Annotated in this window: 46 protein-coding genes and 1 pseudogene (2 of these 47 cut by a window edge); 37 read left to right on the top strand and 10 right to left on the bottom strand. The window is 28.0% G+C overall.

Annotated features, from left to right (window positions below; translation table 11 throughout):
- The 6 genes from ACTG47_RS15055 to ACTG47_RS15030 form a co-directional block, all read left to right on the top strand.
- Positions 1-224, top strand: the 3' portion of a protein-coding gene (locus tag ACTG47_RS15055) for a glycosyltransferase family 2 protein (protein ID WP_054271349.1). It extends 529 nt beyond the left edge of the window; only the last 224 of its 753 coding nucleotides appear in the window; its start codon lies off the left edge, out of view; it ends in the stop codon at positions 222-224.
- Positions 225-250: 26 nt separating this feature from the next.
- A complete protein-coding gene (locus ACTG47_RS15050; RefSeq protein WP_479925150.1) occupies positions 251-1,546 on the top strand; it encodes a UDP-glucose dehydrogenase family protein in 1,296 nt (431 codons plus the stop codon).
- Positions 1,547-1,551: 5 nt separating this feature from the next.
- Positions 1,552-2,643, top strand: coding sequence for a glycosyltransferase (locus ACTG47_RS15045; RefSeq protein WP_479925149.1), 1,092 nt, complete (start codon positions 1,552-1,554; stop codon positions 2,641-2,643).
- A gap of 83 nt (positions 2,644-2,726) precedes the next feature.
- Positions 2,727-4,640, top strand: coding sequence for a polysaccharide biosynthesis protein (locus tag ACTG47_RS15040; protein WP_479925148.1), 1,914 nt, complete (start codon positions 2,727-2,729; stop codon positions 4,638-4,640).
- A 198-nt stretch (positions 4,641-4,838) separates the two neighbouring features.
- Entirely contained in the window at positions 4,839-5,546 is a 708-nt protein-coding gene (locus ACTG47_RS15035) for a C40 family peptidase (protein WP_479925147.1), read from the top strand.
- Between the two features lie 300 nt (positions 5,547-5,846).
- Complete coding sequence (locus tag ACTG47_RS15030; RefSeq protein WP_479925146.1) at positions 5,847-7,961, top strand: cell wall-binding glycosyl-hydrolase Cwp19; 2,115 nt, start codon at positions 5,847-5,849, stop codon at positions 7,959-7,961.
- Between the two features lie 190 nt (positions 7,962-8,151).
- Here ACTG47_RS15030 and ACTG47_RS15025 read toward each other — a convergent pair whose 3' ends face one another.
- Positions 8,152-9,117 (bottom strand): LCP family protein, encoded by a 966-nt coding sequence (locus ACTG47_RS15025; RefSeq protein WP_479925145.1) that lies wholly within the window; start codon positions 9,115-9,117, stop codon positions 8,152-8,154.
- Between the two features lie 286 nt (positions 9,118-9,403).
- Positions 9,404-10,360, bottom strand: a complete 957-nt coding sequence (locus tag ACTG47_RS15020; RefSeq protein WP_479925144.1) for an LCP family protein — start codon at positions 10,358-10,360, stop codon at positions 9,404-9,406.
- A gap of 368 nt (positions 10,361-10,728) precedes the next feature.
- On the opposite strand from ACTG47_RS15020, the gene ACTG47_RS15015 reads away from it, so the two are divergent.
- From ACTG47_RS15015 to ACTG47_RS14985, 7 genes and pseudogenes are all read left to right on the top strand, one after another.
- Positions 10,729-11,517, top strand: coding sequence for an HAD family hydrolase (locus ACTG47_RS15015; protein ID WP_169464925.1), 789 nt, complete (start codon positions 10,729-10,731; stop codon positions 11,515-11,517).
- Between the two features lie 21 nt (positions 11,518-11,538).
- A complete protein-coding gene (locus tag ACTG47_RS15010; RefSeq protein ID WP_479925143.1) occupies positions 11,539-12,195 on the top strand; it encodes a hypothetical protein in 657 nt (218 codons plus the stop codon).
- 583 nt (positions 12,196-12,778) lie between these two features.
- Positions 12,779-12,865 (top strand): annotated as a pseudogene (locus tag ACTG47_RS15005) (transposase); the annotation flags it as partial.
- 1 nt (position 12,866) lies between these two features.
- Complete coding sequence (tnpB, locus tag ACTG47_RS15000) at positions 12,867-13,976, top strand: IS200/IS605 family element RNA-guided endonuclease TnpB (RefSeq protein ID WP_479925142.1); 1,110 nt, start codon at positions 12,867-12,869, stop codon at positions 13,974-13,976.
- Between the two features lie 129 nt (positions 13,977-14,105).
- Positions 14,106-15,572, top strand: coding sequence for a sigma-54 interaction domain-containing protein (locus tag ACTG47_RS14995; protein WP_479927090.1), 1,467 nt, complete (start codon positions 14,106-14,108; stop codon positions 15,570-15,572).
- 213 nt (positions 15,573-15,785) lie between these two features.
- Entirely contained in the window at positions 15,786-17,159 is a 1,374-nt protein-coding gene (locus tag ACTG47_RS14990; RefSeq protein ID WP_479925141.1) for a M20 family metallopeptidase, read from the top strand.
- Between the two features lie 74 nt (positions 17,160-17,233).
- Positions 17,234-18,496 carry an MFS transporter gene (locus ACTG47_RS14985; RefSeq protein ID WP_479925140.1) on the top strand — a complete coding sequence of 421 codons (1,263 nt, stop codon included), beginning with the start codon at positions 17,234-17,236 and terminating at the stop codon, positions 18,494-18,496.
- A 104-nt stretch (positions 18,497-18,600) separates the two neighbouring features.
- Here ACTG47_RS14985 and ACTG47_RS14980 read toward each other — a convergent pair whose 3' ends face one another.
- Entirely contained in the window at positions 18,601-19,071 is a 471-nt protein-coding gene (locus ACTG47_RS14980) for a DUF4358 domain-containing protein (protein ID WP_169469911.1), read from the bottom strand.
- A 138-nt stretch (positions 19,072-19,209) separates the two neighbouring features.
- Here ACTG47_RS14980 and uppS point away from each other — a divergent pair, with 138 nt between their 5' ends.
- From uppS to ACTG47_RS14935, 9 genes are all read left to right on the top strand, one after another.
- Positions 19,210-19,854: a polyprenyl diphosphate synthase gene (uppS, locus tag ACTG47_RS14975; protein WP_479925139.1), complete on the top strand. Its 645-nt coding sequence runs from the start codon at positions 19,210-19,212 to the stop codon at positions 19,852-19,854.
- A gap of 146 nt (positions 19,855-20,000) precedes the next feature.
- On the top strand, positions 20,001-20,825 hold the full coding sequence (locus ACTG47_RS14970; RefSeq protein ID WP_169469913.1) for an N-acetylmuramoyl-L-alanine amidase: 825 nt from the start codon (positions 20,001-20,003) through the stop codon (positions 20,823-20,825).
- 320 nt (positions 20,826-21,145) lie between these two features.
- Positions 21,146-22,705 (top strand): putative bifunctional diguanylate cyclase/phosphodiesterase, encoded by a 1,560-nt coding sequence (locus ACTG47_RS14965; RefSeq protein ID WP_479925138.1) that lies wholly within the window; start codon positions 21,146-21,148, stop codon positions 22,703-22,705.
- The gene (locus tag ACTG47_RS14960; protein WP_169469915.1) at positions 22,702-23,100 is read left to right on the top strand and encodes an Rrf2 family transcriptional regulator; all 399 of its coding nucleotides are present in this window, start codon (positions 22,702-22,704) and stop codon (positions 23,098-23,100) included. The genes ACTG47_RS14965 and ACTG47_RS14960 overlap by 4 nt, the downstream gene beginning before the upstream one ends.
- 39 nt (positions 23,101-23,139) lie before the next feature.
- Complete coding sequence (locus ACTG47_RS14955; RefSeq protein WP_479925137.1) at positions 23,140-24,873, top strand: N-6 DNA methylase family protein; 1,734 nt, start codon at positions 23,140-23,142, stop codon at positions 24,871-24,873.
- Positions 24,874-25,104: 231 nt separating this feature from the next.
- On the top strand, positions 25,105-26,316 hold the full coding sequence (locus ACTG47_RS14950) for a patatin-like phospholipase family protein (RefSeq protein ID WP_479925136.1): 1,212 nt from the start codon (positions 25,105-25,107) through the stop codon (positions 26,314-26,316).
- A 191-nt stretch (positions 26,317-26,507) separates the two neighbouring features.
- Positions 26,508-26,768, top strand: a complete 261-nt coding sequence (locus ACTG47_RS14945) for an HPr family phosphocarrier protein (protein WP_054271330.1) — start codon at positions 26,508-26,510, stop codon at positions 26,766-26,768.
- Between the two features lie 256 nt (positions 26,769-27,024).
- On the top strand, positions 27,025-28,737 hold the full coding sequence (gene ptsP / locus ACTG47_RS14940) for a phosphoenolpyruvate--protein phosphotransferase (RefSeq protein ID WP_479925135.1): 1,713 nt from the start codon (positions 27,025-27,027) through the stop codon (positions 28,735-28,737).
- 197 nt (positions 28,738-28,934) lie between these two features.
- Positions 28,935-30,206 (top strand): DUF4830 domain-containing protein, encoded by a 1,272-nt coding sequence (locus ACTG47_RS14935; protein ID WP_479925134.1) that lies wholly within the window; start codon positions 28,935-28,937, stop codon positions 30,204-30,206.
- Positions 30,207-30,620: 414 nt separating this feature from the next.
- Here ACTG47_RS14935 and ACTG47_RS14930 read toward each other — a convergent pair whose 3' ends face one another.
- Positions 30,621-31,286 carry a hypothetical protein gene (locus ACTG47_RS14930; protein WP_169469920.1) on the bottom strand — a complete coding sequence of 222 codons (666 nt, stop codon included), beginning with the start codon at positions 31,284-31,286 and terminating at the stop codon, positions 30,621-30,623.
- Positions 31,287-31,630: 344 nt separating this feature from the next.
- On the opposite strand from ACTG47_RS14930, the gene ACTG47_RS14925 reads away from it, so the two are divergent.
- From ACTG47_RS14925 to aspS, 14 genes are all read left to right on the top strand, one after another.
- Positions 31,631-33,061: a DUF4116 domain-containing protein gene (locus ACTG47_RS14925; protein ID WP_479925133.1), complete on the top strand. Its 1,431-nt coding sequence runs from the start codon at positions 31,631-31,633 to the stop codon at positions 33,059-33,061.
- A gap of 243 nt (positions 33,062-33,304) precedes the next feature.
- Entirely contained in the window at positions 33,305-33,910 is a 606-nt protein-coding gene (locus ACTG47_RS14920; protein WP_479925132.1) for an accessory gene regulator ArgB-like protein, read from the top strand.
- Positions 33,911-33,913: 3 nt separating this feature from the next.
- On the top strand, positions 33,914-34,060 hold the full coding sequence (locus ACTG47_RS14915; protein WP_479925131.1) for a cyclic lactone autoinducer peptide: 147 nt from the start codon (positions 33,914-33,916) through the stop codon (positions 34,058-34,060).
- Positions 34,061-34,351: 291 nt separating this feature from the next.
- Positions 34,352-35,731 carry a thioether cross-link-forming SCIFF peptide maturase gene (gene scfB / locus ACTG47_RS14910; RefSeq protein WP_479925130.1) on the top strand — a complete coding sequence of 460 codons (1,380 nt, stop codon included), beginning with the start codon at positions 34,352-34,354 and terminating at the stop codon, positions 35,729-35,731.
- A 28-nt stretch (positions 35,732-35,759) separates the two neighbouring features.
- Positions 35,760-36,257: a gamma carbonic anhydrase family protein gene (locus tag ACTG47_RS14905; RefSeq protein ID WP_169469925.1), complete on the top strand. Its 498-nt coding sequence runs from the start codon at positions 35,760-35,762 to the stop codon at positions 36,255-36,257.
- A gap of 299 nt (positions 36,258-36,556) precedes the next feature.
- The gene (locus tag ACTG47_RS14900; protein WP_479925129.1) at positions 36,557-38,221 is read left to right on the top strand and encodes an ABC1 kinase family protein; all 1,665 of its coding nucleotides are present in this window, start codon (positions 36,557-36,559) and stop codon (positions 38,219-38,221) included.
- Positions 38,222-38,233: 12 nt separating this feature from the next.
- Complete coding sequence (gene recJ / locus ACTG47_RS14895; protein ID WP_479925128.1) at positions 38,234-40,684, top strand: single-stranded-DNA-specific exonuclease RecJ; 2,451 nt, start codon at positions 38,234-38,236, stop codon at positions 40,682-40,684.
- Positions 40,685-40,696: 12 nt separating this feature from the next.
- A complete protein-coding gene (locus ACTG47_RS14890) occupies positions 40,697-41,209 on the top strand; it encodes an adenine phosphoribosyltransferase (protein ID WP_169469928.1) in 513 nt (170 codons plus the stop codon).
- Between the two features lie 73 nt (positions 41,210-41,282).
- Positions 41,283-43,490: a RelA/SpoT family protein gene (locus tag ACTG47_RS14885; protein ID WP_479925127.1), complete on the top strand. Its 2,208-nt coding sequence runs from the start codon at positions 41,283-41,285 to the stop codon at positions 43,488-43,490.
- A gap of 24 nt (positions 43,491-43,514) precedes the next feature.
- Complete coding sequence (gene dtd / locus ACTG47_RS14880) at positions 43,515-43,964, top strand: D-aminoacyl-tRNA deacylase (protein WP_021385652.1); 450 nt, start codon at positions 43,515-43,517, stop codon at positions 43,962-43,964.
- Between the two features lie 14 nt (positions 43,965-43,978).
- Positions 43,979-44,593, top strand: coding sequence for an MBL fold metallo-hydrolase (locus ACTG47_RS14875; RefSeq protein ID WP_479925126.1), 615 nt, complete (start codon positions 43,979-43,981; stop codon positions 44,591-44,593).
- A gap of 90 nt (positions 44,594-44,683) precedes the next feature.
- A complete protein-coding gene (locus tag ACTG47_RS14870; RefSeq protein ID WP_479925125.1) occupies positions 44,684-46,243 on the top strand; it encodes a coproporphyrinogen III oxidase in 1,560 nt (519 codons plus the stop codon).
- Entirely contained in the window at positions 46,233-47,495 is a 1,263-nt protein-coding gene (gene hisS, locus ACTG47_RS14865; RefSeq protein WP_479925124.1) for a histidine--tRNA ligase, read from the top strand. Before ACTG47_RS14870 ends, hisS begins: the two co-directional genes overlap by 11 nt.
- A gap of 70 nt (positions 47,496-47,565) precedes the next feature.
- A complete protein-coding gene (gene aspS / locus ACTG47_RS14860; RefSeq protein ID WP_479925123.1) occupies positions 47,566-49,353 on the top strand; it encodes an aspartate--tRNA ligase in 1,788 nt (595 codons plus the stop codon).
- Between the two features lie 70 nt (positions 49,354-49,423).
- Here aspS and ACTG47_RS14855 read toward each other — a convergent pair whose 3' ends face one another.
- Both ACTG47_RS14855 and ACTG47_RS14850 read right to left on the bottom strand, forming a co-directional pair.
- Positions 49,424-49,690, bottom strand: a complete 267-nt coding sequence (locus tag ACTG47_RS14855; RefSeq protein ID WP_074178823.1) for a TIGR04076 family protein — start codon at positions 49,688-49,690, stop codon at positions 49,424-49,426.
- Between the two features lie 62 nt (positions 49,691-49,752).
- The gene (locus ACTG47_RS14850; protein ID WP_054271311.1) at positions 49,753-50,622 is read right to left on the bottom strand and encodes a LysR family transcriptional regulator; all 870 of its coding nucleotides are present in this window, start codon (positions 50,620-50,622) and stop codon (positions 49,753-49,755) included.
- Between the two features lie 392 nt (positions 50,623-51,014).
- Here ACTG47_RS14850 and ACTG47_RS14845 point away from each other — a divergent pair, with 392 nt between their 5' ends.
- Entirely contained in the window at positions 51,015-52,442 is a 1,428-nt protein-coding gene (locus ACTG47_RS14845) for a cell wall-binding protein Cwp14 (RefSeq protein WP_479925122.1), read from the top strand.
- 80 nt (positions 52,443-52,522) lie between these two features.
- Here the strand turns inward: ACTG47_RS14845 and ACTG47_RS14840 are convergent, their stop codons facing one another.
- The 4 genes from ACTG47_RS14840 to ACTG47_RS14825 all read right to left on the bottom strand — a co-directional run.
- Complete coding sequence (locus ACTG47_RS14840; protein ID WP_169469935.1) at positions 52,523-52,792, bottom strand: hypothetical protein; 270 nt, start codon at positions 52,790-52,792, stop codon at positions 52,523-52,525.
- Positions 52,793-52,794: 2 nt separating this feature from the next.
- Entirely contained in the window at positions 52,795-54,237 is a 1,443-nt protein-coding gene (nhaC, locus tag ACTG47_RS14835; RefSeq protein WP_479925121.1) for a Na+/H+ antiporter NhaC, read from the bottom strand.
- Positions 54,238-54,261: 24 nt separating this feature from the next.
- Positions 54,262-55,428, bottom strand: coding sequence for a MalY/PatB family protein (locus tag ACTG47_RS14830; RefSeq protein WP_479925120.1), 1,167 nt, complete (start codon positions 55,426-55,428; stop codon positions 54,262-54,264).
- 247 nt (positions 55,429-55,675) lie between these two features.
- Positions 55,676-57,671: the 3' portion of a sigma-54 interaction domain-containing protein gene (locus ACTG47_RS14825; protein WP_479925119.1), read on the bottom strand. The gene runs 104 nt beyond the window's last position; 1,996 of the gene's 2,100 nt are visible here — the last part of the coding sequence; its start codon lies beyond the right edge, outside the window; its stop codon occupies positions 55,676-55,678.

Below are 57,671 nucleotides of genomic sequence, written 5' to 3'. Positions count from 1 at the left end.
ATACTGCAACTTGGTTACAATTACTTAAAAAAGAAGAGTATGCGTATGGTATTTATGAAGATTTAGTAAATTACAGATTAGTTGGAAATTCTATATCTAGTAATAAAATAAAAGCATTAAAAAGAACTTGGAATACTTATAGAAATGTTGAAAATTTAAGTTTGCCAAAAAGTCTATATGTATTTTGTTTTTATGTTTTTAATGCTATCAAGAAGAGAGTATAAGTTTTATATACTTGGAGGTAAAAATAATGAAAATAGCTATAGCTGGGACTGGATATGTAGGATTGGTTACAGGCGTTTGTCTAGCAGAAGTAGGTAATGAGAATATAATTTGTGTTGATGTAGACGAACAAAAGGTTAAATCAATGAAGCTAGGAATAGCTCCTATATATGAAGAAGGCCTAGAAGAACTTATGGTTAAAAATTACAATAGAGGAAGAATAGATTACACTACTGACTATAAAAAAGCTTATGAAGATGTAGATGTAATATTAATAGCTGTAGGCACGCCAGAAAGAAGTGATGGTTCAGCTAATTTAGATTATATAAAGGCAGTTGCAAAGCAAATAGCTGAAACTGTAACAAAGGATACTCTAGTAGTAATCAAATCTACAGTACCAATTGGTACAAATGAAGAAATAGAAGATTATATAAGTAGAAATTTAAAAAATGATGTGAAAATAGAATTGGCATCTAATCCAGAGTTTTTGTCACAAGGGACAGCAGTAAGAGATACTTTACATGCTTCAAGAATTGTTATAGGTGTAGAAAGTGAATGGGCTAGAGACATATTACAGAAAATTTATGAGCCTTTTAATCAACCTATAATAGTTACAAATAGAAATAGTGCTGAAATGATAAAGTACGCATCAAATAATTTCTTGGCACTTAAAATATCATTTATGAATGATATTGCAAATCTTTGTGAAATAGCTGGAGCTAATGTAGAAGATGTGGCTTTAGGAATGAGTTATGATGATAGAATTGGAAGTAAGTTTTTAAAGGCAGGTATAGGGTATGGAGGTTCTTGTTTCCCAAAAGATACAAAAGCACTTCATTGGTTATCTGAACATAATGGCTATGAACTAAAAACAGTAAAGGCTGCAATCGAAGTTAATGAAAGTCAAAAGCTTAAATTAGTTAGAAAAGCATCAAAATTAGTTGAGAGTTTTCAAGATATGAAGGTTGCTGTATTAGGTCTGACTTTTAAACCAGATACTGATGATATAAGGGAAGCACCATCTATACCGAATATAAAATACTTGCTTGAAAGAGGAGCAAGAGTAACAGTATATGACCCAATTGGTGTCAACAATACTAAGAAAATATTTGGCGATTCTATACTTTATGCCAATTCTATAGATGATACAATAGAAGATGCAGAGATATGTTTTATAATGACAGAATGGAAAGATGTCCTAAATTATGATATACATAAGTATAAGGAAAAGATGAAAAATCCTCTAGTTCTTGACGGAAGAAACTGTTACAAGATTAAAGATATGGAAGAACTTGGGATTGAGTATTATTCGATAGGAAGGTAAATATTATGAAGACTGTTTGTTATTTAGCTGATGGGTCAAATCCTCATACTTTAAAATGGTGTAGTTTTTTTAAGAATAAAGGATATGACATTCATGTAATCTCTCTAAATGGAGGTCACATGGAAGGTATACAAATTTATGACTTTGGTTCTAATGTAGAAGAGCTAAAAAATGAAAATATTTCTAAAAAAACAGGATACCTAGGCTCAATAAAAAAAATAAAGAAGCTAGTGAATGAAATAAAGCCAGATATATTACATGCACAGTATGCAAGTAGTTATGGATTTATAGGAAGTTTACTTGGGTATCATCCATATATTATTTCTGTTTGGGGCACTGATATTTATGATTTCCCCAACAATGGTTTTATACAAAAACAAATTATAAAGCATAACTTTAGAAAAGCAGACTATATTTTTTCAAATAGTAGAGATATGGCTAAAGAGGCTAATAAATATACAGCAAAACATGTAGATGTAACCTTTTTCGGAGTAGATATGGATAGATTTAAACCTATGGAAGTAGAAAAAGAAGATGCTTTTGTAATAGGAATTATAAAGAGCTTAGAAAAAAAATACGGAATAGAATATTTAATACAGGCATTTAAGATGTTGAAAGATGAATATAAAGAGAAGAAAATAATTCTTAAAATAGGTGGTTCTGGTAGCCAAATGGACAACCTAATGAATTTAACTAAGGAATTAGGTATAGAAGAAGATGTTCAGTTTTTAGGAAGAATATCTCCTGAGAATGTCAGCAAGACATTTAATTCCTTTGATGTAACTGTATTTCCTTCTTTAAGAGAGGGATTTGGTGTGGCAGCTATAGAATCAGAAGCCTGTCAAGTACCTGTCATAGTTACAAATGTAGGTGGACATCCAGAGTCTGTATGGGAAAATGAAACTGGCTTAATTGTAGAACCAAAACAACCAGAAGAAATAAAAAATGCGATAGTAAAATTAATGGAAGATGATGAACTTAGACTTAGTATGGGTACAAAAGGACGTCAGTTTGTTAAAGAAAATTATGAAGTTAATCTAAACTTTAATGATATAGAAAAAATTTATGATTCTATATTGGATAAACATAAAAAATAAAATTAAAAAATACAGCAAAAGATAGATGTTGTTGGCTATGCTTAGGTGCGTAGCTTTTGCTGTTTAATGGAGGGCTTCTAGTTATGCGAGAAGGTATAGATTTAGAGAAAGAAAGCTTTTTTGATAAGCTTTTTAAGAAATATAAATTTAGACAATTAACATTATTAATTCTAGATATTTGTAGCGTGCTAGTAGCATTTCGAATGTCTTTGAGTTTGACAGGCAATTTAGATGTATTTACTATTAATGATGTAATAATTTCAGTTTGTATATATATTGTACTTCATATAGTATCATTTAGATTATTTAAGTGTTACAACACATTATGGAGATATGCAGGAGAAGAAGAAATTATCTCTATTTTTATTGCAACTTTAGCTTATTTAATACCAGCTTATATAATCAATAAATTATTAGGCTTTGATTATCCCATAATGTTTTATGTATTAAATACAATATTTATTATAATGTTTACAAGTGGTGCGAGAATAGCATACAGAGCTATAAGAATAGTCTTGAATAAGACATATTCCAGAGGAAAGGTTTCAAATATCCTTATAATTGGAGCAGGAGATGCTGGCGAAATGGTTATACAGGAGTTAAAAAGGAATTCAGAACTTAAAAAGGTAGCAGTGGCTATAATTGATGATGACGAAAATAAAGTTGGAAGAATAATTCATAATGTCAAGATTGTAGGGACAATTTCAAATGTAAAAGATGTAGTTGAAAAATACAATATAGATGAAATAATCTTTTCAATTGCAAATATAGAAAAACATAGAAAAAAAGAAATTATTGATATGTGTAAAAATACTAACTGTAAAATAAAGACAATACCAGGAATTTACGAAATTATAGATGGAAAAGTCGATATAAAACAGATTAGAGAAGTAGATATAGAAGATTTATTGGGGAGAGAGCCAATAAAAACAAATTTAAGAGAGATAAGTAATTATATTGAAGGAAAAGTAATTCTAATAACTGGAGGCGGAGGCTCAATTGGTTCAGAGCTTTGCAGACAGATTGCAGGATTTAATCCTAAAGAACTTATTATAGTTGATAATTATGAAAATAATGCTTATGCAATACAACAAGAATTGGTTAGAAAATATAGAAATAAATTAGATTTAAAGACTATAATAGCATCAATAAGAGAAGAAAAAAGAATGGATGAGATATTTAATAAATATAAACCGGAAGTAGTATTTCATGCAGCAGCACATAAACATGTTCCTCTTATGGAATCAAGTCCTGGTGAAGCTATAAAAAATAACATATTTGGGACTTTAAACATAGCTGGCTTGTCTTCAAAATATAGAGCTAAGAAATTTGTCCTTATATCTACAGATAAGGCTGTAAATCCTACTAATATAATGGGAGCTACTAAAAGAGCAGCTGAAATGATTATACAGACTATTAATGCTGAAAGTGAGACTGAATTTGTTGCTGTTAGATTTGGAAATGTACTTGGCAGTAATGGAAGTGTAATTCCACTTTTTAAAAAGCAAATAGAAGATGGTGGACCAGTTACAGTTACACATCCAGATATCATTAGATATTTTATGACAATACCAGAAGCAGTAGGATTGGTTATACAAGCTGGAGCTATGGCTAAAGGTGGAGAAATATTTGTGCTTGATATGGGAGAGCCTGTAAAAATCTTAGATTTAGCAAAAAATTTGATTAAATTCAGTGGATTTGAACCAGATGTTGATATAAAAATTGAATTTTCTGGTCTTAGACCAGGAGAAAAATTATATGAAGAACTACTTATGTCAGAAGAAGGTCTATTGGATACAGAGCATAAAAAGATTTTTATTGGTAGACCAATAGATGTTGATAGAGAAAAAATAACAAAATACTTAAAACTTTTAAGAGAAATTACTAACAATGAAGAGATTGAAAAAATAGATAGTGTTATGAGAAAATTAGTGCCAACTTACATTAAACCAGAAGATGCTAATATCAAGGAAATTGCAACAACTCGTGAGAAGTAGAATATATTTCTAATTTGTAACCAGAGGGAGCAAAAAGAAACAAATATATGTGAAAAAGAAACAAAAGATTACAAAAAGATTACAAAAAGATTACAAAAAAGGTTGCAATTTATTTTGATGTAAGTTAGAATGTTAATTAGGAATTGGAAACAAATGAAAAAAATGTTAAATTTTCGAAAGGATTAGGTATTTAAGATTATGATGAATATTAAAAATAAAAAACATATATTAAAAAAATTTATAGCTATGGTGTTAATAGCAGGAGTTGTCACAGTAGAAGCAGGAGCAATAACAGCTAGTGCAGCAGAGCTAACTAATTCACCTATGAGTGCAACAGTAGACCAATGTGATTTCTTAAACATGAGAAGTGGAGCTAGTGCAAATGACTCAGTAGTAGGAAAGATAAACACAGGAGACAAAGTTGAAGTTTTAGAATTACATTCAAATGGATGGATTAAAATAAAATCAGTTGACAATGTTACAGGATGGGTAAATGGAGACTATTTAACTATTGAAGGTGGAAATGTAGACGCAAAGGTACAAAATGTTTTAAACTTAGCATTTAAGCAACAAGGTAAACCATATAGATGGGGAGCAACTGGACCAAACTCTTTTGATTGTTCTGGGTTCACTTCTTATGTCTATAAAAATGGAGCAGGAGTTAATTTACCAAGAGTATCAAGATCACAAGCAACAGTAGGAAAGAAAGTATCAAGAGCAGAATTAAAACCAGGAGATTTAGTTTTCTTTGGTTCAGGTGGTTCAATTAATCATGTTGGATTGTATGTAGGAGATTCTAAATTCATACATTCACCACAAACAGGAGATGTAGTAAAAGTTACTAGCATGGCTCCAGGAACTAATTATGCAAAAAGACTTATAACTGCTACACGTGTTTTACAATAATAAGATAGATTTACATAGGATTGAATATTAACATTAAGTATGTAGAGTTACATTTAATGTTTTACATAAATATTGAAATGATTAGTAATATTAAAATAGTAATGAACGTTATAAAAACAGCAAAGAAGATAAATTTCTTTGCTGTTTTTTTTATAATAAATTATTTCATATTATAATCAAATATCAAATATAAATTTTAACTATATTATTCAATATTTGACAGATAATATGAATTTTAGATATACTTAGTAAGGAGTATATTGTAAAAAAAAATAAATTTTAGAAATTAAGGGGGATGAAATGAAAAAAATAAGTATATTAGTATTATCACTTATAATGACACTTACAATGTGCAGCGTAAGTTCATTTGCTGATTCATCAAATGATAAGGAAATGAGAGCTGCTTGGATATCTACAGTTTATAATTTAGACTGGCCTAAGACTAAAAATAATGAAGCCAAGCAAAAAAAGGAATACACAGATTTATTAGACAAATTAAAAAGTGCAGGTATAAATACGGCAGTGGTTCAAGTAAGACCAAAATCAGATGCTTTATATAAATCAAATATAAATCCATGGTCTGAATATCTTACAGGGACACAAGGTAAAGACCCTGGATATGACCCATTACCATTTTTAATAGAAGAAGCACATAAAAGAGGTATGGAATTCCATGCATGGTTTAACCCATATAGAATAACTATGGCAGATGAGAGTATTGATAAATTACCAGCTAACCATCCAGCAAAGAAAAATCCAAGTTGGGTAATTAAACATGGAAATAAGTATTACTATGACCCAGGTCTACCAGAAGTTAGAAAGTACATAGTTGATAGTATAGCAGAAGTTGTTCAAAATTATGACATAGATGGTGTTCATTTTGATGATTACTTCTATCCAGGAGTAAGTTTCAATGATAATTCGACATATCAAAAATATGGAAATGGACAGAATAAAGACAATTGGAGAAGAGAAAATGTAAATACTCTACTTAGAGATGTAAAAGCATCTATAAAGAGTATAAAGTCTAATGTTGTATTTGGTGTAAGCCCAGCTGGAATATGGAGAAATAAGAGTAGTGACCCAACAGGCTCAGATACATCAGGTAATGAAAGTTATGTAGGTACATATGCAGATACAAGAGCATGGATAAAACAAGGATTAGTTGATTATGTAGTTCCACAACTTTATTGGCCAATTGGTCTTAAAGCTGCAGATTACTCTAAATTAGTAGCATGGTGGGCTAATGAAGTAAAAGGAACAAATGTAGACTTATACATAGGACAAGGTATATATAAGCAAGGTCAATCAAGTTATAATGGACAAAATATAGCAAAAGAAATAGTACAACAAGTAACATTAAATAGAAAATATAGTGAAATAAAAGGTAGTATGTATTTTTCAGCTAAAGATATAGCAAATAGTACTTCTATACAAAATGATTTAAAGAGTCTATATTCTAGTAGTAATGAAGAGCCAGTTACTCCACCATCAAATGTTAAAGTGGAAAAATTAAGAGGTAATGAAAGATATGATACAGCAGTAGAAATAAGTAAAAAAGGTTGGGCTACAAACTCAGATACAGTAGTGTTAGTAAATGGATATTCTATAGTTGATGGTATAACATCAACACCACTTGCTACAGCAAATGATGCTCCTATATTATTGGTAAATAAGGATAATATACCAACATCTACTAAAAATGAGATAAAAAGACTTAATCCAAGTAAAGTTGTTCTAATAGGAGGAAATAACTCTATTGGAGATAAAGTTGAGAATGAGATAAAAGATACACTATCAAATGTATCAATAAATAGAGTTGGCGGTTCAGATAGATATAGTACATCTTTATTAATAGCAAAGGAATTAGTAAAAACTAATCCAGTAGAAAAACTATATATAACAAGTGGTACAGGTGAAGCAGATTCTCTTTCTATAGCTTCAAAAGCAGGAGAGGAAAAGCAACCAATAGTATTAGTATCAAAAGACAATGTAAGTGATGATGTTTACAACTGGATATCAGATTTAAAAATAAAGGATGCCTATTTTATAGGTGGTAATCTAAGTATATCTGATTCAGTAATAAACAAATTAGATAAGGTTATTACAAATGATGTATCTAAAAATAGAATAGCTGGAGAAAATAGAGAAGAAACGAATGGAAAAGTAATACAAAAATTCTATCCAAATGCTGAATATCCATCAATGTTTGTAAGTAAAAGTAATCAGTTAGTAGATGCATTAACATCAGGTCCTTTAGCAGCTAAATTAAAATCACCAGTAGTTATGCTTGGAAATAGTGTTACATCTGCTCAGAAAACTGCCTTAGAGCCTAAGAAAACGACTCTAGTATATGAAGCTGGTGATGGCATAAATCAAACTTCATTAAATACTTTCTTAAACTTAGTTAAGTAATAGAAAAATTCGTTTGATATACAGTTTGTTTTATAAGAATAAAATGAAAATTATAAATATAAATTAGAAAATAAAAAAGAACTATATGCATTTTATAATCAAGTATAATAATAACTTGAAGATAATTATGCAATATAGTTCTTTTTTAATGTTTAATCTTATATTTACAATAAACTTTATGTTAAATTTCTTATTGTTTAAATTCTATGTCATTAAATATAAAATCATGTAATATGTCTAATGTATCTGGGTCAAATCTAAGAACCCATCCAGCTTTTCCATATATACCACCTGTACTATGAATTTCATCATCAATAGGGAATTCAAATTGCTTAACATTCAAGTCACCCATTTTTAAAACTTGTGCTCCTAAAGAAAGTATTGCATTAGGTTTCATGTTAGTTTTAACATATGGAAGAACAGCATCTAATAAACCTGGATATTTAGTGACAGGTAAAGTTTCTGTTTTCTTGATTATAGCTTGTATAATCTGTCTCTGTCTGCCATCTCTAGCAAAAGCTGTATCATTGTGTCTGATACGTGCAAAAGATAGTGCTTGATATCCATTTAAAGTTTGTTCTCCTGATTTTTTAATGTATTGTATGCTACCTTTATCATCACTCTTATTCCAACCATAAGTCTCAGGAATAAATTTATTTAATTCTTTTATTTCACCTTTTTCAATGGTAACTTCAACGCCACCAACAGCATCAATTATATACATAAATGATTCGAAATTAACACAAGCATAATTCTGAATATCAACATTAAAGTTATCTTCAATTGTTTGTATTAATAAATCAGCTTGTCCATAAGCATAAGCATGAGTAAGTTTTTGTTTACCATAACCAGGGATGTCTACATAACTATCACGAGCTAATGATGTAAGTTTGATATCATTGTGTTTGTTATCAATAGTAAGTATCATCATAGCATCTGACCTTGAAGAATCTTCATTTGGTCTAGCATCTGTTCCCATAAGTAGTATGTTAGTTATTCCATTTTCATTTTTATGGTCATTATTATTTAACAAATCACTATTTATGCTCGAGTCATGAATAGCAGATAATTTATAATAAAAATATCCATAGACGCTTATAGGGAATATTACTACCAAGAAAGCCAGTAGTATAACAAATTTCTTTAATTTTGACAAAAGTACCCCTTCTTTCTTCTTTTTCCTGTATATTTTTTAATAGCATACACTTAATTATATTAAAGTATTGAGATATATTCAATACTTGTTTCAGTTACAAAAAAAAGACAAAGATATAATTTATAAGAAAATTTGTCAATTTATATATATAATTAAAAGTATATGTAATATATTAAAAAAATTTTAATTTAAAATTTAAAATAAAAACACACCTCACAATTGCAAAGAAACTTGCATTTGAGAGGTATGTACTTACTATAAAATTATTGATTTGTTTTGTAAATACTTATTCTTCCAGCATAATATCTTCAAATATAAAATCATGCATTGCATCTAATTCATATTCTTCAAAAGGAATTACATAGCCTGCTTTACCTATTTTTCTACCATTGTCAGTAGAAAGAGGGAATTCCATAGATTTAAGACTTAAATTTCCTATGCTTAATAAATCTTTTCCTAAAGATATTATTTCGTTAGGATTCATATTAGTTTTTACATATGGAAGTATTGTATTAACTAGATTAGGATATTTAGTAACTGGTAAATCCTTAACACCATTTATCAAGCTTTGTATAACACTTCTTTGTCTTCTATCTCTTTGATCTGTACTATCATTTTTTCTTATACGAGAAAATGCAAGTGTCTGATATCCATTTAATTTTTGCTCACCTGAGTTTCTTATATATTTAAGGGAACCTTTGTCATCACTTTTATTCCACTTATAAGTTTCAGGTATAAATTTATTTAATTCTCTTATTTCACTCTTATCAACAGTAACAGTGACTCCACCTAGAGCATCAACTATATCCATAAAAGAGAAAAAGTCAACTACAGCATAGTTTTGTATGTCAATTTCGAAGTTTTCCTCTATAGTTTCTATCAATAAGTTAGCTTGTCCATATACATAAGCATGTGTTAGTTTTTGCTCTCCATGCCCTGGTATATTAACATAAGTGTCTCTATTTAATGAAGTTAATTTAAGGCTTTTATTTTTATTATCAATAGTCAGTATCATCATGGCATCTGAACGAGAAACTTCTTCTCCTGGTCTTGCATCTGTGCCTAGCAATAATATATTTGTGATACTTTCTTCATTTTTATAGTCATTACTACTCAGCGCCTCTGTATTTATACTATCATCTTGGATAGTTTTTAATTTAGTAAAAACATATCCATATATGCTAACAGGAAATGCTATAACTAAAAGGGCTAGAAATATAACGAACTTTTTGAGTCCTGACAATAATATCCCCTACTTTCTAAATTTATTAATTACACACAGTTAATTATATTAAAAATTTGTTGCATAAGCAATAAAAAACACAATAAATTAGCATAAGTTTGTCATAATATAATTATTTTTATAATATTTTATAGAAGAAAGTGTGTAGTTATTATTAATTTCCTTGGAATATGATTATATGAAGACTTAAATTTTTATAAATTGATGTATATATTGAAAAAAATATTTTCCTAGATATACTTATATCATCTTACAAAATGAGCAAATTGTAATTTAGAATTTTTAGTGTATAATAGGAATTGAAAATTTAAACTGATAAAAAATAATAAAAAATAATCATAAATTATATAATTTGGGGGAGGAAATGTATGATAAAATTAATAGCAACAGACTTAGATGGAACTTTGTTAGATGAGAAGAGCGAAATAAATCCAGAGTTTTATAAAGTATTTAAAAAATTAAGAGAGAGAGGGATAATGTTTTCAGCTGCAAGTGGTAGACAGTATCAGAATCTTATAAAGAAATTTGAAGATATAAAAGATGATATGATGTTTATCTCAGAAAATGGAACATTGGTAGTATATAAAGGAAAAGAAATATTATCAAATCCTTTGGATAAAGAATTAGTAAATGAAATTATAGAAACAACAAGAAGTGTAAAAGGGAAGAAAATTGTAATGAGTGGTAAAAAATACGCTTATATAGAAAGTAAAGATGAAGCGTTTATAGAAGAAGTTAGTACTTACTATGCAAAGTTTAAAGTAGTAGATGACTTGACTAAAGTAGAAGGAGATATATTAAAGATAGCCATATTTGACTTCAAAGGTGCAGAACATAATAATAGCATCTACTTTGAAAAGTTTTCTGATAGAGCTCAAGTATGTATTTCTGGAGTAGAGTGGCTTGATTTAACTGCAAAAGGTGCAAATAAAGGAAGTGCTATAAAAAAAGTACAAAGAATGTTAGATATAAAATATGAAGAAACTATGGTATTTGGCGACCAATTGAATGATGTAGAAATGATGAAGAGTGCTTATCATAGTTATGCCATGGAAAATGCAAATGAGTATTTGAAAGAAATTGCTAGATTCAGAGCAAAGAGAAATACTGAGAATGGTGTTGTAGATAAGATAAAAGAGGTCATAAAAATAGGATAGCCATTTATAGTGGGGGTCTAAATGAAAAAAATTATTTTAGCTGGTATAAATGATAAGTTAAAAGTAGCATATAAATTGCAACTTGAAAAGGTTTTGGGAGATGTTGCAAAAATAGAAACTTATGATATAGAAGACTCAAACTTGTCAAATTGTGATGTTATAGTAGCGATGAATTATTTAGATGAACAGATAGTAGACAAATGGATAAAGAGAAATAAAGAAAAATTAGTTTTAGTAAAAACTATGTATACTAAAGATGTAGTGGAAAAGTTGAGTAAAATTCCAAAAGGAAAAAGAGTTCTCATTATAACTCCTGAATGGATATATACATTGGAATGTATAGCGATACTAAAAAAATTATGTATAAATCATATTGAATTTATACCATATAACAAAGAATTATTTGGTGTGAATATAGAAAATGTAGATACAGCAGTTTATTTGGGAGAAATTTTTTATAAACCAGATTTTATTACAAATTTTATTGATATTGGTTGGAGAGAAATTGTATATAATGGATATTTAGAAATATTGGATAGACTGGAAATAGACCCAAGTGTAGTATCATCTAAGTTAAAAGTAGTGAAAGAAAATGTATATAGTGAAGATGAGATTGATATTAAATCTATAATGGAAGATTTGAAATATAAAAATCGAGTAAGACATTTAATTGATTAAAAAATAGCTACGCATACTCATGACTTTAGTCGTGAGTTAGTAGCTAAATTAGTCAGCATATAGGGAAACTTATATGTAGAGATAGGATAGAGCCTATCCAATACTACTTGAATTGCTGGAAACCCCTAAAGCTAACCAAACTAAAACATAAGGATGAAATAAACCTAAGTGTGAAAGTTACGAAAGTAGAAAAAATTGGTTAGATGGTATAAGGTTAAACCCTAAGTACTTTAAAATGGGCAATCAGCAGGTAAGCTCCTAAGTAGGAGAAACTTCAACGACTATTCCTCTTGAGGGAAGTACACTACAAGCTATTGGTAGTGGAAGTGGGTAGACCTTAACGGATAATGCCGAAGGATAAGATATAGTCTGTGCTTGCATGAAAGTGTAAGAAGTTCATAAGAGAACTGCATAGGTAGTAGCGAACTTATGTGAACGACAACCTCAAAAATGATAAAAGTTAGGACTTACGGTTCTTACATATGTTATTTAGAAATAAATATAAAAACCTTTAAAATACTTGTTTAAAAAAATTGCACTTGTTAATATTAGGATGGGTGAGGAAAAATTGAAGTGACCCAGATATGTATATTTAGTACAATACCATATAGTATGGTGTGTAAAATATAGACATCCAGTATTACATATTCAGAAAAAACAAGTAAAGTGAGGTGATAGTAGTGGAAAAAGCATATAAGTTTAGAATGTATCCAAATAAAAAACAGCAAGAGTTAATTAACAAAACTTTCGGATGTTGTAGATTTGTATATAATAAATATCTTTCTAAAAAAATAGAAGTTTATGAAAATGATAAAGAAACTTTTACTTATAAACAGTGCAGTTCTGATTTGACCAATTTAAAAAAAGAATTAAAGTGGCTTAAAGAACCTGACAAATTTTCACTACAAAACACCTTAAAAGATTTAGAAAACGCATATAAAAAATTCTTTAAAGAAAATACAGGATTTCCTAAATTTAAATCAAAGAAAACTAATAGATTTTCATATAGAACTAACTTTACAAATGGAAATATTATGCACCTTGGTCAATATATAAAATTACCTAAACTTGGTATGGTTAAAGTAAGGGATAAACAAGTACCTCAAGGGAGAATACTTAATGCTACTATATCCAAAGAACCAAGTGGTAAATATTATGTATCATTATGTTGTACTGATATAGAGATTGAAGCATTTGAAAATACTAATAATCAGATAGGTTTAGATTTAGGAATTAAAGAATTTTGTATCTCAAGTTGTGGACAATTTATAGAAAATCCTAAGTATCTTCTAAAGTCATTAAATAAACTTGCTAAATTACAAAGAGAACTATCGAGAAAAACAATTGGTAGTTTAAATAGAAATAAAGCAAGATTAAAGGTTGCAAGACTTCAAGAACATATAGCTAATCAAAGGAAGGATTTTCTACAAAAACTATCTACTAAATTAATACGAGAGAATGATATTATTTGCATAGAGGATTTACAAGTAAAGAATATGACTAGAAATAGTAAATTATCTCGTTTAATTTCTGATGTGTCATGGTCAGAATTTGTTCGTCAATTAGAATACAAGGCTAATTGGTATGGTAGACAAATTGTAAAGGTAGGTAAATTCTTTGCAAGTTCACAAATATGCAATAAATGTGGGTATAAAAACGAGGAAATGAAGAATTTAAGTATAAGAGAATGGATTTGTCCTTGTTGTAATGTAACTCACGATAGAGATATAAATGCAAGTATAAATATACTAAAAGAAGGATTAAGACTAATAAGAGTTTAAAATAGATAACTTATGTAAGAACCGTAGGAACTACGGGGATAGCCTGTGGAGAGTTTGTAAGACATATTTTAGTACACAAAATTCTATGAAGCAGGAACCCTGTGACTTTAGTCATAGGAGGTTCAGTCGATACCAATAGGGATGATTATTTTAAATCAAGATAAAACTATAGAGCTATATAATGATTATGCAAGAAAATTACTTAATATAAAGGAAAGTAATATAGGAAAAAATTTAAGTACAATTAAGCCTTTACTGAATATATACAACTTATTTAAACGAACAAATCTTAAAAAGAATATATATTACTCAGATAAAAATCTAAATAAAGAATTTATAGTTAGCAAAAACAATATAAACTTTATGGGTAAAAATTATCAAGAGTCTATATTTATAGATGAAGTGTTTGAAGCATATGAAGGAAATACTGGAAAAATAAATAAATCTTATTTGGCTAAATATACATTTGATGATATAGTAGGAAGCTCTAAGAAGAATAAAGAAGTTATAGAATATGCTAAAAAATACGCTAAAATAGATTCGACTGTACTGATATTAGGTCAAACTGGAACAGGAAAAGAGTTGTATGCTCATTCGATTCATAATTGTTCAGATAAAAGGAATCGACCATTTATATCTATAAATTGTGCAGCAATACCAGATGAATTGCTTGAAAGTGAATTGTTTGGATATGAAAGTGGAAGTTTTACAGGGGCTAGGGCTCAGGGTAAAAAGGGTTTATTTGAAATAGCTAATGGTGGAACTATATTTTTAGATGAAATAGGAGATACAAGTCAATTATTTCAAGTGAAGCTTTTAAGAGTATTGCAAGAGAAGGAAATAGTTAAAATTGGTGGATATGAAAAAATTAGATTGGATATAAGAGTAATTGCAGCTACTAATAAGACTATAGATGAACTTAGAAATTCTAGTAATTTTAGAAAAGACTTGTTTTACAGACTTAGTACTTGCATACTCAGTATACCTCCACTTGAAGAGAGAAAAGAAGATATACCTATACTATGTAATTATTTTTTAGCAAATATGGGATATCCTTATAAAAAAATCGATGATAAATTGGGAACGTTTCTGTATAAATACAAATGGGATGGAAATGTACGAGAATTAAAAAATTGTATTGAATATGTCGGAAATTTTGGTGGTGAACTACTTACAATAAATGATTTGCCTATGATATATAAAGATTCTTACCAAAATAAATATATTGAAGATAAAGAATTTACTTTAAATACATATAATAATAATCAAAACAGAACATATGAAAATAATATAATTAGCAATACAGATTATGAAAGTAATGAGAATATAGAAAAATCTTATAATGTATATTTTGAAAACTTAAGCCATCGAGATAATATTATAGCATGTGAGATTATGAGGATATTATATAAAGAAAATTGTGGAAGAAGAATGATAGTGAAGAAGTTACAATCAAACAATGTAAATTCAAGTGAACATAGTGTTAGAGTAATTATGAACTTTTTAGAGTCAGAGGGATATATTGGGAAGAGTATTGGGAGAAATGGGAGCCATCTTGAAGAAAAAGGGGAGAAATGGGTTACTAAAAACTTATAAATAGGAAGATAAATGGGATATCGATTTAATGGTATCCCGTTTATTTTTTTTGTTTACAATACTATTTATTTTAATCAGAATAATTAAAATTTTAAAAATAGCATTTACAAGCCTTACAAGACTTAATGAGATAAAATCTACTTATTTGGCACAGTCATTGCTTATATATTAAATCACAAGTAAAAAATAATTATTCCTAGGAGGGTTTTAAATATGAAAAATGATTTAATTAATTGTGTTGATAAACATAAAAAAGATTTAGTAGAAATGGCAAAAGGAATCTGGGAAAATCCAGAAACTTCATATGAAGAATATTTTGCAAGCGATGTACAAAAGAAATACTTAGAAGAAAATGGGTTTAAAGTAAATACTGTACAAGGAATAGAAACTGCATTTGTAGCAGAGTTTGGAGAAGGTAGACCTGTGATAGGGATATTGGGAGAATATGATGCCTTACCAGGATTATCTCAAAAAGTATCTTTAACTAAAGAAGCTATAACTGAATCTGCACCAGGACATGGTTGTGGTCATAATCTGTTGGGAGTAGGAGGTGTAGGAGCAGTAGTAGCATTAAAAGCAGTTATGGAAAAAGAAAATATCAAAGGAACTATAAAGTATTTTGGATGTCCAGCTGAAGAAGGTGGGGTAGGAAAATGCAATATGTATAAAAAAGGATGTTTTAGAGATATAGATTGTGCTTTCAGTTGGCATCCTTTTGATATAAATAGCCCTTGGAGACCAACTAGTCTGTCAAACTTCTCTATGAAATTTAGATTTAAAGGAATTACTTCTCATGCAGCTCAGTCTCCACATACTGGTAGAAGTGCACTTGATGCAGTTGAACTTATGAATGTAGGTGCTAATTATCTAAGAGAACACATACTGGATTCTATACGTATGCATTATGTAATAACTAATGGGGGAGAAAGACCAAATATAGTCCCTGGTTCTGCAGAGTCATGGTATTTCTTAAGAGGTAAAAAAGCATCAGATGTAAAGAGTACTCTTGATAGGTTGGTAAAAGTTGCTAAAGGAGCAGCGATGATGACAGAAACAGAAATGGAATATGAAGTTATAGATGCAATGTATGATTATTTACCTAATCAAAGTCTGACAGATATTGTATCTGAGAATATGAAGTTGGTAGGAGCACCTAACTTTAAAGCTGAAGATTTAGATTTTGCTTATAAATTAGCAAATACAATTACAAAAGAAGAAAGAAGAAATGTAGCAACTTCATTTCAAGGAAATCTTAATATAGTAGAAAAATACCTACATGATGATATTGCTGACTTTGAAGATTATAAATACAAAAATGTATCTGGTTCAACTGATGTAGGAGATATAAGTTATATAGTACCAACTGCACAATTTGCTATGGCAGCATGGCCTATTGGTACAGCAGCTCACACTTGGCAAGCTTGTTCATCATCTGGTTCTAATGTAGGTTTTGAGGCAATGTTAAGTGCAGCAAAAGTGCTTGCTTGTTCTGCATATGATATCTTAATGGACAGAGAAAAGCTTGAAAAATCAAAAGAAGAGTTTACAAAATCTTTGGACGGATTTGAATATAAACCATTGGTATAATCTTTATTTTAAGAATAGAATTATGCTTTAAATAATAAATTAATCTTAAATTCACTAAAATTGGGGGGTAAAAAATGGAATCAAATAATATATCTAACTCACAAAAAGGGTTTTTTAGAGGATGGTTAGTTGTATTTGCTGGCTTAATATTAATGATATCTGTTTATGGAATAGTAAATAATTGTGCAAGTTTATTTATAAAACCTGTAACAGAAGACCTAGGTTTTTCTAGGTCTGAGTTTTCTCTTTATTATACAGTAATTGCTTTGTCTACTATGGTAATAGCACTCTTTATGGGTAAATTAGCAAAAAAATTTAAACTAAAAAATATAATACTTGTGGGATGTGTATTAGCAGGAATTGGTTATATAGGATATTCATATGCAAACAGTATATATGTTTTTTATTTAATGAGTATATTTTCAGGATTGGGGTTAGGTATGACAACTCTAACTCCTCTGTCAATAATAATAAGCAATTGGTTTGTAGAAAAAAGAGGTCTAGCATTAGGTTTAACTTTTATGGGAAGTGGAGTAGGTGGTATGATATTTAATCCTATAGCTAACTATATAATCTTAAACTATAGTTGGAGACAATCATATTTAGTATTGGGAATAATAATTTTAGTTACAACTATACCCATAGTTTTGATATTTATGTCTGAAAAACCAAGTGATAAAGGTTTACTGCCATATGGATATAACAATTCTTCTGAAAACGTTTTAGACAATTCTGCAAAAGGAATCATGCTTGGAGATGCTGTAAAAACTAAAATATTTTGGATTATGGTTGTAGGGTTAATTTTGATTACAATAATAGCTATGGGAGTACAAATGCATATTGCATCTTATTTGACTGATATAGGGTACTCTCCAACCTTTGCAGCAAGTGTTATATCTATAAATATGGGAGTAGTTATATTAGGGAAAATACTTCTAGGTTATGTATTTGATAAAGTTGGATGTGAAAAAGGTGTTATATTTGTGGGATTGCAAGTATTTTTAGGGGTATTGGCTCTATTATTTGCTAGTAAGTATCCAGCTATAATCGTATTTATTATATGTTGGGGTATTGGAAACTGTATGGGAACTATTGTACCTGCTCTTATAACATCAGAGATATTTGGTAAAAGAGATTATTCAACAATAGTTGGTGTAGTAAATGCAGTAGTTTTATTGGGTGCAGCTTTAGGTTCAGCTGTTACAGGAAAGCTATATGATATGTCTGGAGGATATACATTAGCATGGATGACATACTTGGTATTAACTGTAATTATGGTCGGATTTATATTAATAAGTCTAGTTTTAGGAAAAAAGAAAAAGTTAAAAGAGATTTAAATTACACTAATTAAATAAATAAAAAATATCAATGTAATTTTTAATAAAATAAATTTATTTATATAAAAATTACATTGATATTTAATAAACATCGATAAGGATATTTATTTTTTTATTATGCTCAGTATTTTGTTTTCTACTTGAGAGGCATTTTCAGCAGAAATTAGATAAACATATCTGCCAGCTTTCTCAACTATAGTATTATTTGCTATTTCAGAATTGCTTTTTTCTCCATGTCCTTCTCCAAAAGGTGCTTGTATCATGTCTTTTTTATAATTTTCTAGAGTTTTATAGATTTTATCTACATCGTCAGTTTTTATGACGATAATATCTTCTAGAGATAATTTTTCAGAAGAATTGATTACAAAACCTTGAATGATGTCTTCTTCTACGTCATTGAAATAGTTAAACTCTTTTGCATCAAAGACTTTTGATTCTTTTACAAGTAAATCAGAAGATTTTAATGCCTTTTCAATTCTTGATGTAGAAACGTTTTTGTAATCACCACTTGAAGAACAACTAACCATTCCAAATGATAAGATTATCGAAAAAAACAATATTAAAATTTTTTTCATGATAAACCTCCAAGTTTTTTAAACTCTATCTTAAATTAGTTTACTACATAATTATATAAAAATAAATGTATTTAATGTTACAGTTTTGATTAATAATGTAATATTTTGATAATAATACCTATTAAGAGGTGATTATAAATGAGAATACCAAAACATGTAGGAATTATCCCAGATGGAAATAGAAGATGGGCGAGTCAAAATGGTATGACAAAAGATAGAGGATATGAAAGCGGAATAAATCCTGGATTAGAATCTTATAGATTATGTAGAGATTTAGGTTGTGAAGAAGTAACTTTTTATGGGTTTACAACTGATAATACAAGACGTCCATCAGTTCAAACAAAAGCTTTTACAAAAGCATGTATTGATGCTGCAAATATACTCATAGATGAAGGAGCAGCTTTACTAGTTGTTGGAAATACAAAATCTCCAATGTTCCCAGAAGAATTATTACCATATACTAGTAGAATTCAAGCGAAGGAAAGTCAGATAAAAGCAAATTTATTGGTAAATTATGGATGGTATTGGGACTTGAATAATATATCAGGAGCAGAAAATATAAATAAAAATAACATACAAGATTACATACAGTCATTTGATGTATCAAGATTAGATTTGATAATCAGATGGGGTGGAAGAAGGAGATTAAGCGGTTTTCTACCTGTGCAATCAATTTATGCAGATTTTTATGTTATAGATAACTATTGGCCAGATTTTAGAGGTAATGATATAAAAGATGCTTTTAGCTGGTATGATACACAAGATGTTACTTTAGGTGGATAATTAGAGAAATTTGAAGTTTTAGATTGTAGAATGTTTTAAATTATTGAAAAAAAACCTTCTTGGTGGTAAAATAACACTAATATTATGAAAAAATAACACTAATATTATAAAAAAATGTGAAAATCTATACCAAGAAGGGTGAAAAAATGTCAAAAAGCAATAATAACAATAATTCAAGAAACAAATCTAAAAATACCAGCCATTTGAATAGAAAAAAAAGAAAATTAAATAAGAAAAAATTAGTAGTGTTGGTTTGCTTTACGATATTATTTTTATTTATTGCATTTAAAGTTACTCAAGGTGTAGTAGCCTTAGTAAAAGGGATGGATAAAAGTAATAATACCAACCAACAACAAAGTGTTAAGTCAGAACAATTTGACCTTGGCAATGAAGAAGAAAATAAAAATAAAAAATATACTGTATTCATAGACCCAGGTCATGGAGGAAATGATAAAGGGACCCAAAGTAAGACTAGTAACAGATATGAAAAAGACCTAAATTTACAAATTTCAAAGAAATTAGCAAATAAATTAGCTAAACAGAAAGATATTCAAGTTGTAGTATCTAGAACTGATGATACATATGTATCGCTGATGGATAGAGTTAATCTAGCGAAAAATAGTTCTGCTGATGTGCTTGTTTCTATCCATTTAAATGCAGAGAAAAATGGAAATACAGCAACAGGTATAGAAACCTGGTATAGAAATAAAGCGACAGATGGTTCAAAAAAACTTGCAGAGTCAGTACAAAGTACTATAGCATCCTATGTTAAAGTAAGGGATAGAGGTATAGTTGAAAATAACTTTGAAGTACTTAGAGAATCAAGTATGCCTGCCATATTGGTAGAGTGTGGTTTTTTAACGACGCCATCAGAAGAACAAAAAATAATAAATGAAAAATATCAAGACCAACTTACTGAAGGAATTGTTCAAGGAATACTTTCATACTTAGATTCTAATGGGAAAAAATAAGTTAAATTAGCTTTTGTGTATGTATTTACTTAAACATGAAATTGTGTAGTTTGCATTAAATTTATTTTGTTGAGATGTGATTAAAAAATACTATCAGAATTTAAAAACTATGAAATTAGAAATTATTTTACATATATCTAATTTCATAGTTTTTTTGCTAATAAAATTAATATTTATGAAATTAAAAAAAGTAAATTTAGTGTAGTATAGTTATTTATCTGTGATATTAACTTACATTGATTTACTATCGATTGTGCTTTATAATTAATATAGAAAAGTTTGACTGTAATATAATTTAAAAATAATATAGGGGAATTTATATGAATAAAAATAGTATGACAAAAATTTACAGTTTAAATAAAATAATTTTTATCATAATCGGAATTTTGGGAATAGTTTTACTCACAAGACATGTTGGAATAGATATAAAGGCATTAATTTTACTTTTACTAATATTATTTACTATAAATGTATTTATTTCATATCTTAAAATTAAGCTATATGAGGAGAACCTTAATTTAGAAATAGTAAATAATAATAATTCAGATAAGATTATAAATATTACTAAAGATGAGAACTTTTTAAAACATATTCAAAATTATATTATCAGCAATAAGAAAGAAAACTGTGTAATGGCTTGTTTTGATTTATGTAGACTTAAACTTATAAATGATATATACGGTTATGAACTAGGAGATGAAGTATTAGATAATATTTCAAGTAATTTAAAAAGTTATTTTGGTGAAGAGGCTATTTATGGAAAACTAAAAAGTGATGTTTTTATATTAATAATAAAGCTTGAAGATAGAGAAGAGAAAATTCCTTATTTGGTAAATCTTATCAAGAATAAAATTGTGACATTAAGTCAGATTGACAGTTTTAAAATGAATATAAATGTTGAGGCATCGATTGGAATTTATAGATTTAATAATGATGAAATTGATATAAAAAAAGCTATGGATAATGCTGATATGGCAAGAATTAAATCAAAAGGATTAAAGCACATAGAGTATGTAGAATTTGACTCTATAATGGAAGAAGAAATACAATCACTTATGCAAATAGAGCAAGATTTATTTTTAGCTATTAAAAATAAGGAATTTGTAATTCATTATCAACCTAAAGTTGATTCGAGTACAGGTAAAGTTATAGGTTCAGAGGCATTAATAAGATGGATACATCCGTCTTTAGGTATGGTTGGACCAAATAAGTTTATTCCTATAGCTGAAAGAAGTGGTTTGATAAATAATATTGGTAGATGGCTGATTCAAGAAGTCTTTGTTACTATTGACAATTGGATTTCAGAAGGGATAAATGTTTTGCCAGTTTCAATAAATCTTTCCAGAGTAGAACTATATAAAAATGATTTAGTAGATTTTTTAAAATTAATGTTTAATACATACAACGTTCCTAAAGAGCTCATAGAAATAGAAGTTACAGAAACAACAGCACTAAGAGATGTAAAGTTTATAAGTGAGAGACTTTATGAAATTAAATCTTTAGGTATAGATATATCATTAGATGATTTTGGGGTAGGCAACTCAAATTTTATCAATCTTAAGGGGATACCACTAGATGTTATAAAAATTGATAGGTCACTTATACTAGATATAGTTACAAATACAAAGACAAAGTTTATGGTAAAAGCAATTGTTAATCTTTCACAAGATTTAAATTTAACTGTTATATGTGAGGGTGTGGAGGATATGGAGCAGGTTAAAGTTTTAAATGAAATGGGATGTAATTTAATACAAGGGTACATATTTTTTAAGCCTTTAGATGAGAGTAGTTATAAAAGAATTCTTACTGACAGAAGTTATGTAAATCTAGAAGAATCTTTTTTAGATAAATACATGGCAGTTGAGGAGGCGGAAGAATGATTTCAGAAGATGCAGATTATTCAATAAGAATTATAAGAGCTATATTTAATAATGGTGAAGATAATCCAATAGATGCTAAAACAATACTAAAAAGTGAAGATATACCAGTACTAACATTGTATAAGCTTCTTAGAAAACTTTGTGCAAATAATATACTTACTTTTAATAAAGAAGATGGTAAGAAATACATGTTAAATGTATCATTGGATACAATAAGTTTAAGAACTATTGTAGAAGTAATTGATGGGAAAATATATATAAATAAATGTACGAGATATGTATCTAATTGCAGTAATTGCTTAAAAGGTTGCAAAGTAAATCGTGAGTTACTAGAAATAGAAAAAGAAATCTATAAACTTTTATCAAGAAAATCTATAAGACAAATACTAGAATAATAAATTTTCAACTATGATAATAATTGGAGGTTTTCAGCTATGGATGATATATCTCAAGACAATTTTCTGCTGTCTAAAGAGTATGAGAATAGTTTAGATGTAGATACTAAAAAAGCAAGTGGAATATATTATACTCCTAAAATCATTGTCGATTATATTGTAAAAAAAACTTTAAAAAGTCACGATATAATTAAAAATCCATACCCACGAATACTCGATATTTCTTGTGGGTGCGGAAATTTTCTTTTGGAAGTATACGATATTTTATATGATTTATTTGAGGAAAACATCTATGAATTAAAAGAGAAGTATGACGAGACTTATTGGACTGTTGATAATATACACAGTCATATATTAAATTATTGTATATATGGTGCTGATATTGATGAGAAAGCAATAAAAATCTTAAAAGACAGTTTAATAAACAAAAAGGCAATAAATGACTTAGGGGAATCTGATATAAAGATTAATCTATTTTGTTGTGATAGCCTTAAAAAGAACTGGAGATATAAGTTTGATTATATAATTGGTAATCCACCATATATTGGTCACAAAAAACTTGAAAAGAAATATAAAAAATTTCTTATAGAAAAATACAGTGAAGTTTATAAAGATAAGGCTGATTTGTATTTTTGTTTTTATAAAAGGATTATAGATATCTTGAAACAAGGAGGCACTGGCAGTGTTATAACTCCAAGATATTTTTTAGAAAGTCTATCAGGTAAAGATTTGAGAGAATATATTAAATCAAATGTCAGAGTTAAAGAAATAGTTGATTTTTTAGGTGCAAATATATTTAAAAATATAGGGGTATCTAGTTGTATACTTACTTTTGATAAGAAAAAATCAAAAGACAAATCTATAGATATATTTAAAATAAAAAATGAGGATATCTGTATAAATAAATTTGGAACTCTAGAAGAACTTTTAAATAGTAGCAATTTTGATTATTTTAATATAAATCAAAGTTTGTTGTCTGATGAATGGATACTCGTAAATAAAGCTGATGGAGTTTTTTATAATAAGATACAAGAAAAGTGTAACTATAGTTTGGAAGATATAGCAATAAGTTTTCAAGGAATAATTACAGGTTGTGATAAAGCGTTTATTTTAAGTAAAAATGATGTAAAATTGAACCTTGTAGATGATAAATTTTTAAAATGTTGGATAAAAAGTAAAAATATAAATAAATATACAGTAGATAAAAGTGAATATAGGTTGATATACTCGAATGATATAGATAATGAAGAAGAAAATAAGAAAATACTTGATGAGATTATAGGAATATATAAGTCAAAGCTAGAAAACAGAAGAGAATGCAAAAATGGAATAAGGAAATGGTATGAACTTCAGTGGGGAAGAGAAAAGCTTTTCTTCGAAAGGAAAAAAATAATGTATCCTTATAAATCAAAAGAAAATAGATTTGCGATAGATTATGATAATAACTTTTCAAGTGCAGATGTATATTCTTTTTTCATAAAAGAAGAGTATTTAGATAAATTTTCATATGAATATCTAGTTGGAATTTTAAATTCCAGTATTTATGATAAATACTTTAAGATAACTGCTAAAAAAATGAGCAAAAATATATACGACTACTATCCTAATAAGGTTATGAAGATAAGAATTTTTAGAGATAATAATTATGAAGAAATAGAGAGTTTATCAAAGCAAATAATATCAATTTTATTAAATAACTCTATAGATAAAGAAAAGGTAGAAAGGTTACAGATAAAAATGGATAACTTAATAATTGATTCTTTAGGTATATAAGTTTTTATAAATATGAATAAAATTACAGGATGTTAATTATTTATCTAAGATTTGAATAAAAAGTTAACCGTATAAAAAGTATTAAAGATATATACTTTTAAATGTTTTTTTGATAAAATAAAAATAAATTTGTGCAATTTTATTTTTCTCCAATAACTAAAAATAGTTTTTTGAATTAATATTTGCTGAGAAATAGAAATCAGAAACGTTTTTAATATAGTAGGTGATAATATGAAAGGATTAGTTTTAGAAGGTGGAGGAACAAAAGGAGCTTACCAAATAGGGGCTTATAAGGCTTTAAGAGAGCTTGGGATAGAGTTTCAAGGAGTAACTGGCACATCAATTGGTGCTTTAAATGGAGCATATATAATTCAAAATGATATTGAAGTAATGGAAGATATTTGGTTAAACTACGATTATACTCACTTTATGAATATGGATAAAGATACCTATGAGAAATTTAAAAATGTAGATTTTACTACTAAAAATATCAATGCACTTTTTGAACTTATAAATAAGGCTAGAAAAAATGAAGGTATAGATATAAGCCCCATGAGACAATTAATGGAAACTACATTAAATGAGGATGTAATACGAAAATCAAAAAAAGACTTTGGGCTTGTTACAGTTTGGTGGGATAAAAAGATTAATCCACATCCTTTATATATTGAAGATATGCCACAAGGAAGATTGATTGATTATTTAATTGCTAGTTCTAGTTTGCCTATTTTTCAATCAAATATAATGGATGATAAATTATATCTTGATGGAATGTTTTGTGATAATATGCCAATAGGACTTTTAGAAGACAAAGGTTATGAAGATGTTGTTGTAATTAGGTTGATTGATGATTTTCTTGGAAGAATGAATTTAAATAAACATCAGAATATAAATATAAAAACTATAATACCATCAGAATATTTGGGAGGTTCTCTTAATAAAGATAGAGATAATGTAGAAAAAAATATTCGATTGGGTTATTTGGATACTATGAAAGCATATGAAAGATGTAATGGGATTAAATACTATTTTGATGTAGAATATAAATATAATGAAGAATATTGTTTTGATAAGTTTAGAAGTATGAGTAATGAAACTGTGCAATTTATTTGTAATTTATTAAATATAAAGAGAGATGTTTCTTTAAGAACTATTATGGAAAGTGTAATACCAAAGCTTGGTGAGACACTTGGATTACCAAAAAATTTTTCATATAAAGATTTATTTTATTGTATATATGAAAAAAAACTTGAAGAAAATAGCATAAATAGAATAAAATTATACGATTTTAACAAAGTTATAGATGTTGTAAATACAAATATTGATTCTAATAAGAACTTAGCTTCTAATTTTGAAATCAGACCTAAAATTAGTATTAAAAAGAACAAAAATACAAAATTATTGACAAATTGTATTATAAAAGACTTAAAAAATCAAAGTTAAATAAAAAACAAAAAAAAATTTGTAATTATACTCGAAAAAAGTGTATATTAGTAGTATAATATTTTTGTAGCACTAGTGGGAACAAAAAATGACCATAGGACAAAAAAGTACCACTAAGTACCATTAAAGTAAAAAATAGGAAAACAATTTTAAAAAATATAAAATGTAAAGTCTATAGGAGGATTTAAAAAATGGAAAAAGTAGTTAGTATCAAAAATGCAAGTGGATTACATGCTAGACCAGCAGGAATGTTTGTTAAGAAGGCAGCTGAATTCAAATCAACAGTAGAAGTTGTAGCAAAAGACAAAACTGTAAATGCAAAATCAATAATGGGAATAATGAGTTTAGGTTTAGCTCAAGGAGAAGAATTAAAGTTAGTTGTAAATGGAGACGATGAAGAAGTAGCTTTAGCTGCAATGGTTGAATTAGTTGAAAGTGGATTTGGAGAATAGATATAATAATTTTTTAGATTGATATTTATAATCTAATCATTACTTAAAGTAAAAGTAACAGAGAAACATTAAACATATACAGATTGATATTTGTAGATATTTAATTTCTTTGTTACTTTCATGTTTATTTAATCAGAAGATTAAGACTATTGTTAATTGGGTATGAAAATACAAATATTTTAGAATATGAAATAAGATATTTTTAATCATAAATTCAGTGTAAAAATACAGAAGATATTTTTTAGGAGGTAGAGTTATGGCTTACAAAGGAATAGGTGCTTCTCCAGGTGTTGCTTTAGGGAAAGCGTTAGTAGTTGAGCATAGTGAATTAGTAATTGAAAAAAAATCTATAGATAATGTTGAAGCGGAAATTGCTAAATTAGAAAATGCAGTTGCAGTTTCTAAAGAAGAATTAATAAAGGTTAAGGAAAAGGCTTCTGAAGAATTAGGAGCAGAAGAGGCAGAAATATTTGAAGCACATTTATTAGTTTTAGAAGACCCAGAATTAATTGGTTCTGCAATAGACAAGATTAAAACTGAAAATGTAAATGCAGAGTATGCTTTAAATGAAATAAAAGAGATGTTTGTTAGTATGTTTGAGTCTATGGACAATGAATATATGAAAGAAAGAGCAGCAGACATAAAAGATGTTACAAATAGAATACTTAGACATATATTAGGAATTAAAGTTGTTGATTTATCTGCTTTAAGTGAAGAAGTAGTATTGATAGCACATGATTTAACTCCATCAGATACAGCAACTATGAATAAAAAAATGGTTTTAGGATTTTTAACTGATATAGGTGGAAGAACTTCTCACACAGCTATAATGTCTAGAACTTTAGAAATAGCTGCAATCGTTGGATTAAGTGATATAACTTCAAATGTTAAGGATGGAGATTTTGTAGTCTTCAATGGAGATACTGGTGAAGTAATCATTAATCCAGATGAAGAGACTATAAATAAATATACTGAGTTAAAAGCTAAATATGAAGAAGAGAGAAAAGCATTACAGTTATTAAAAGGAAAAGCATCTGTGACTTTGGATGGAAAGCATGTAGAATTAGCTGGTAATATAGGGACTCCTAATGATATAGAAGGTCTAATAAAGAATGATGCTGAAGGTGTTGGTCTTTATAGAACAGAATTTTTATACATGGATAGAGATTCTTTCCCAACTGAAGAAATTCAATATGAATCTTACAAAGCTGTACTAGAAGGAATGGATGGAAAACCTATAGTTATAAGAACATTGGATATAGGTGGAGATAAAGAATTAAGTTATTTAAGTATGGAACCTGAAATGAATCCATTTTTAGGTTATAGAGCAATAAGACTTTGCTTAGACAGAAAAGATATATTTAAGACTCAATTAAGAGCTTTATATAGAGCAAGTGTTCATGGGAAACTAAGAATCATGTTCCCTATGATTTCATCTTTAGAAGAATTATTACAAGCTAAAGAAGTTGTAAAAGAAGTTTTAGCAGAACTTGATTCTGAGGGTGTGGCTTATGCTAAAGATGTAGAAATTGGTATGATGATAGAAGTTCCATCTGCTGCTGTAATATCTGATGTACTAGCTAAACATGTAGACTTCTTCTCTATAGGAACTAATGACTTAATTCAATATACTTGTGCAGTTGATAGAATGAATCAAAAAATAAGTTATCTTTATAACCAATTTAATCCAGCTGTTTTAAGACTTATAAAGACTGTTATAGACAATGCACATAAAGAAGGTAAATGGGCAGGTATGTGTGGAGAATCTGCTGGAGACCAAAAAATGATACCAATACTTTTAGGTATGGGATTAGACGAATTCTCTATGTCTCCAATATCAATACTTCCTGCTAGAAAGCTAATAACTTCAGTTAAAGAATCAGATATGAAAAAATTAGCTGATGAGGTACTTAATATGGGTACTGCTGAAGAAATAAAGAAATATATTGAAACTAGTTTTAATATGTAATTATTAAATTATATCTACATAAATACTTATTTAGGTAGATTATAGATAGTGAAAATTATTTTATGAATAAGTAAAAGCCATAGTTTGTTATATATACTATGGCTTTTTTATTGTATAATTTAAGATATTATAATATTTATAGTTTGGTATTAAGAATATAGTCTGCATCTAATAAATATTTAATGGAGGTATACAATTTGAAAAGAATAAAAGCAAAAGTGTTTATTATAGCTATACTTGTTTTGAGTTCTATAATATTATATTTAAATACAAAACACAACTTAATAAGTGATAAACAGGATAAAAAAATATATTTAGATTTAAAAGATACAAAAAAAATAGAGATTTATAATAATATTAGTCAAGAAAAAGAGTATAAGCCAATTTTAATTTCAGACAAACATCTAATAGATGAAATATTAAATTATTTAAATAGTGTAGAGGATTATGATGAAAAAGATAAGAACACAAATGAGATTACATCAAAAAGCCAGAGTATAAATTTTTATAATAGTGGAGGAGAACAAAAAATCATAAATTACTCATATAATAGTACACATAATGTTGGAAATATTGAATATAATAATGAAAAATTTAATGTACCACATGATTTTTTTAGGTTAACATCATCACTTGAAGAATTTAGGCCTCAATATTCAAAAGTACCTAATGATGTAAAGGAACTTTTTAAAAAGTATAACTGGACACCAAGTTTTCTAATAGCTTCTCAACAAAAAACAATTCCAAATAATTTTAAGTACTCATCCGAAGATACAGTGGAGAAGATATACTGGGCATATAATATAGAGTTATCTAAAGATATAGGTTTAGACTTTTCAAACTTAAAATCAAAAGAGATTACTGCTGAGATATATAATTTAACAGAACCATTATCAGATGGACTTAAAGATACTCTATTAAGTACTAGAGGTATAATAATAAGGTATGAAGGGAAAATTGTAGGGTCATATATTGATTCTGGAAGGCATGAAGGGAATGCTATTAGCTTAAAAAGACATAGTTTTAAAGATGTGGTAAAAGAAGACTTAAATATATGGGTGGAGGATAATTGTATAGATAAGTCAAATCCTTTATATATAGAGGTATCAAAGCTAAGTAATGAGGATTTAATAAAAATGTATATAAAGGCTATAAAAGAAAATAATACAAAGGTTTTATTAACTACTATGGATGTAGAAAGTAAGATAAGCACTCTCTTTATTAATTTGGATAATCATAAGCTTTTTAATGATACTAAGTTTGAGATGAATTTACCAGATTATATTGATAATGATAAAATTGTATATATGGAAAAGATGGATTTAAAAGAAAATGATAAGAGATGTTATAATGTGATATTTGGGGGTAATGATATAATGAGTGACACTGGAAGAGGAACTTTCTCAGATATTAATATTGATGTTGTAAATGAAAAAGGAGTGTGGAAAGTGTCTGGCTTTACAAAATAAATCTAGAATAAATATTGTTAAAAATTAATATTGTATTGAAAAATAATTAAAAGTATTTAATAATAGAATTAAGGGAAGACTAAGTTTATAAATAAAAATAAATAATAAAAAATTAATAAAATAAATGTGATATCCAAATAAATCCTGAATCTAATTTGAGTTTTAATATAGAGAGTCTAAAGTTTGATTATTAAAGATTTAATTGTAAGTGGTTACAGTTGATGATATTGATATAGAGATTAAAGTTTAGAATAGAAAGTTACCTTAAATTTAAAAATGCAAGATAACACAATCTAAAAATTATAATCACTCAATGGGTTTATGGATTTATTTGTTTATTATAAATAAATGGGAGTAGATTTATCTACTCCCATTTTGTATACTATTGTTAATTTAATTTAAAAATTTATAATACTAGCTAAGACTTTCTGCATTAGTAGCAAATAATTTTTTAATAGCATTATTTCTAGCATTTAAATCATTACTAGAATCATTTGTTTTTTTCATAATTACTGAGTAACGTTTTTTATTTATAAAAAATATTAAAATCTTATCATCATCAAAATTGTATTCTTTGTATCTATCAATAGACTCATAACCTAAGTTTAATATGTCCTTATTTTTTATACTATCTACATCTAAAATGTATGATGGGTCAGCCTTTAGTAATATATTAATTAAACATTTTTCTTCACCAGCACAGAATAACTCCATTTTATTTGATATAGATTTAGATTGTTCTGAAGTTATTTTTGCAGGAATAAGGTCATTATTATCATCTCTTAAAAGATGGCCATGTGTGTCTTGTTGATACACTAAATTGACTTTTTTCTTAGGGACGCTGATTATTTTGTCTAAATGCACATAATGATGATTTTCAACAAATCCTTCATTTAATATTTCAACAAAATTGTCAATCTTACCTAGACAAAAAGATTCTATAGATTCTTTACAGAATTTATTTGTAAATGGGATTATGTTTACGTTTTCCTCATCTGTATTCCATGCTATGGCATAATCTAACGAATATACTTCTTCCTCTATATCTGCAAAATTAAATTGTACTATCTTTCCTTTCAAAATTACTCGACCTCCATCTTTATAATATATTTAATATACTTTATAAAACTTATATTATATTTAAATAATATCATAAATTGAATGATTATGATATAGTAAATGATAAAAAAATTGAAAAAAATCACTATAAATGAGTAATAAATATAAATAGTGTATACTAATGGGATGAAAAATGTCCAATATTAACTTTATCACCCCACATATGTAAAATAAATTTATTAATATAAAATATAATCTATCGACAATGAATAGACTTTTAAAGGAACTTAATATAAAATTAATTAAATAAATACTTAAAAACGATTTACTTTAATGATAAAATCGTATTAAAGGAGGTTAATTTTATGGATATAAAAAATAAAATTAAATCTATATTTTTACCAGAAAAAGATGACTATTTAGATGATGAAGAATTTGAGGATGATATAGAGAATAATGAGGAGAATTCAAAGGAAGACAATAAAGTACATTTAAATGACTTAAGCAGAGTAAAATATGATTACAGAGAATTAAAAGACATAGAAAATCAGACAGAAGAAATGTGTTTATTAGCAGTAAAACAGGATGGGACTATAATTGAGTTTGTAAAAGATAAGACTTATAGAGTATGTATGGAAGCAGTAAAACAGACATACAAGGCTCTTAAGTATATAACAAATCAGCCTGAGGATGTTTGTATAGAAGCAGTTAAACAGAACTACAGAGCTTTATATTACATAAATGATAAGACAGATAATGTATTAATTGAAGCTATAAAAAACGCATCTAATCATGATGTCATGGAAGTTTTTAAATTTGTAGAAAATCAGACTGAAGAGGTATGTTTAGCATTTATAGAAAGAGCATCAAAGAATGATGTGGCAGAAATACTTAAAGATATAAAGGAGCAAACTCCAACTATATGTTTAGAGGCAGTAAAAAAAGATGGAAAATCTTTAGCTTATGTCAAAGAACAAACTTTAACTATATGTTTAGAAGCAGTAAAAGAAAACTATAGTGCTCTACCTTGTGTGGAAGAACAAACAGAAGAAATATGTATAGAAGCAGTAAAACAGAATGATTTTGCCTTGTATTATGTAAATAAGCAGACAGAAAAAATATGTATAGAGGCAGTAAGAAGAAGTTATATGGCACTACAATATGTAAAAAAACAGACAGAAGATATATGTATGGAAGCAGTTAGAAGTGATGGAAGAGCACTACAATACGTAAAAGAACAGACAGAAGATATATGTATGGAAGCAGTTAGACGAAATGGAAAAGTATTACAATATGTAAAAAAACAGACAGAAGATGTATGTATAGAGGCGATAAAAGGTTCATTTGAAGAACTTCAAATAAAAGAAATATTAAGCTATGTAAAAGTTCCAACAGAAAGAGTTTTTGTAGAAGCAGTAAAACAAAATGGAAAGACTCTTAAATATATAGAAAATCAGACTGAATTAATGTGTATAGAGGCAGTAAGAGAAAATTATAATGCTTTACAATATGTAAAGAAACAAACAGAGGAAGTTTGCTTAGAAGCGGTAAATCAAAGCTATGAGGCTCTTAAATATGTAAAAGAGCAAACAGAAGAAATTTGTTTAAAAGCAGTAAAGCAAGATTATAGAATGCTAAAATATGTAAAGAGACAAACAGAAGAGATATGCTTAGAAGCAGTAAAACAAAATTATAGAGCTTTGGAATTTGTTTATAATCAAACAGAAAAAATTTGCTTGGAAGCAGTAAAACAGAATAGAAAAGCATTACAATATGTAAAACAAAAACAAAGTTAAAATATATAGAAAAATATATGTAAAAACACCTAGCTTATAGTAATAAGTTAGGTGTTTTTATGTATATAAAGCATAGTAAAAGTATTTTATTATAATTATTTTGTTATATAAAGAATAGCCAAAGATTTATATAGGTCTTTTTTTGACCAGTTTTACAATTTTAGCAACTAGTTTTGTAAAGTATATTGAATTTTCTCAAAAAAGAAGGTATTCTATGTATGTAAAATTTTTTTGGAGGTAAAAATGTTTAAGAAATCTGCTGATAAAATGACATCTGTTTTAATTTGTAATAATATGATAGATAATAATGAGTCCAAAGTTTATTCTTATGGATTTGAAATATTGATAGCTTTTATAGTTAATATAACTACCATGCTGCTCATAGGTTTTTTATTTGGTAAATTTACATATATATTGTTTTTTTTAATGTGTTACTGTCCAATAAGACAATTTTCAGGTGGGTATCATGCAGACAATTATTTTAGGTGTCTATTGACTTTTGTTTTTATAATTTTATCTACAATATTAATTATAGAAAACCTAAATTTATACTTATTTAAAAATATCATTATGGTTATTGCTAGCATTAGTTGGGTTGGAATTTGTATTCTATGTCCAATAGAACATAGAAGCAATCCTATAAGTGATAGAGAAAAGTCAACTTACAAAAAAGTTGCTGTGTCTATATCTACAGTAATATTATTAATGACGGTTTTAAGTTTTTTATTGAATATATTTGTAGATTATTTCATATATAGCGTATTTGCTATGTTTTGGATTTTTATAATGTTGTTATTAGGGAAATTAAAAGCTAAGAATTTAAGTAAAATATGTGTGAGGGAGAATTAAGTTATGAAGAAGTTTTTTGTAAAATTTATGAAGTTTGCTAGTTCATTAGCACTTAGCACTGCAATCTTGTCAGCTAATAGTACTTGTCCCTGGATTATACATCAACCTAAAGTTCCTAAAGAAATTAAGCATTTAAAGAAGATAAATTAAATACAAGCAATTATATAAAATTATTATAAAAAAGAAATTATTATATTTTAATAAGATTAAAACTATATAAAAATTAGAAATAAAATTTATTTTAGGGGCGCATAACATATATTTTATAGTGTATTATTGTGCCAATTTAGGGGGATGTAGTGTATCCAATGAAATGACTTACGAATAGTAAGTCATTTTTGTATTGTATGTATTTTAGATAAACTTATGATATAATGAAGGGTAAAGTTTAATTAAAACAATAAAAAACTTTAGTATAGATAGTAATTTAGGAGGTAGGTTATGAGTATGATACATAAATTTTCTATGAATGGATATAATATCGTTTTAGATGTGAATGGTGGAGCTGTTCATGTATTAGATGATGTTGCATACGACTTATTAGACTTTTATAAAGAAAAAAGTAAAGAAGAAGTATTAGATATATTGAAATCTAAATATCAAGAAGAAAAAATAAATGAAGCATATGAAGAAATATCAAATTTAGAAAAAGAAGGTCTTTTATATACAGAAGATACATATCAATATCATCCAAGTTTTGTACATAGAGAGCCTGTAGTAAAAGCTTTATGTCTGAATGTAGCCCATGACTGTAATTTAAAATGTAAGTATTGTTTTGCAGCTCAAGGTGATTTTGGTGGAGAAAAAGAACTTATGAGTTTTGAAGTAGGTAAGGCAGCAATAGACTATTTGATTGCTAACTCAGGCAGTAGAAAAAACTTAGAGATAGACTTCTTTGGTGGAGAGCCTTTGATGAATTTTGAAGTTGTAAAACAGTTGGTTGATTATGGTAGAAGTATTGAAAAAGATTATAATAAGAATATAAGGTTTACAATAACTACAAATGGTGTACTATTAAATGATGAAATTATAGACTATATAAATGAAAATATGCACAATGTAGTTTTAAGTTTAGATGGAAGAAAAGAAGTTAATGATAATATGAGACCAACTTTAAATGATAAAGGAAGTTATGATATTACATTGCCAAGATTTAAAAAACTTGTGGAAAAAAGGGAAAAAGATAAGTATTACTATATAAGAGGAACATTTACAAGAGATAATTTGGACTTTGCTAAAGATGTCATGCATTTTGCAGATTTAGGATTCAAATTAACGTCTGTAGAGCCAGTTGTTGGAGATGAAAGTAATCCATATGCACTTAGAGAAGAAGATTTACCTAAGATATTTGAAGAGTATGAGAAGTTTGCTGTAGATTATGCAGATAGACAATTACAAGGAGATGGATTTAAGTTTTTCCATTTTATGATAGATTTAAATCAAGGACCATGTGTAATAAAAAGAATAACTGGATGTGGAGCTGGAAATGAGTATCTTTCTGTAACCCCAAATGGAGATATATATCCATGTCATCAATTTGTTGGAAATGAAGAATTTAAAATGGCAAATATATTTGATAAAGAAATTGTACTTCCAGAAAGCTTAAAAAACATGTTTAGAGAAGCTCATGTATACACTAAAGAAGATTGTAAACAATGTTGGAATAAGTTTTACTGTTCAGGTGGATGTCATGCAAATGCAATAAACTTTAATAATGACATATCAAAGCCATATGAATTAGGATGTGAAATGCAAAGAAAACGTACAGAGTGTTCTATAATGATACAAGCGAAGTTAATGTTAGAAGGGGCAACTAACTAAATTTATATTTTAAAGGAGTTGTTTATATATGATTAGAGATTATTTAGAAGATAAGCCTTTAATTGATGACAGTGTATTTGTGGCAAAATCAGCAGATATAATTGGAAATGTCAAAATAGGTAAGGATTCAAGTGTATGGTATAATGCAGTAGTTAGAGGAGATGAAGGACCAATAACTATTGGAGAAAATACTAATATACAAGATTGCTCTATAGTACATGGAGATGCAGATACTATAATTGGTAATAATGTAACAGTCGGACATAGGTCAATAGTTCATGGTTGTAAAATAAGCGACAATGTCTTGATTGGTATGGGTTCAATAATATTGGATAATGCTGAGATAGGAGAATATACGTTGATAGGAGCAGGTACATTAATTACATCTAATAAGAAGTTTCCACCAGGTGTTTTAATAATGGGCTCTCCTGGTAAGGTTGTTAGAGAACTTACAGAAGAAGACAAAAGATATATTGATGAATCGTATAAATGGTATCTAGAGGCAGCACAAAATCAAAAATATTAAATTAAAAGGTGGTTGTTTCAAAACATACTTAAATCTGTTTTGAGGCAACCACTAATTTATTTTATTAAATTTAGTTGATATCTAAGTTTTCAAAAAGTGTTTGATTAGGATAGGTATAAAATGTCAAAAATAAAAGTTAGCTGAGTTAAATAAATTTAATAAAATTACTAGTATATGTGATAAAATTAAATATTAAAGAGGATATAAGATATTAGAGTATCAATTGGTAAAATAATGTCATGTATGTTATAAATTAAGGTGTAAGTTTTCGGGTATACCTACTTTAGGAGTGAAAATATTTGAGAATAAGTTATAGAAATTTAAAAAGATATAGAGAAATTGGATATGTTTTAATAAAGTATGGATTTAGTTTTATTGTAGAAAGATTAAATATAGAAGGAATAGCTTATAAAATACCACTTTTTGACCCACCAGAAGAAATAAAAAATATGACAACTGGTGAGAGAATAAAAAGAGTTTTAGAAGAACTAGGGCCTACATATATAAAAATAGGACAAATATTAAGTACAAGAAAAGACTTGTTGGACCAAGATATAATTGATGAAATATCAAAACTTAGAGATGATGTTGAGAAATTTGACTCAGATATAGCTATTGAGATATTTAAAGAAGAAGTGGGATTAAATATAGAAGAAATATTCTTAGAGTTTAAAGAAGAACCAATCGCAGCAGCTTCAATTGGTCAAGTTTATGAGGGAGTTCTTAGAACTGGAGAAGAAGTAATTGTAAAAATTCAAAGACCCAATATGGAGAAAATAATAAAATCTGATTTGGAGATTCTTAGAACGATTGCAAATACTTTAAAGGATTTAAAAAAAGATTTTAATTTAGATTTAGTACAAATGATTGAAGAATTTCAAACTCAATTAATGAGAGAACTTGACTATACTTTTGAAGCTATAAATGCAACTAAATTTTCTAGGATATTTAAAAATAGTGATGAAGTATATATACCTAAAATATACCCAGAATATAATACTAAGAAAATTTTAGTAATGGAGAAGGTTAATGGTACAAAATTAAGTGATGTAGAAAAAATAAATAGGTTGGGATATAATACAAAAACTATTGTTGAAATAGGAGTGAGGTCTTTTTTTACACAAGTATTATCTCATGGATTTTTTCATGCAGACCCACATCCAGGTAATATATTTGTAGTTTCTAAAAATAAGATAGCATATATAGATTTTGGAATGATTGGAATTATTGACAATAAAACTCTAAACCAATTAAATGAAATTGCACTAGCAGGTGTAGAAAAGAATGTGGACAAGATAATATACTTGTTGATAGAGATGGATGCGTTAAATGGAGAAGCAGATATTAAAGGTCTTAGACAGGATTTACTTTATCTAATACATTATTACTATGATATTTCTATAGAAAAAATAAATGTAACAGATATATTAAATGAACTGTTTAGATTTTTTAGACAGTATAAGATAGTCATGCCTGCACAGTTTGTGACACTTGCTAAGACTGTTATAACATTAGAAGGAACAAGTAGAACTTTAAATTCAGATTTCTCTTTTGGTTCTATGGGAAAAGAGTTTATGAAACATCATTATAAGAATAAATTTAATCCTAAGAATGTCGTTTTAAGTTCAAGACAAAATGTAGAAGAAATATTACTTGATATAAAAACTATTCCAAAACAGTTAAAAGCAATCTTAAAGAATATAGAAAGAAATAATATAAAAATGCAAATTGAAGATGTTAAAATGACAAAATTAGAAAATTGTATACTAGAGTTAACGTCTCAAATATCACTGAGCTTAGTGTTAGCATCGATTATAGTGGGTTCTTCCCTTATAATTGCATCTCCAAATATAGAAAATAATATATGGATAAAGTTTACTGCTATAGGAGGTTTCTTTATATCTTTTATAATAGGACTTTGTTTAGTTATAAGGAGTATTAGGTCAAAATATAAAAAGGATTAGGGGGAATTAAATTTGAAAAAGTGGATATTGAAGTATAAAGGTAAAATAGAGGAAAGTGAATTTAGCAAAAAAATTAATATTTCCCCGGAAATATGCCAAATTTTAAAAAATAGAGGAATATGTACTGAAAAAGATTCAGAAATATTTATGAATCCATCTTTAGATTATTTAAGAGACCCTTTCTTGATGAAAGATATGCAGAAAGCTGTTGATAGAATAAAGTCAGCCATTGAAAATAATGAAAAGATTTGGATTTATGGAGATTATGATGTTGATGGTGTATCATCTACTTCTATTTTATGTATATATTTTAAGAGTATTGGGTATCATGTGGATTACTATATTCCAAATAGATTAGAAGAAGGATATGGTATAAATGAAGAGGCTATTAAGCTTATAAGCTCTAGGGGATGTGACTTGATTATAAGTGTTGACTGTGGAATTACATCAGTATCTGAGGTTAATATAGCGAATAATTTGGGTATAGATGTTATAATAACAGACCATCATGAATGTCAAAATGAGATTCCATCAGCTTTTGCAGTAATAAATCCAAAACAAGAAGATTGTAATTATCCATTTGATTCATTATGTGGATGTGGGGTAGCGTTTAAAATGATTCAAGCATTAACTCCAAAAGAAGAATTTAAAAATAGTATGTATGATTATTTAGAAATAGTAACTTTGGCAACTATTTGTGATATTGTTCCACTTATAGATGAAAATAGAATAATTGTAAAAAATGGTTTAAAATCAATGAAAGAAGGCAAAAATATTGGATTAAGAGAGCTTATAAAAGTTTGTGGTGTAGAAAGTGATAAAATAGGCTCTTCTCATATAGGTTTTGCAATAGGTCCTAGGATAAATGCTTCAGGTAGATTAGGGTATTCTTATTTAGGAGTGGAGTTGTTTACCACTCAATCTAAAGAAGAAGCTGAAGAAATAGCCAATATATTAGAAGAAAAAAATAATGAAAGACAGATGATAGAAGCTAAGATGTATCATGAAGCTGAAGAAATGTTAAGGTCTAATAGTAGATATAATGATGATAAAGTTTTGGTTTTAGCTAAAGAAGGTTGGCAACATGGAATAATAGGAATTGTAGCATCTAAGCTAACTGAAAAATACTATAAACCCACAATTCTTTTAGGTATAGATAATGGAGAGGCTACTGGTTCAGCAAGGTCTATAAAAGGATTCAATATATTTGAAGCTCTTGTAAAATGTAAAGATTTAATGACTAAGTTTGGTGGTCATGAGCAGGCAGCAGGGTTATCTTTAAATTCAGATAATGTGGAAGCTTTAGCAAATGAAATAAACAAATTTGCAAGTTATAATTTAACTGAAGATGACATGATAGAGAATGTGAATGTTGAATTTGAACTACAAGAAAATGTAATAAATTTAAATCTTGTAGAAGAATTACATAAGTTAGAGCCTTTTGGGTTAAATAATCCAAATCCTAGATTTATAGTTAGAAATTATATTTTAAAAGACTTAAAAGTTATAGGTAAAAATCAACAGCATCTAAAATTAAGTATAGAAAAAGAAAAAAGCTATGAATGTATAGGATTTAACATGAGTCATTTAAAGTCATTGTATAAAGTAGGAGACAAAGTAGATGTATTGTTCCAGCTGGATGAAAATAACTATATGGGAAATCGAAAAGTACAATTGTTGCTTAAAGATATCCGATTAGCTCGACCTAAAAGTGCAAGTAATGACAAACTTTCACTTAAATTAATGTCAAAAATAATACCCAAAGATACACAAAGCTTGTATAATATATCTGTATCTGATTTTGATTTATTTGATGGAAATACTGATATAAATATATTTGATTATTTTGAAAAAGGCACATTAATAATATCTAATTCTATAAATGGGTTTTATAGAGCAGTGTCAGATATATCACTTATGGATTTAGATTTTAAGATAAATTACAATATTATTGAAGACATTAGCAAAAATACTGATAAATTAGAGCTTATATTTTCTCCTAATATTGATAAAATAGACTTAAAAAGATATAATAATATTATTCTTTATGATTATTTATACAATAAAGGCGAATATTCGTATATATATGAGAATAAAAGAGAAGAAAGTGAAATTATAAAATATTATAATAAAACAGACCTATTATATTTAAAGAATGTAGTTAGTAATATAGTTCCATCAAGAGATGAATTTATAACAATTTATAAACAAGCACTTATAAAAAAAGAAATTGATTTGGATATGTTAAATATAAAGGGAACTTTTAATGTAATTCCATTAAAGTTTTTTACGATATTGAATGTGTTTAGAGAATTAAATTTACTTGACTTTAATTTAAATTATGAAAAAAATTCTGTACTCATAAGAATATTGCCAAAACCACAGAAGAAATTAGATTTAAGTGAGAGTTTAATACTCAATAATCTAAAAAATTTAGAAAAACAATATAATAGCAGTTATTAGGAGGCGTTTCCCATGGATTTAAAAAACTTTATAAGGAATATTGATGATTTCCCAAAACCAGGTATAGATTTTAAAGATGTTACTACTCTATTTAAAGATGGAGAGGCATTTAAATATGCAGTAGACTCTATAGTTGAAGAACTAAAAAGTAAAGGTGTAGATTTAGTAATAGGACCAGAAGCAAGAGGATTTTTGATGGGTACACCTGTAGCGTATGCTTTAGGAGTAGGGTTTGTTCCAATTAGAAAGCCTGGAAAATTACCAGGAGAAGTTGAAAGTTATGAGTATGGCTTAGAGTATGGTACGGATACTTTAGAAATACATAAAGATGCAATTAAAAAAGGTCAAAAAGTAGCAATAGTAGACGATTTATTGGCTACTGGTGGAACTATGGAAGCTGCTGCTAAGCTTGTAGAAAAATTAGGTGGAGAAGTAGTTTCTATGCAATTTTTAATTGAGCTAGAATTCTTAAATGGGAGAGAAAAATTATCTAACTATAATGTTAGTTCTCTTATAAAATACTAGTACTTTTACAATAGTTGGTATAGCACCAACTATTTTCATATATATTAAAATTTTATACAAAATAGGTGGTTATATGCATGATAAAGAATTACAAGAAATAATTGAAAAAATAAAAGTTTATGCACCTAATGCAAATTTTGAAATGGTTGAAAAAGCCTATAATCTTGCAAAAAAAGCGCATGAAGGACAATATAGAAAATCTGGGGAACCATACTTTATTCATCCATTAGCAGTAGCAAATATTTTGATAGAGATGGAATTAGATATTGAAACTATAACAGCTGGTTTACTTCATGATGTTGTAGAAGATACAGAATATACCTATGAAGACATAACAAAAGAATTTGGCAAAGAAGTAGCGGATTTAGTTGATGGAGTAACAAAACTTGGTCAAATAAAATATCGTTCAAAAGAAGAAACTCAATCTGAAAATCTAAGAAAAATGTTTTTGGCAATGGCGAAAGATATAAGGGTTATACTTATAAAACTTGCTGATAGATTGCATAATATGAGAACCTTAAAATATATGCCTCCAGAAAAAGCTAAATATAAGGCGAAAGAGACACTTGAAATTTATGGAGGTATAGCTCATAGATTAGGGATTTCTAAGATAAAGTGGGAACTAGAAGACAGAGCACTGAGATTTATGGATCCAGAAGGGTATTACGATTTAGTTGATAGAGTATCAATGAAGAGAAGTCAAAGAGAAGATTATATACACGGAATTGTTGAACTTCTTAAAGAGAAGTTTAAAGATTTAAGTATACCATGTGATGTATATGGTAGACCAAAGCATTTTTATAGTATTTATAGAAAGATGCAAAAAAAACACAAGACTTTTGAAGAAATTTTTGATTTAACAGCAGTAAGAATATTAGTAGATAATGTAAAGGATTGTTATGCAGTTCTTGGTATAGTTCATACATTATGGAGACCTATTCCAGGCAGATTTAAGGATTATATAGCAATGCCAAAGCCAAATCTGTACCAATCGTTGCATACTACTGTTGTAGGTCCTGATGGAGAGCCTTTAGAGATACAAATAAGGACTCATGAAATGCATAACATAGCTGAAAATGGTATCGCAGCCCATTGGAAATACAAAGAAGGTATTTCTAGTAAAGAATCAAAAGTTGAAGAGAAACTTCAGTGGTTGAGACAAATGATGGAGTGGGAAAAAGACTTAAAAGACCCACAAGAATTTATGGATGCACTTAAAGAAGATGTATTTAATAGTCAGGTTTACGTATTTACTCCAAAAGGGGACGTAATTGAATTACCAGCAGAATCAACACCTATAGATTTTGCATATAGAGTTCATACAAATGTAGGGAATAAATGTGTAGGAGCTAAAATTGATGGAAGAATAGTTCCTATTGATTATAAACTTCAAAATGGTAATATTGTAGAGGTGCTTACATCATCTAATTCTAATGGTCCAAGCAGAGATTGGCTTAATATAGTAAAGACACCAAATGCTAAAAGTAGAATTAGACAATTTTTCAAGAAAGAAAGAAGAGAAGAAAATGTTGACCGTGGAAATACAATATTAGAAAGAGAATTTAAGAAGCATGATATACCACAGAAAGACCCTCTTGTTGAAAAATATATGGCATTAGTTGCTAAGAAATTTAATCAGCCAAGTGTTGAAGATTTAGTTGCTACTGTAGGTTATGGTGGCATAATGTCATCTCAAGTTGTATCTAAAGTAAAAGATTTATATTTAAAAGAAGTTAAAAAAGTTAAAAAGGAACAACAAATACAAGAAGAAGATTTAAACAAACACAATATAAGTGAAACAGAATACAGTAAAAAGAGAAAGAAAAATGCTTCACAAGGGATTATAGTAAAAGGACTTGACAATATCTTAGTAAGATTTGCTAAGTGTTGTAATCCTCTTCCAGGAGATGAAATTGTAGGATATATCACTAAGGGTAGGGGTGTAGCTATACACAGAGCTGATTGCCCAAATGCGAACAATAATGGAGATTTCTTCCAAAATAGATTGGTAGAAGTTTCATGGAGTTCAGTAGGAAAAGGTAAGTTTGAAGCAGAGATTCAAATAAAGGCTGTTGACAGAAGAGGAATTGTTAATGAAATAACTCATATTGTTGCAATGGATAAACTTAGTTTAAATGGGATAAATGCAAGAAAAGGTAAAGATAGCATTGTAAGTATAAACTTACTTGTAGAAGTTAATGACACAGAGGAGTTAAAAATTCTAATGAAAAAATTAAAAGCAATTCCTGGTGTAGAAAGTATTTATAGAATGACAAATTAGAGTTAAAATAATAGGGAGGAAACTATGAGAGCAGTAGTACAAAGAGTATCTTCATCTAAAGTTACAGTAGATGAAAACACTATAGGTCAAATAAATAAAGGGTTACTAGTATTATTGGGAGTGACTCATGATGATAAATCAAGTGATGTAGATTATATGATTGACAAAATATTGAATCTGAGAATTTTTGAAGATGAAGATGACAAAATGAATTTATCTCTAATGGATATAGGTGGAGAGCTTTTAGTAGTATCTCAATTTACTTTATATGGAGATTGTAGAAAAGGAAGAAGACCTGGATTTAGCAATGCAGCCAAACCAGAACTTGCAAATAATCTGTACGAAGAGTTTATAAAAAAGGCAAAAGATAAAGGTGTAACAGTTGGTACAGGTCAATTTGCGGCTCATATGATGGTGGAATTAACTAATGATGGTCCAGTAACAATACTATTAGACTCAAGTAAATCTTTTTAAGGGGGAAAACTTTAATGGTTATAAAAAAATTTGTAGACAGTTATTTTGGAGTAAATACTTACGTATTAGGTGATGAAAAAACTAAAAAATGTGCAGTTATAGACCCAGGTGGAAGTTTAGTAGATACTCTAAGTTTTGTAAAAGAAAATGAATTAAATATCGAATATATAATCCTTACTCATGGACATGGAGACCATATAGGATATGTTAAAGATATTAAGGAAAAAACTGGTGCTAAGGTAGTTGCACATATTGATGAGAAAGAATTATTAAATGACAAAAATAAAAATTTAAGTTATACAATGAGATGTGGAGCACAAGAGTTTGATGCAGATATATATGTAAATGATAAAGACAAGCTTGAACTTGGTGAATTAAAATTGACTTTCTTACACACTCCAGGACATACACAAGGATGTATGTGTATAAGAGTTGAAGACGAATTATTTACAGGGGACACTTTATTTGCTGGAAGTATCGGTAGAACTGATTTGTATAGCGGAGATTTTCATCAAATGGAAAAATCACTTAAAAAATTATGTAAATATGAAGATGCTGTTAGAGTATATCCCGGGCATGGACCAACTAGTACTCTAGGGGTTGAAAAGAAGACAAATCCTTATATGTAATTTTATATTAGTATTAAATAATATATCAAATATTTAATAACTGTATTAGAAATGGGGTTCTTCTACTGTTAAATAGAAGGAGTTAAGTTGATGTTATATGTTTTTTTAAAAGGACATGATTATAAGTATGAAGTAGCAGAACTTATAAAATTGTTTACTAATGAATTTAAATTTAATGACTCTGATAAATGTAGTAATAATACTGAGTCAATGTATTTAATAAATAGATTAATTTATGAAAATGGAGTATTGTCTTCAAATACTGAGTATTATGAAGATGAAAACTTGAAGTATGAATCAATACAAAATATAGAAAATATAAATCTCGAATTTTTAAATGGATTTGATAATAGCAGAGCAATTGAAGAGTTTTTGAATAAGTTAGACAATGAAAGTAAGAGACACTTTAAAAAGCTATGTAAAGAAAGTATTAAAAAAAGCATGTTTATAGTGCTTAAACAAATATTTAATTCTTATGTTCCATGGGGCATTTTGACTGGTATTAGACCAGTCAAAATTGTCCACAATCTAATGGATAAAAAGTTAGATGATGATAGCATAAGAACCATTCTAAAAGATAATTATTTTATAATAGATGAGAAAATAGATTTAGCTCTTGAAATAGCCAAAAGAGAGCGAGTATTTATGTATCCTATAGATAAAAATAAAATTTCTCTTTATGTAAGTATTCCATTTTGTCCAACTAGATGTGTATATTGTTCGTTTCCTTCAAACTCATTAAAGCAATTTGGGCATTTGAAGAGAGAATATGTTTATAAATTGATTGAAGAAATTAAAGGATTTGCCAAGCTTGTTAAAGATACTAATAAAGAAATTGAAACTTTATATATTGGTGGAGGAACTCCTACTACATTGGATGAGGAAGAGTTAGACTTGCTTATAAATTCGCTATTTAATGAATTAGATTTAACTAAAATTAAGGAATTTACTGTGGAAGCAGGTAGACCAGATACTATTACAGAGCAAAAACTAAACGTATTAAAAAAACACAATGTAAGTAGAATTAGCATAAATCCTCAAACTATGAATGATGAGACTTTGGTTAAAATTGGTAGAGAACATAAAGTTTCTGACTTAGTAGACTGCTTTAATATGGCTCGTAGAATGGGATTTGATAATATAAACATGGATATAATTTTAGGTCTTATAGATGAGGACTTGAATATGGTAAGGAATACATTGGAAGAAATAAAAAAACTTTCTCCTGAAAGTCTTACAGTCCACACATTAGCTATAAAAAGAGCATCTAACTTAAATATAAATATGGATATGTATAAAGAACACCTAACACAGTATGAAGAAATGGTAAAAATGATAGATTTATCAATGAAGTATGCAAAAGATATGGGATTGAATCCATATTATATGTATAGACAAAAACATATGTTAGGAAATTTAGAAAATATAGGTTATGCTAAAGAAGGATATGAGTGCATTTATAATATACAAATCATGGAGGAAAAACAAAGTAATTATGCATTAGGTGCAGGTGCTATATCAAAATTTGTTTATGTAGATGAAGATAGAATTGAAAGAGTAGAAAATGTAAAAAACGTTGAACAATACATTGCAAGAGTAGATGAAATGATAAAAAGGAAGAAAGAAGAGGTATATAAAAATGTTGACTAAAGCTCCTAGAGGAACTAAAGACATAACTCCAAAAGAGGCTTATAAATGGAGTTATGTAGAAAATAAATTTAGAGAAATATGTGCTTTATATGGCTATGAAGAAATGGTAACACCTATATTTGAACATACAGAACTTTTTAAAAGAAGTGTTGGAGATACTACAGATATAGTTCAAAAAGAAATGTATTCTTTTAAAGACAAAGGTGACAGAGAGATTACATTAAAACCAGAAGGAACAGCAGGTGTAGTAAGAGCCTTTATAGAAAATAAATTGTATGCAGATACTCAACCAACTAAGTTATTTTATGTTACACCTTGTTTTAGATATGAAAGACCACAAGCCGGAAGACAAAGACAGTTTCATCAATTTGGTATAGAAGCACTTGGAAGTGACACTCCTTCAATGGATTCTGAAATAATTGCATTAGCTGTTCAATTTTTTAATGAAGTTGGGCTAAAGGATTTAATAGTAAGTATAAATTCAGTTGGTTGCCCAGTTTGTAGAAAAGAATACAATGCTTTATTAAAAGAATATCTTGATTCAAAAGCAGATGTATTATGCGAGACTTGTAATGAAAGAAGAGAAAAAAATCCAATGAGGGTTATAGATTGTAAAAACCCTACATGTAAAGAAAATATCAAGGATATACCATTTATTGCAGACCATTTATGTGATGATTGCAAGACTCACTTTACAAAGTTACAAGAGTACTTAAATGAAATGGATATAAACTTTGTAGTTGATAAAACAATAGTTAGAGGACTAGATTACTATAGAAAAACTGCTTTTGAAATTATATCTAATGATATAGGAGCACAAAGTACTGTATGTGGTGGAGGTAGATATGATGGTCTTGTTGAGCAACTAGGAGGACCAAAAGGTATAAGTGGAATTGGATTTGGATTAGGAATTGAAAGACTTTTACTTACACTTGAAAACAATGGGATTGAAATAGAAAATCCACAATCTACAGACATATTTATAGTGACAATAGGAGAAGAAGCAAATACAAAAAGCTTTAAACTATTAAAAGAATTGAGAAAAAATCATATAAGTGCAGATAAAGACCATATAGAGAGAAGTGTCAAAGCACAATTTAAATATTCAGATAAGATAAATTCTAAATTTACAATAGTAATTGGCGATGATGAGCTTAAAAATGACACTGCAACATTAAAAAATATGAAAACATCAGAGCAAATTACTGTAAAATTAAGTACATTAGTTGAAGAATTAAAACAAAAGCTGTAAAATAAGAAAGTATGATATTTTGCGTATTAGATAATATAGCATTAAAATTAAATAAAATGGAGGTAGTATCTTGGAAACTTTAAAGGGTTTAAAGAGAACTCACTACTGTGGAGAGTTGAGAGAAAAGAACATAAATGAAGAAGTTGTACTTATGGGATGGGTACAGAAAAAAAGAAACCTAGGTGGTCTTGTATTTGTTGATTTAAGAGATACAAGTGGATTATGTCAAATAGTTTTTGATACAGATGTAAATAAGGAAGCTTTCGAAAAAGCTGAAAAATTAGGGGCTGAATTTGTAATAGCTGCAAAAGGAAAAGTGTGTGAAAGACAATCTAAAAATCCTAATATGCCAACTGGAGATATAGAAATATTTGCAACTGAACTTAGAATTTTAAATAAGTCAGAAACGCCACCTATTTATATAAAAGATGATGATGATGTTTCAGAAGCTCTAAGATTAAAATATAGATACTTAGATTTAAGAAAAGCATCTATGCAAAACAATTTAAAACTAAGACATAAAGTAATGAATATTACAAGAAATTACTTATCAAATAATAGATTTTGTGAAATAGAAACGCCATTTTTAATTGCACCAACTCCAGAAGGAGCAAGAGACTATCTTGTACCAAGTAGAGTTAATCCAGGAAAATTTTATGCATTACCACAATCACCACAATTATATAAACAATTACTAATGGTAAGCGGTATGGATAGATATTTCCAAATAGTTAAATGTTTTAGAGATGAAGACTTAAGAGCAGATAGACAACCAGAGTTTACACAAATAGACTGTGAAATGTCTTTTGTTGAACAAGAAGATGTTATGAATATGATTGAAGGATTGCTTGAAGCTATATTTAAAGAAGTTTTAGATGTAGAATTGACACTTCCACTTCCTAAGATGACTTATGCAGAAGCTATGTCGAGATATGGTTCAGATAAACCAGACACTAGATTTGGATATGAATTAACAGATATATCTGATGTTGTTTGTAATTGTGGGTTCAAAGTGTTTGCAGATGCTACACAACCAGGAAAAAGTGTTAGAGGTATAAATATAAAAGGTAAAGCTGATGATTTTACTAGAAAGCAAATATCATCATTAGAAGAACATGCTAAGACATATAGAGCAAAAGGTCTTGCTTGGATGAAAGTAGGACAAGAAGGAGTAACTTCTCCAATAGCAAAATTCTTTAATGAAGAAGAAATGAATTCTATACTTACAAGAATGAATGCTGAAGTAGGAGATTTACTTTTATTTGTAGCTGATAAAAACTCAGTAGTATTTGATGCTTTAGGACAAGTTAGACTTGAAGTAGCTAATAGACTTAATATGTTAGATAAAAATGTATATAATTTATTATGGGTAACTGAATTCCCTGTTTTTGAAGAAGATGAAGAAACAGGAAAATTCTCAGCAATGCATCACCCATTTACATCACCAATGGATGAAGATTTAGATAAATTAGAAGAAGGTGATAAATCATCTTTAAGAGCTAAAGCTTATGACATCGTATTGAATGGTTATGAGATAGGTGGAGGAAGTGTTAGAATATCAAATTCTGATGTTCAATCAAAAATGTTTAAAGCACTTGGTTTCACAGAAGAAAGAGCTAATGAGAAGTTTGGATATTTATTAGAAGCATTTAAATATGGAACTCCTCCTCACGCGGGCTTAGCTTTTGGTCTTGATAGACTTGTTATGTTACTTGCAGGAGCTGACAATATAAGAGAGGTTATTGCTTTCCCTAAAAATCAAAATGCTGTTTGTCCTATGACAAATGCTCCAACAGTAGCAGAAGATGAGCAATTAGAAGAATTAAGTATAAAAGTTGATGTAAAAGACCACGAATAATATATATTTATAATAAATTAAAATACAAAAAGTCTGGATATAAAGTATCTTTATATTCAGACTTTTTTTGTTAATCTATTTTTTCTATTTTAAATATATTTATAATTTTGGCATCTGGGCAACAAAATACACATTCATTTTTATTTTCTTCTCCAGGTATACTTCCACCATATCGTAGTATGTCAATATAAGGAAAAGCTACATGTAATGCCATTGGGCATAATTTCCCCCTTTCTGTATCAAAGTCAAATGAATCTCCAATCTTATGTCCATAATGACAAGCACCTTTTTCTTTTTTATCTATTAAAGTTATCTTTATTTTTGGTCTTCTAGCCATATTTTTATACATCCCCCTTGTATTTTTATTTAATATGAAAAGACTATAGTTATAGCTTTTATTTAAAGATTTTTAAAATAGTTAATAAGAAAGTCTTTAAATAATAATACGGCTTTAGATGTGTAATTTTCATTAAACCATGATAGATTTAAGTATCTTTTAAATTCAATATCTTTTATATGTAACAGTTTAATTTCGGGGTCTTTAGATAACCCCCATGATTTTCCACATATAAATCCAACACCTTGAAGTGATTTTATGAGTGCATAAATTGTGTATGGTGAATCACATTCAAAGGCTATTTTGGGTTTGAAATTAGCAGATTCACATAGTATATCTATTATTTCTCTATAGTTCTCACCTTTAGTTATAACTATGAAGTTTTCATCAGAAACTTCGCTTAGGTATACTTCATCTTTTAAAGATAAGTTATGATTAATTGAAATACCTAGTAATATCTCTTCACAAGTTAAAGTTATATTATTTTCTGAATTTATTTTTGTAAAAGAAGAAGATATATACAAATCAAAATCACTTTTCTTGTAAGAAGATGGCAAAGTATGTGAAACATTAAAAGTAATGTTAGGATATAGTTTTCTAAAATTACTTAAAAGTGAAGGTAATACATTAGCTGCTGCAGTTGCTAATATTTTTACTTCTCCTGAGTTTTCTAAAGAAGTATCTCGTAATTCCTTTTTTGACATTTCTACCAAATCTAAAATACTATCCACTCTTTTTAGAAATAATTTTCCATATTCATTTAATACAATGTATCTTCCTTTTCTATCGAATAACTTGACTCCAAGTTCTCTTTCCAAAGAAGATATAGTTTTACTTAAAGCTGGTTGTGCTATATTTAGTTTTTGTGATGCTTTTGTTATGTGTTCCATTCTAGCAACCGTTTGAAAGTACTTAAGATGCAATAAATCCATAATATAAAATACACCTCTTTTAATATGACTTGATTTATATCAATTTGATAATTAACTATATATTATACATTATAATATAAAGCTTGTATAATAAACTATAGTATATCAAAAAGTTATTCACACAGTTATTTATATATTATACATAATCTAATTAAAAAAAGTGAGTTCAATATATAATTAATTAAAGAAATAATGCTAAAAATTTTAATTATATAAAAATATATCTGATGAGTAAAGCATATATTAAGCAAGGTCAAAAACTTATTATAGAAGTAAAATAAAATCCTATTTATATTATTTAATATTTTAGAGTAATGATATTAGCTAAATTATTATGTTATACTATTTTAAATAGGAAAAATATAGATACTATAATTTTAGGGGGAGTTAAGATGAAATTAACTAAATCAATATCATCAGTATTGTGTTTATCTCTAGTTTTAAGCTTATCACCAGTGTCACATGCAAATGAAATAAGTAGAACAGCAGTAGAAAATACTTTAGTAGGTCAGGATAGATACCAAACTGCTATTGAAGTAAGTAAAAAGGGATGGAGTAGTGCAAATGAGGCTGTAGTTGTAAACAGTGAATCTATTGTAGATGCATTGTCTGTAACACCATTTGCTAAATTAAAAAATGCTCCTATACTATTGACAGAAAAAAACAATCTAAATTCACAAACTGAGAAAGAATTAAAAAGATTAGGAGTTAAAAAAGTTTATATAATTGGGTTATCTAGTTCTGTATCAAATGATGTACAAAAACAGTTAGAATCCAATAATTTAACTACTGATAGGGTTGGTGGTAGTGATAGATACCAAACAGCCTTGAGTATAGCTAAAAAAATAGAGGAATTAAAAGATATATCAGAAATAGCTGTAGTAAACGGATATACAGGTCTTGCAGACGCAGTTAGTATAGCTTCTGTAGCTGCGACTAATGGAATGGCTATACTTCCAGTATCTGATTCATCTGGGATATCTAGCTTTAAAGATTTTATAGAATCTAAGAATATAAGTAAATCATACATAATAGGTTCTACTAATGCTGTATCAGATAAAATAAAACAAAGTTTACCTAACTCTGAAAGAATAGGTGGAGCAGATAGAAATGAAACTAATGGTAAAGTAATAGAAAAGTTTTATACATCCAATAAATTAAATAATGTATTTGTAGCTAAAGATGGAATGAAAAAGCAAAACCAACTTATAGATGCTCTAGCAGTAGGAGTACTAGCATCAAAAGAAGATTCTCCTGTACTTATAGTAGGGGAACAATTAAGTACAACACAAAAGAGTGTATTTTCAAATAAAAGTGCTACCTCTATAACTCAAGTTGGTAGTGGAGGGAATGAGCGTGCATTTAAAGAATTAAAAGATTTACAAGCAAATAATACTAATAAGAAAGTAATGTATGTAACTAACACAGATAAGGTAAATATAAGAAGTGATGCTACAATAGAAGCTTCTGTTATAGGATATTTAAATCATGGTGATGAAGTAGAAGTTTTAGAAGTATTAAAAACTGGATGGGTAAAAATAAAGTACAATGAAGATATTGGGTATGTTAGTGGGTCTTATCTGACAAATAATAAGCCTGATAGTAGCAATGAAAATGTAAAAATAAAGTATGTAAAAGAAAAAGATGGTCTAAATGTTAGAAAAGGACCAAGTACAGAAGATGAGAAAATAGGACATCTTCCATATGGAAGCAAAGTAGAAACAATAGAAATGTTTGCTACTGGATGGGTAAAAATAAAATATAGTGGTGGATATGGTTATGTAAGTAATGATTACCTATCTGATACCCCAGTTATTTAATTGTAAGTAATATTAAAAGAAACTGCTTTAATGTTTGAAGCAGTTTCTTTTTTATAAAATTTTGAGTTTGATGGTTATTTCTATTTGGATACCCTAATTTTAGGATTCATTATTATGGATATTACTATCATACAAATACTTAAAATCCAGTGAGTAATTCCAAACTTAGATATTAATAAATTCAATCCTGCCATAGTAAATAAACAATATTTAATTAAAATTAAAAGTGTATTTATAGAAATTCCTTTTATTGAAAGTATTCTAAATCCTAGGATAGACATTCTAAGTCCTACAAATGCCAATAATACACCTGTAATGTCCTGAATTAGGTAATAGTATTCAAAACTCATACTTAATCAACCCTTCTCTGGACAATGTCAAATATCTCTAACTCTTCAATTTCATCATCTGTATATGTAAGCATAGTAAAGCCAGTCACACCATAAATAAATGAAATTATAGGAGTAATCCAACTTAAGAAACAGTATGGTATAAATTCCAATGGACTTACACCAAGAGTTTGGGCACAGAAAACAGCATTTGAATTCCATGGTATTAATGGTCCACCAAGTGTGGCTGTATCTTCTATAATTCTAGATAGATTTTGTGGTTTTAATCTAAACTCTTTGTATATTGGAGACATTAAAGTTCCAACAAATACTGAAGTAAACATCATTGATGAACTAAATGCGTTTGCAAAGTAGCTTACTATAAAGGTAGACCCAACTAATTTAGTTCTGGATTTTCCTATTTTAGTTATCATAGGCTGAAGTAGTACCTCTAAGAAACCAGTTTTTTGGAGAATACCAGCAATAACGAAAACTACAAAGACTAGTAAAACGGTTTCAGCCATACTCATGATTCCACCACGATTTAATAGTTTGTCAGCATAGACAAATCCAGTATCGATAGTAAAACCTGATAGCATATAATTTAAAATATCACCTATTTTTTCTCCTTCTTGAAATACAGCTATGATAAGTCCCATGATAGATGAACTTAGTATAGATATAATAGGAGGTTTTTGTAAAAATAAAAGTAATAATAAAAATATTATTGGAATCATTGCTACTAAGCCAATATGAAAGTTTGAATTTAAAACATCTTTAATTTGATTTATTTGGACATAGTCTATAGTATTATTTGAATATTTTAATCCAATTACTGTATATAGAACTATACATATTACATATGCAGGTCCTGTTGTGTAAACCATATGCTTCATATGTGTAATCACATCTGTCTTACAAACTGCTGCAGCTAGATTTGTAGAATCTGATAGGGGAGACATCTTATCTCCAAAGAAAGCACCAGAAATGACTGCACCAGCTGTTAAACCAAGGGGAATACCCATGCTAGTACCAATACTCATCATTGCTATACCAGAAGTTCCAAGAGTTCCCCAAGATGTACCAGTAGCAACAGAAGTAAGTGAACAGACTATTAATGTTGTAAGTAAAAAATATTTAGGTGTTATTATTGTTAGCCCACTATATACTACTGTTGGTATCGTACCAGCAGCTATCCAAGCTGCTATTAGTACGCCAACAGAAAGTATAATTAAATTTGATTGAAAAGCATCCTTACCAACTTCAAATCCAAAAGCTTCTATTTCATCATTAGTATAACCAAGCTTCATAGCTGCAGGAACGACTATAAGCCATGAAAGTAAAAACATTATAGTTATAGAAGCATTAAATATAACTATGCCAATTGATGTTAAAGCTATTATTGCAAGCATTACTAACAAGGAATATCTAAATGAAGGTCTTTTTCTTTCTGTATCTATTTTCATAGTGCAAATTCTCCTTAAATATTTTTAGTTGATTGCATTTTTTATTCTTGTAAGAGCTTCTTCAAGCATGCTTCTTGGACAAGCCAAGTTTATTCTTTGATACCCACTTCCTCCAATACCAAAGCTATTTCCTTGATTTAAAGCAATCTTACCTTTGTTAACAAGTATACTTTCTAGTTCATCATCACTTAATCCAAGTCCACTAAAATCTACCCATAATAAATAAGTACCTTCTGGTTTTCTAACTTTAAGTTTTGGTATATTTTCATTTATATATTTTATAGCAAAATCTATATTTGATTCTAAATATTCCAAGAAGGATTCTAACCAAGGTTCACCATTATTATATGAGGCTTCTGTTGCAACTAAACTAAAGCAGTTATTTCTTTTTATATCAATTCTAGTAAAGGCATAATCCAACAATTTATAGTCTTTTTCATCAGGTAGTATCACATAAGATGACTGAAGACCAGCTATGTTAAAGGTTTTAGTAGGAGCCATACAAGTAATTGTATTTTTTTCATATTCCTTAGAAATAGATGCCATAGGTATATGTTTATGTTTTTTTAATATAATATCACTATGTATTTCATCAGAGATTACTTTTACATTATGTTTAAGGCAAATGTCTCCTAGTTTTTTTAATTCTTCTTTTGTCCACACTCTACCAACTGGATTATGAGGATTGCAAAGTATGAACAATTTTACATCCTTAATCTTGCTTTCAATGTCTTCATAATTCATTATATAATTTCCATCCTCTAGTTTTTGTAATGGACTTATAACCAGTTCTCTATTATTATTTTTTACAACACTATTAAAAGGACTATAAACTGGTTCTTGTATCATTATTTTATCGTTTTCTTTTGTAAGTTCGTTTATTAAAAGACTTATAGCTGGTATAACACCTGGGCTATAAACTAACCATTCACTTTTTATTTTCCAATTATGTCTTCTATCTAGCCAACTTACTATAGATTCATTGTAAGAATCTGGTCTTGTTGTGTAACCATAAATCTCTTGTTCTAATCGATTGCTTAAAGCCTCAATTATACAAGGAGCAGCTTTAAAATCCATGTCAGCTACCCACATAGGAAGTAAATCATTACTTCCATATTTTTTATCCATCTCGGACCATTTAGAAGAAAAATTATTACTTCTATCAACAACTTCATTAAAATTATAATTCATTGTAAAAACCTCCAGTAATTTTAAAATTTATGTTAATAATATTAAGCAAACAACATGCCAAGATGAATAATAAAAATTAATTGACAATAAGTTAATGTATGATGCTAAGTAATTTCAAAGTATAGAGGAATTAAAAATATTAATTATATCTAGTGCTTTATGGAAAAGGTTATTTACAATGAAGTTTCATATGTATGAAAATATAATCAAATAGGTTTAAATAGTTAAACAGTTTAACCATTTAAACCTATTCATGCTTTTTTAGAAATTCAAATCCTTTTGATGTTATAACTGAGCCACCACGACCAACCAGTATATCGACAAGTCCAAAGTTTTGTAATTCTAGAAGAATATTTCGAATCTGTTGCTCTGTTAAAAATCTATTTTCCTCTAAAGCTATTTTGTACAGACTTTTTCTACCAATTCTTTCTTTTAAATCATAAGCCTTCTTTAAATTATCCAATATAAATAGGTATTCCTCTAAAGGTCTTCTAAATTTATAATCATGTTTTATTAAATTTTTATTTTTGTTAATGTTTAATTTATATTTTACTGTTTTATCTGTTATTTTGTTACAGACAGTTCTACTATAATTTGAATCTATAGTATCCAATATATATTCTGGTAAGTCACATATCTCTATAACATCTTTTCCTAGGTAACAGAAGTATTCTCCTAAATTTCTTAATTCTCTTACATTTCCTTCCCACTTATACACTTTGAAGATTTCTTTTACTTCTTCACTTAGAGTAAAATTACATGAGATATCATACTTTAAAGAGTTAAAAATCTCAAATATATCAACAGGTCTTTCTCTAAGAGGATGTATTTTAAGAGGAAGAACATTTAATCTAAAATATAAGTCTCTTCTAAACATATCTTTAGATACTAGTTCTTTTAAATTTCTATTAGTAGCCGCAACTATTCTTACATCAATATCAATGACATTGTTTGAGCCAATACGTCGTACTTGTTTTTCCTGTATAACTCTAAGTAATTTAGATTGAGAATTTAAATCCATTTCACCAATTTCATCCAAAAATATAGTTCCATTGTTAGCCAATTCAAATAAACCAATTTTTCCACCTTTTTTAGCACCAGTAAAAGCACCTTCATCATAGCCAAATAGTTCACTTTGTAATAAACTTTCTTGAAAAGTGCTACAATTTACTGCCACAAAAGGTCCATCTTTTCTCCTAGAGGCACTGTGAATTGATTGAGCAAATAATTCCTTACCAGTACCACTTTCACCAATTATTAAAATAGAGGAATTTGATTGAGCCATGTTATTGGCTATTTTTTTTGTATTAATAGTTTGTATACTAGAACCTAATATATCATCAAATGTATATTTACTGACATTACCTGAATTGACTAATTGTGCTCTTAGCTTTGCTTGCTTTTTTTCTAGTTGAGAGAATTTGGTCATTTTTAATATAAATCCATCAAATACATTTAATTGTATGTGTTTAATCTCTAAATTTATATCAACATGATTTATTTTAATTAATTTTTCATAAAATGGAGCTTTATTGGTTAATATGTTTTGAAAATTGATTTCTTTTATACAATCACCAATAAATTCATAAATCATTTCATTTGCATTTATAGATAAAATTTTTCTAGCCATATGATTGTAGAATTGAATAATTCCATCATTATTAGTGCATATAATTCCATCATCAATTATAGATAATAATAAATCAAACTGCCTTTCAAATTTATTTGCATCTAATAATAACTCACCTGTACTATAGCTTGTAGGTATTATTTTCTCTACATATTTTTTTATTAAGTCATCTTTTATTAGATGTTTTAGTTTAGTCTTTGTAGCAATTTCAACAATACAACTTAAATCTATTATTCTATATTTTAGGTCTATAACTTTACAATTTTTAACTTTAGGTAAGATTTTTTCACCAGGAGTTAGTATTATAGCATCTGTAGGAGTAAATTCTATCTCTGGATAGCAAGGTAGGATATTGATATTGTCTATTCCTAGTCTATGTATTAAAGATATTGTCTCTATTGCCATATCCTTACTTAGATTATATACATAAATAATTTTATCTTTTTCTAATCTTGATATCATATCGATACTGTTTTTTTCAAATGTTAACTTAGGTACAATAATTTGAGCATCATGATGGGACAATTTTGCTATCTCATCATACTTTAAATAAGCAGATAGAAGTATTAAATTTTCTTTAAAAAATCTTAAATTTCCTTCTTCAAACGAGTAT

Source organism: Clostridioides sp. LIBA-6622 (assembly GCF_056716095.1).
Note: the sequence above shows the minus strand (reverse complement) of the source record. Positions and strands in the feature narration are given on the sequence as shown.

What these genes read in the sequence shown, in the direction of transcription:
- ACTG47_RS14905 (WP_169469925.1), top strand. Translation starts at nt 35,760, where the DNA reads ATGATTAGAGATTATTTAGAAGATAAGCCTTTAATTGATGACAGTGTA.
- ACTG47_RS14915 (WP_479925131.1), top strand. Translation starts at nt 33,914, where the DNA reads ATGAAGAAGTTTTTTGTAAAATTTATGAAGTTTGCTAGTTCATTAGCA.
- ACTG47_RS14870 (WP_479925125.1), top strand. Translation starts at nt 44,684, where the DNA reads ATGTTATATGTTTTTTTAAAAGGACATGATTATAAGTATGAAGTAGCA.
- ACTG47_RS14830 (WP_479925120.1), bottom strand. Translation starts at nt 55,428, where the DNA reads ATGAATTATAATTTTAATGAAGTTGTTGATAGAAGTAATAATTTTTCT.
- ACTG47_RS14985 (WP_479925140.1), top strand. Translation starts at nt 17,234, where the DNA reads ATGGAATCAAATAATATATCTAACTCACAAAAAGGGTTTTTTAGAGGA.
- uppS (WP_479925139.1), top strand. Translation starts at nt 19,210, where the DNA reads ATGAGAATACCAAAACATGTAGGAATTATCCCAGATGGAAATAGAAGA.
- ACTG47_RS14875 (WP_479925126.1), top strand. Translation starts at nt 43,979, where the DNA reads ATGGTTATAAAAAAATTTGTAGACAGTTATTTTGGAGTAAATACTTAC.
- nhaC (WP_479925121.1), bottom strand. Translation starts at nt 54,237, where the DNA reads ATGAAAATAGATACAGAAAGAAAAAGACCTTCATTTAGATATTCCTTG.
- ACTG47_RS14850 (WP_054271311.1), bottom strand. Translation starts at nt 50,622, where the DNA reads ATGGATTTATTGCATCTTAAGTACTTTCAAACGGTTGCTAGAATGGAA.
- ACTG47_RS15040 (WP_479925148.1), top strand. Translation starts at nt 2,727, where the DNA reads ATGCGAGAAGGTATAGATTTAGAGAAAGAAAGCTTTTTTGATAAGCTT.
- ACTG47_RS14925 (WP_479925133.1), top strand. Translation starts at nt 31,631, where the DNA reads ATGGATATAAAAAATAAAATTAAATCTATATTTTTACCAGAAAAAGAT.
- ACTG47_RS15015 (WP_169464925.1), top strand. Translation starts at nt 10,729, where the DNA reads ATGATAAAATTAATAGCAACAGACTTAGATGGAACTTTGTTAGATGAG.
- ACTG47_RS15045 (WP_479925149.1), top strand. Translation starts at nt 1,552, where the DNA reads ATGAAGACTGTTTGTTATTTAGCTGATGGGTCAAATCCTCATACTTTA.
- ACTG47_RS14885 (WP_479925127.1), top strand. Translation starts at nt 41,283, where the DNA reads ATGCATGATAAAGAATTACAAGAAATAATTGAAAAAATAAAAGTTTAT.
- ACTG47_RS14840 (WP_169469935.1), bottom strand. Translation starts at nt 52,792, where the DNA reads ATGAGTTTTGAATACTATTACCTAATTCAGGACATTACAGGTGTATTA.
- ACTG47_RS15050 (WP_479925150.1), top strand. Translation starts at nt 251, where the DNA reads ATGAAAATAGCTATAGCTGGGACTGGATATGTAGGATTGGTTACAGGC.
- ACTG47_RS14945 (WP_054271330.1), top strand. Translation starts at nt 26,508, where the DNA reads ATGGAAAAAGTAGTTAGTATCAAAAATGCAAGTGGATTACATGCTAGA.
- ACTG47_RS14960 (WP_169469915.1), top strand. Translation starts at nt 22,702, where the DNA reads ATGATTTCAGAAGATGCAGATTATTCAATAAGAATTATAAGAGCTATA.
- ptsP (WP_479925135.1), top strand. Translation starts at nt 27,025, where the DNA reads ATGGCTTACAAAGGAATAGGTGCTTCTCCAGGTGTTGCTTTAGGGAAA.
- ACTG47_RS15030 (WP_479925146.1), top strand. Translation starts at nt 5,847, where the DNA reads ATGAAAAAAATAAGTATATTAGTATTATCACTTATAATGACACTTACA.
- ACTG47_RS14965 (WP_479925138.1), top strand. Translation starts at nt 21,146, where the DNA reads ATGAATAAAAATAGTATGACAAAAATTTACAGTTTAAATAAAATAATT.
- ACTG47_RS14970 (WP_169469913.1), top strand. Translation starts at nt 20,001, where the DNA reads ATGTCAAAAAGCAATAATAACAATAATTCAAGAAACAAATCTAAAAAT.
- ACTG47_RS15010 (WP_479925143.1), top strand. Translation starts at nt 11,539, where the DNA reads ATGAAAAAAATTATTTTAGCTGGTATAAATGATAAGTTAAAAGTAGCA.
- ACTG47_RS14950 (WP_479925136.1), top strand. Translation starts at nt 25,105, where the DNA reads ATGAAAGGATTAGTTTTAGAAGGTGGAGGAACAAAAGGAGCTTACCAA.
- ACTG47_RS14955 (WP_479925137.1), top strand. Translation starts at nt 23,140, where the DNA reads ATGGATGATATATCTCAAGACAATTTTCTGCTGTCTAAAGAGTATGAG.
- ACTG47_RS14920 (WP_479925132.1), top strand. Translation starts at nt 33,305, where the DNA reads ATGTTTAAGAAATCTGCTGATAAAATGACATCTGTTTTAATTTGTAAT.
- ACTG47_RS14890 (WP_169469928.1), top strand. Translation starts at nt 40,697, where the DNA reads ATGGATTTAAAAAACTTTATAAGGAATATTGATGATTTCCCAAAACCA.
- ACTG47_RS14855 (WP_074178823.1), bottom strand. Translation starts at nt 49,690, where the DNA reads ATGGCTAGAAGACCAAAAATAAAGATAACTTTAATAGATAAAAAAGAA.
- ACTG47_RS14980 (WP_169469911.1), bottom strand. Translation starts at nt 19,071, where the DNA reads ATGAAAAAAATTTTAATATTGTTTTTTTCGATAATCTTATCATTTGGA.
- ACTG47_RS14845 (WP_479925122.1), top strand. Translation starts at nt 51,015, where the DNA reads ATGAAATTAACTAAATCAATATCATCAGTATTGTGTTTATCTCTAGTT.
- ACTG47_RS15035 (WP_479925147.1), top strand. Translation starts at nt 4,839, where the DNA reads ATGATGAATATTAAAAATAAAAAACATATATTAAAAAAATTTATAGCT.
- scfB (WP_479925130.1), top strand. Translation starts at nt 34,352, where the DNA reads ATGAGTATGATACATAAATTTTCTATGAATGGATATAATATCGTTTTA.
- hisS (WP_479925124.1), top strand. Translation starts at nt 46,233, where the DNA reads ATGTTGACTAAAGCTCCTAGAGGAACTAAAGACATAACTCCAAAAGAG.
- dtd (WP_021385652.1), top strand. Translation starts at nt 43,515, where the DNA reads ATGAGAGCAGTAGTACAAAGAGTATCTTCATCTAAAGTTACAGTAGAT.
- ACTG47_RS14990 (WP_479925141.1), top strand. Translation starts at nt 15,786, where the DNA reads ATGAAAAATGATTTAATTAATTGTGTTGATAAACATAAAAAAGATTTA.